This is a genomic window from Metapseudomonas boanensis (assembly GCF_042232855.1).
Lineage (GTDB): Bacteria > Pseudomonadota > Gammaproteobacteria > Pseudomonadales > Pseudomonadaceae > Metapseudomonas > Metapseudomonas boanensis.
In genome coordinates, this window is sequence record NZ_CP113889.1 from 5102672 (window position 1) to 5159167 (window position 56496).

58 protein-coding genes (1 of these 58 running past the window's edge) are annotated in these 56496 nt (G+C 63.0%); 10 read left to right on the forward strand and 48 right to left on the reverse strand.

Features of this window, described 5'->3' with window-relative positions; all coding sequences use genetic code 11:
- Window positions 1-65: 65 nt before the first annotated feature.
- Window positions 66-503 carry a heme-binding protein gene (locus tag OXH74_RS23795; RefSeq protein WP_375739145.1) on the reverse strand — a complete coding sequence of 146 codons (438 nt, stop codon included), beginning with the start codon at window positions 501-503 and terminating at the stop codon, window positions 66-68.
- Window positions 504-863: 360 nt separating this feature from the next.
- On the opposite strand from OXH74_RS23795, the gene gcl reads away from it, so the two are divergent.
- The 7 genes from gcl to OXH74_RS23830 all read left to right on the forward strand — a co-directional run bounded on the left by gcl (window position 864) and on the right by OXH74_RS23830 (window position 9887).
- Entirely contained in the window at window positions 864-2639 is a 1776-nt protein-coding gene (gcl, locus tag OXH74_RS23800) for a glyoxylate carboligase (RefSeq protein ID WP_375739146.1), read from the forward strand.
- A 131-nt stretch (window positions 2640-2770) separates the two neighbouring features.
- Entirely contained in the window at window positions 2771-3553 is a 783-nt protein-coding gene (hyi, locus tag OXH74_RS23805; RefSeq protein WP_375739147.1) for a hydroxypyruvate isomerase, read from the forward strand.
- Between the two features lie 140 nt (window positions 3554-3693).
- Window positions 3694-4584, forward strand: coding sequence for a 2-hydroxy-3-oxopropionate reductase (locus OXH74_RS23810; protein ID WP_375739148.1), 891 nt, complete (start codon window positions 3694-3696; stop codon window positions 4582-4584).
- 314 nt (window positions 4585-4898) lie between these two features.
- Window positions 4899-6173 carry a glycerate kinase gene (locus tag OXH74_RS23815; protein ID WP_375739149.1) on the forward strand — a complete coding sequence of 425 codons (1275 nt, stop codon included), beginning with the start codon at window positions 4899-4901 and terminating at the stop codon, window positions 6171-6173.
- On the forward strand, window positions 6170-7585 hold the full coding sequence (gene pyk / locus OXH74_RS23820; RefSeq protein WP_375739150.1) for a pyruvate kinase: 1416 nt from the start codon (window positions 6170-6172) through the stop codon (window positions 7583-7585). Before OXH74_RS23815 ends, pyk begins: the two co-directional genes overlap by 4 nt.
- 149 nt (window positions 7586-7734) lie before the next feature.
- On the forward strand, window positions 7735-8649 hold the full coding sequence (locus OXH74_RS23825) for an urea transporter (RefSeq protein WP_375739151.1): 915 nt from the start codon (window positions 7735-7737) through the stop codon (window positions 8647-8649).
- A 239-nt stretch (window positions 8650-8888) separates the two neighbouring features.
- Window positions 8889-9887 carry a sulfate ABC transporter substrate-binding protein gene (locus tag OXH74_RS23830; RefSeq protein WP_375739152.1) on the forward strand — a complete coding sequence of 333 codons (999 nt, stop codon included), beginning with the start codon at window positions 8889-8891 and terminating at the stop codon, window positions 9885-9887.
- Between the two features lie 39 nt (window positions 9888-9926).
- Here OXH74_RS23830 and OXH74_RS23835 read toward each other — a convergent pair whose 3' ends face one another.
- Together OXH74_RS23835 and OXH74_RS23840 are read right to left on the reverse strand one after the other, a co-directional pair.
- Window positions 9927-11024 carry a P1 family peptidase gene (locus OXH74_RS23835; RefSeq protein WP_375739153.1) on the reverse strand — a complete coding sequence of 366 codons (1098 nt, stop codon included), beginning with the start codon at window positions 11022-11024 and terminating at the stop codon, window positions 9927-9929.
- 15 nt (window positions 11025-11039) lie between these two features.
- Entirely contained in the window at window positions 11040-12404 is a 1365-nt protein-coding gene (locus OXH74_RS23840) for an APC family permease (RefSeq protein ID WP_375739154.1), read from the reverse strand.
- A 201-nt stretch (window positions 12405-12605) separates the two neighbouring features.
- Here OXH74_RS23840 and OXH74_RS23845 point away from each other — a divergent pair, with 201 nt between their 5' ends.
- Window positions 12606-13409: a LuxR C-terminal-related transcriptional regulator gene (locus OXH74_RS23845; RefSeq protein ID WP_375739155.1), complete on the forward strand. Its 804-nt coding sequence runs from the start codon at window positions 12606-12608 to the stop codon at window positions 13407-13409.
- Window positions 13410-13533: 124 nt separating this feature from the next.
- Here OXH74_RS23845 and OXH74_RS23850 read toward each other — a convergent pair whose 3' ends face one another.
- The 10 genes from OXH74_RS23850 to ccmA all read right to left on the reverse strand — a co-directional run bounded on the left by OXH74_RS23850 (window position 13534) and on the right by ccmA (window position 20927).
- On the reverse strand, window positions 13534-13980 hold the full coding sequence (locus OXH74_RS23850; protein WP_375739156.1) for a hypothetical protein: 447 nt from the start codon (window positions 13978-13980) through the stop codon (window positions 13534-13536).
- Window positions 13977-15185, reverse strand: a complete 1209-nt coding sequence (ccmI, locus tag OXH74_RS23855) for a c-type cytochrome biogenesis protein CcmI (protein ID WP_375739157.1) — start codon at window positions 15183-15185, stop codon at window positions 13977-13979. The genes OXH74_RS23850 and ccmI overlap by 4 nt, the downstream gene beginning before the upstream one ends.
- A complete protein-coding gene (locus OXH74_RS23860) occupies window positions 15182-15670 on the reverse strand; it encodes a cytochrome c-type biogenesis protein (protein WP_215373245.1) in 489 nt (162 codons plus the stop codon). Before OXH74_RS23860 ends, ccmI begins: the two co-directional genes overlap by 4 nt.
- Window positions 15667-16203, reverse strand: a complete 537-nt coding sequence (locus OXH74_RS23865) for a DsbE family thiol:disulfide interchange protein (RefSeq protein WP_375739158.1) — start codon at window positions 16201-16203, stop codon at window positions 15667-15669. The genes OXH74_RS23860 and OXH74_RS23865 overlap by 4 nt, the downstream gene beginning before the upstream one ends.
- Window positions 16200-18173 (reverse strand): heme lyase CcmF/NrfE family subunit, encoded by a 1974-nt coding sequence (locus tag OXH74_RS23870; protein ID WP_375739159.1) that lies wholly within the window; start codon window positions 18171-18173, stop codon window positions 16200-16202. Before OXH74_RS23870 ends, OXH74_RS23865 begins: the two co-directional genes overlap by 4 nt.
- Before the next feature lie 4 nt (window positions 18174-18177).
- Window positions 18178-18627 (reverse strand): cytochrome c maturation protein CcmE, encoded by a 450-nt coding sequence (ccmE, locus tag OXH74_RS23875; RefSeq protein WP_375739160.1) that lies wholly within the window; start codon window positions 18625-18627, stop codon window positions 18178-18180.
- Entirely contained in the window at window positions 18624-18800 is a 177-nt protein-coding gene (gene ccmD, locus OXH74_RS23880; protein WP_375739161.1) for a heme exporter protein CcmD, read from the reverse strand. The genes ccmE and ccmD overlap by 4 nt, the downstream gene beginning before the upstream one ends.
- Window positions 18800-19552, reverse strand: coding sequence for a heme ABC transporter permease (locus OXH74_RS23885; protein ID WP_375739162.1), 753 nt, complete (start codon window positions 19550-19552; stop codon window positions 18800-18802). Before OXH74_RS23885 ends, ccmD begins: the two co-directional genes overlap by 1 nt.
- Window positions 19553-19623: 71 nt before the next feature.
- On the reverse strand, window positions 19624-20295 hold the full coding sequence (gene ccmB / locus OXH74_RS23890) for a heme exporter protein CcmB (protein WP_215373258.1): 672 nt from the start codon (window positions 20293-20295) through the stop codon (window positions 19624-19626).
- Window positions 20292-20927: a cytochrome c biogenesis heme-transporting ATPase CcmA gene (ccmA, locus tag OXH74_RS23895; RefSeq protein WP_375739163.1), complete on the reverse strand. Its 636-nt coding sequence runs from the start codon at window positions 20925-20927 to the stop codon at window positions 20292-20294. The genes ccmB and ccmA overlap by 4 nt, the downstream gene beginning before the upstream one ends.
- 150 nt (window positions 20928-21077) lie before the next feature.
- On the opposite strand from ccmA, the gene OXH74_RS23900 reads away from it, so the two are divergent.
- Both OXH74_RS23900 and OXH74_RS23905 read left to right on the forward strand, forming a co-directional pair.
- The gene (locus OXH74_RS23900) at window positions 21078-22616 is read left to right on the forward strand and encodes a flagellar hook-length control protein FliK (protein ID WP_375739164.1); all 1539 of its coding nucleotides are present in this window, start codon (window positions 21078-21080) and stop codon (window positions 22614-22616) included.
- Window positions 22617-22728: 112 nt separating this feature from the next.
- Entirely contained in the window at window positions 22729-23073 is a 345-nt protein-coding gene (locus OXH74_RS23905) for an EscU/YscU/HrcU family type III secretion system export apparatus switch protein (protein WP_375739165.1), read from the forward strand.
- Here the strand turns inward: OXH74_RS23905 and OXH74_RS23910 are convergent.
- From OXH74_RS23910 to OXH74_RS24080, 35 genes are all read right to left on the reverse strand, one after another.
- Window positions 23054-23491 carry a rhodanese-like domain-containing protein gene (locus tag OXH74_RS23910; RefSeq protein ID WP_375739166.1) on the reverse strand — a complete coding sequence of 146 codons (438 nt, stop codon included), beginning with the start codon at window positions 23489-23491 and terminating at the stop codon, window positions 23054-23056. The genes OXH74_RS23905 and OXH74_RS23910 overlap by 20 nt on opposite strands.
- Before the next feature lie 175 nt (window positions 23492-23666).
- Entirely contained in the window at window positions 23667-24071 is a 405-nt protein-coding gene (locus OXH74_RS23915) for a DUF2802 domain-containing protein (RefSeq protein WP_215373267.1), read from the reverse strand.
- A gap of 1 nt (window position 24072) precedes the next feature.
- Window positions 24073-24552 (reverse strand): chemotaxis protein CheW, encoded by a 480-nt coding sequence (locus OXH74_RS23920; protein WP_215373270.1) that lies wholly within the window; start codon window positions 24550-24552, stop codon window positions 24073-24075.
- A 95-nt stretch (window positions 24553-24647) separates the two neighbouring features.
- Window positions 24648-25490, reverse strand: coding sequence for a chemotaxis protein CheW (locus tag OXH74_RS23925; protein WP_375739167.1), 843 nt, complete (start codon window positions 25488-25490; stop codon window positions 24648-24650).
- 87 nt (window positions 25491-25577) lie between these two features.
- The gene (locus OXH74_RS23930) at window positions 25578-26366 is read right to left on the reverse strand and encodes a ParA family protein (RefSeq protein ID WP_375739168.1); all 789 of its coding nucleotides are present in this window, start codon (window positions 26364-26366) and stop codon (window positions 25578-25580) included.
- A gap of 53 nt (window positions 26367-26419) precedes the next feature.
- Window positions 26420-27310, reverse strand: coding sequence for a flagellar motor protein MotD (gene motD, locus OXH74_RS23935; protein WP_375739169.1), 891 nt, complete (start codon window positions 27308-27310; stop codon window positions 26420-26422).
- A 12-nt stretch (window positions 27311-27322) separates the two neighbouring features.
- Complete coding sequence (locus tag OXH74_RS23940; protein ID WP_375739170.1) at window positions 27323-28063, reverse strand: flagellar motor protein; 741 nt, start codon at window positions 28061-28063, stop codon at window positions 27323-27325.
- Between the two features lie 16 nt (window positions 28064-28079).
- Window positions 28080-29174 (reverse strand): chemotaxis response regulator protein-glutamate methylesterase, encoded by a 1095-nt coding sequence (locus tag OXH74_RS23945; protein WP_375739171.1) that lies wholly within the window; start codon window positions 29172-29174, stop codon window positions 28080-28082.
- Between the two features lie 43 nt (window positions 29175-29217).
- A complete protein-coding gene (locus OXH74_RS23950; protein WP_375739172.1) occupies window positions 29218-31419 on the reverse strand; it encodes a chemotaxis protein CheA in 2202 nt (733 codons plus the stop codon).
- Window positions 31420-31430: 11 nt separating this feature from the next.
- Window positions 31431-32219 (reverse strand): protein phosphatase CheZ, encoded by a 789-nt coding sequence (locus OXH74_RS23955; protein WP_215373286.1) that lies wholly within the window; start codon window positions 32217-32219, stop codon window positions 31431-31433.
- A gap of 19 nt (window positions 32220-32238) precedes the next feature.
- The gene (locus tag OXH74_RS23960) at window positions 32239-32613 is read right to left on the reverse strand and encodes a chemotaxis response regulator CheY (protein WP_215373288.1); all 375 of its coding nucleotides are present in this window, start codon (window positions 32611-32613) and stop codon (window positions 32239-32241) included.
- A gap of 82 nt (window positions 32614-32695) precedes the next feature.
- Window positions 32696-33442: an RNA polymerase sigma factor FliA gene (gene fliA, locus OXH74_RS23965; RefSeq protein WP_215373290.1), complete on the reverse strand. Its 747-nt coding sequence runs from the start codon at window positions 33440-33442 to the stop codon at window positions 32696-32698.
- A complete protein-coding gene (fleN, locus tag OXH74_RS23970) occupies window positions 33439-34281 on the reverse strand; it encodes a flagellar synthesis regulator FleN (RefSeq protein WP_215373292.1) in 843 nt (280 codons plus the stop codon). Before fleN ends, fliA begins: the two co-directional genes overlap by 4 nt.
- A 62-nt stretch (window positions 34282-34343) precedes the next feature.
- Window positions 34344-35690, reverse strand: coding sequence for a flagellar biosynthesis protein FlhF (gene flhF, locus OXH74_RS23975; protein ID WP_375739173.1), 1347 nt, complete (start codon window positions 35688-35690; stop codon window positions 34344-34346).
- A 15-nt stretch (window positions 35691-35705) separates the two neighbouring features.
- On the reverse strand, window positions 35706-37829 hold the full coding sequence (gene flhA / locus OXH74_RS23980; protein WP_375739174.1) for a flagellar biosynthesis protein FlhA: 2124 nt from the start codon (window positions 37827-37829) through the stop codon (window positions 35706-35708).
- Window positions 37830-38113: 284 nt separating this feature from the next.
- Window positions 38114-39250 (reverse strand): flagellar biosynthesis protein FlhB, encoded by a 1137-nt coding sequence (flhB, locus tag OXH74_RS23985; protein WP_375739175.1) that lies wholly within the window; start codon window positions 39248-39250, stop codon window positions 38114-38116.
- A 42-nt stretch (window positions 39251-39292) separates the two neighbouring features.
- Window positions 39293-40069 (reverse strand): flagellar biosynthetic protein FliR, encoded by a 777-nt coding sequence (fliR, locus tag OXH74_RS23990; RefSeq protein WP_375739176.1) that lies wholly within the window; start codon window positions 40067-40069, stop codon window positions 39293-39295.
- A 3-nt stretch (window positions 40070-40072) separates the two neighbouring features.
- Window positions 40073-40342 carry a flagellar biosynthesis protein FliQ gene (gene fliQ / locus OXH74_RS23995; RefSeq protein WP_215373304.1) on the reverse strand — a complete coding sequence of 90 codons (270 nt, stop codon included), beginning with the start codon at window positions 40340-40342 and terminating at the stop codon, window positions 40073-40075.
- A gap of 11 nt (window positions 40343-40353) precedes the next feature.
- Window positions 40354-41109 carry a flagellar type III secretion system pore protein FliP gene (gene fliP, locus OXH74_RS24000; RefSeq protein WP_215373306.1) on the reverse strand — a complete coding sequence of 252 codons (756 nt, stop codon included), beginning with the start codon at window positions 41107-41109 and terminating at the stop codon, window positions 40354-40356.
- Entirely contained in the window at window positions 41109-41528 is a 420-nt protein-coding gene (gene fliO, locus OXH74_RS24005; RefSeq protein WP_375739177.1) for a flagellar biosynthetic protein FliO, read from the reverse strand. Before fliO ends, fliP begins: the two co-directional genes overlap by 1 nt.
- A gap of 4 nt (window positions 41529-41532) precedes the next feature.
- Window positions 41533-42000, reverse strand: coding sequence for a flagellar motor switch protein FliN (fliN, locus tag OXH74_RS24010; RefSeq protein WP_375739178.1), 468 nt, complete (start codon window positions 41998-42000; stop codon window positions 41533-41535).
- A gap of 43 nt (window positions 42001-42043) precedes the next feature.
- A complete protein-coding gene (gene fliM, locus OXH74_RS24015; protein ID WP_215373314.1) occupies window positions 42044-43015 on the reverse strand; it encodes a flagellar motor switch protein FliM in 972 nt (323 codons plus the stop codon).
- Between the two features lie 13 nt (window positions 43016-43028).
- Window positions 43029-43556, reverse strand: a complete 528-nt coding sequence (gene fliL, locus OXH74_RS24020) for a flagellar basal body-associated protein FliL (protein WP_375739179.1) — start codon at window positions 43554-43556, stop codon at window positions 43029-43031.
- Between the two features lie 339 nt (window positions 43557-43895).
- Window positions 43896-45227 (reverse strand): flagellar hook-length control protein FliK, encoded by a 1332-nt coding sequence (locus OXH74_RS24025; RefSeq protein WP_375739180.1) that lies wholly within the window; start codon window positions 45225-45227, stop codon window positions 43896-43898.
- A gap of 93 nt (window positions 45228-45320) precedes the next feature.
- Window positions 45321-45665 (reverse strand): Hpt domain-containing protein, encoded by a 345-nt coding sequence (locus OXH74_RS24030; protein ID WP_375739181.1) that lies wholly within the window; start codon window positions 45663-45665, stop codon window positions 45321-45323.
- Window positions 45666-45693: 28 nt separating this feature from the next.
- A complete protein-coding gene (locus OXH74_RS24035; protein WP_375739182.1) occupies window positions 45694-47394 on the reverse strand; it encodes a SpoIIE family protein phosphatase in 1701 nt (566 codons plus the stop codon).
- Window positions 47395-47406: 12 nt separating this feature from the next.
- Window positions 47407-47712, reverse strand: coding sequence for an STAS domain-containing protein (locus tag OXH74_RS24040; RefSeq protein ID WP_215373326.1), 306 nt, complete (start codon window positions 47710-47712; stop codon window positions 47407-47409).
- A gap of 209 nt (window positions 47713-47921) precedes the next feature.
- Window positions 47922-48371, reverse strand: a complete 450-nt coding sequence (gene fliJ / locus OXH74_RS24045; RefSeq protein WP_375739183.1) for a flagellar export protein FliJ — start codon at window positions 48369-48371, stop codon at window positions 47922-47924.
- Window positions 48372-48377: 6 nt separating this feature from the next.
- Window positions 48378-49736 carry a flagellar protein export ATPase FliI gene (gene fliI, locus OXH74_RS24050; RefSeq protein WP_375739184.1) on the reverse strand — a complete coding sequence of 453 codons (1359 nt, stop codon included), beginning with the start codon at window positions 49734-49736 and terminating at the stop codon, window positions 48378-48380.
- Complete coding sequence (gene fliH / locus OXH74_RS24055; protein WP_375739185.1) at window positions 49726-50535, reverse strand: flagellar assembly protein FliH; 810 nt, start codon at window positions 50533-50535, stop codon at window positions 49726-49728. The genes fliI and fliH overlap by 11 nt, the downstream gene beginning before the upstream one ends.
- A 10-nt stretch (window positions 50536-50545) precedes the next feature.
- Entirely contained in the window at window positions 50546-51562 is a 1017-nt protein-coding gene (gene fliG / locus OXH74_RS24060) for a flagellar motor switch protein FliG (protein WP_215373335.1), read from the reverse strand.
- The gene (fliF, locus tag OXH74_RS24065; protein WP_375739186.1) at window positions 51555-53342 is read right to left on the reverse strand and encodes a flagellar basal-body MS-ring/collar protein FliF; all 1788 of its coding nucleotides are present in this window, start codon (window positions 53340-53342) and stop codon (window positions 51555-51557) included. The genes fliG and fliF overlap by 8 nt, the downstream gene beginning before the upstream one ends.
- Before the next feature lie 14 nt (window positions 53343-53356).
- A complete protein-coding gene (gene fliE, locus OXH74_RS24070; protein WP_215373339.1) occupies window positions 53357-53689 on the reverse strand; it encodes a flagellar hook-basal body complex protein FliE in 333 nt (110 codons plus the stop codon).
- A 258-nt stretch (window positions 53690-53947) separates the two neighbouring features.
- Window positions 53948-55354 (reverse strand): sigma-54-dependent response regulator transcription factor FleR, encoded by a 1407-nt coding sequence (gene fleR / locus OXH74_RS24075; RefSeq protein ID WP_375739187.1) that lies wholly within the window; start codon window positions 55352-55354, stop codon window positions 53948-53950.
- Between the two features lie 6 nt (window positions 55355-55360).
- A protein-coding gene (locus OXH74_RS24080; RefSeq protein WP_375739188.1) for a PAS domain-containing sensor histidine kinase crosses the window boundary here: on the reverse strand, window positions 55361-56496 show its 3' portion. Its footprint extends 70 nt past the window's final position; only the last 1136 of its 1206 coding nucleotides appear in the window; the start codon falls outside the window, past its right edge; it ends in the stop codon at window positions 55361-55363.

Here is a 56496-nt window from a genome sequence, read left to right on the forward strand (position 1 = left end):
GGCTGGCACAAACCCTATGGGGGCGAATTCATTCGCTGAGGGCTGCGCAGCAGCCCCACCAAGCATCAGGCCGCGCCGGCATCCGCCTTCAGACCGACCGCTTCCACCGCGCTCACCGCGCATTGCTCATCGATATCCGACGTATCACCGCTGATACCGATCGCTCCGATCACCTCTCCTTGCGCATCACGAATCAGCACACCGCCAGGCGCCGGCACCAGGTTGCCGTCCGCCAGATTGTTCACAGCACCGATGAAGGCTGGGCGCTGCTGCGCATCGGCAGCGATCAGGCGCGAGCCCTTGCCCAGAGCAACAGCACCCCACGCCTTGCCGATGGCTATCTGCGGACGAAGCATGCTGGAGCCATCCTGGCGCTGCAGGGTGATCAGGTGCCCGCCGGCATCCAGCACGGCAATGGTGAGCGGCGCGGTGCGCAGTTCGCGACCGGTGGCCAGGGCATGGTTGGAAATGCTCACAGCGGTTTCCAAGGTCAATGTGTTCATTTCAAGCGTTCCTCGTGATTGGTTGGACTTTGCGTGGCGCCGGAGCTGCCTGGGTTCGCCGGACCTCGGGCCATGCAGGAGAAATCCCACGCATGCTCCAGACGCATCTGAACTCTGCCCCTCACTATCCCACCGAACACAAAAAAATCAACACATAGATACAATCACATTATTTTTTGTATACAGTGTACCCGTCAGCTTCCTGGCAAGTCCGGGAGAGACCCATAAAACGGGTGTTTTAAAAGAGTCTCGCTCCTGCGACCTTTCGCCTCACAAATGGTCTTGACCCTTCAGTCAGCTGCTGAATAGAATCCAGCCACGTAGCTTGTATACAATTTTCACAAGAAAGAGGCACAAAACATGGCCAAAATGAGAGCAATCGAGGCTGCCGTCCTGGTGATGCGTCGCGAAGGCATCGACACCGCGTTCGGCATCCCCGGCGCCGCCATCAACCCGCTGTATGCAGCCCTGAACAAGATCGGTGGCATTGACCATGTACTGGCCCGTCACGTCGAAGGCGCCTCGCACATGGCCGAGGGCTACACCCGCACCAACCCGGGCAACATTGGCGTGTGCATCGGCACCTCAGGCCCGGCAGGCACCGACATGGTCACCGGCCTGTATTCGGCATCCGCCGACTCCATCCCGATCCTTTGCATCACCGGCCAGGCTCCTCGTGCACGTCTGCACAAGGAAGACTTCCAGGCCGTCGACATCACCAGCATCGTCAAGCCGGTAACCAAGTGGGCAACCACCGTCCTGGAGCCGGGCCAGGTACCTTACGCCTTCCAGAAGGCCTTTTTTGAAATGCGCAGCGGTCGCCCCGGTCCAGTGCTGATCGACCTGCCGTTCGACGTGCAGATGGCCGAGATCGAGTTCGACATCGACGCCTATCAGCCGCTGCCGGTACACAAGCCGTCGGCCAGCCGTATCCAGGCTGAAAAGGCCCTGGCCATGCTGAACGACGCCGAGCGTCCGTTGATCGTCGCCGGTGGCGGCATCATCAACGCCGACGCATCGGAGAAGCTGGTCGAGTTTGCCGAGCTGACTGGCGTACCGGTCATCCCGACCCTGATGGGTTGGGGCACCATTCCGGATGACCACCGCCTGATGGCCGGCATGTGCGGCCTGCAGACCTCCCACCGCTATGGCAACGCCACCCTGCTGGAATCAGACCTGGTGTTCGGTATCGGCAACCGTTGGGCCAACCGCCACACTGGTTCGGTTGACGTCTACACCCAGGGCCGCCGCTTCATCCACGTCGACATCGAGCCGACCCAGATCGGTCGCGTGTTCACCCCGGACCTGGGCATCGTTTCCGACGCCGGCGCCGCACTGGACGCCTTCCTGGAAGTCGCCCGCGAGTGGCAAGCCGCTGGCAAGCTGAAAGATCGCAGCGCCTGGGTTGAATCCTGCCGCGAGCGCAAGCGCACCCTGCAGCGCAAGACCCACTTCGACAACGTGCCGGTCAAGCCGCAGCGCGTCTACGAAGAGATGAACGAATTCTTCGGCAAGGACACCTGCTACGTCAGCACCATCGGTCTGTCGCAGATCGCCGGCGCGCAGTTCCTGCACGTCTACAAGCCGCGTCACTGGATCAACTGTGGCCAGGCCGGCCCGCTGGGCTGGACCGTTCCGGCAGCCCTTGGCGTGGTCAAGGCTGACCCGAACCGCCCGGTAGTCGCCCTGTCCGGCGACTATGACTTCCAGTTCATGATCGAAGAGCTGGCTGTGGGCGCGCAGTTCAACCTGCCCTACATCCACGTACTGGTTAACAACTCCTACCTGGGTCTGATCCGCCAGGCGCAGCGCGGCTTCGAGATCGACTTCTGCGTGCAGCTGTCGTTCGAGAACGTCAACGCGCCGGAACTCAAAGGCTACGGCGTGGACCACGTTGCCGTGGTCGAGGGACTGGGTTGCAAGGCGATCCGCGTGTTCGACGCCAACGAACTGCAAGGCGCTTTCGCCAAGGCCAAGCAGCTGATGGAAGAGTTCCGCGTACCGGTCGTGGTCGAGGTCATCCTGGAGCGTGTGACCAACATCTCCATGGGCACCGAGATCAACGCGATCAACGAGTTCGAGGAACTGGCCCAGTCCGGCGCCGACGCACCAACCGCCATCTCGCTGCTGGATTGATCGCCCTGACTCTCCTCTCCCACCGGGAGAGGGGCCTGGGGTGAGGGATGTCCGAGGCAACTCGTCACATCCCTCACCCAATCCCTCGCCTATTCGTGGTGGGAGAGGGAGCTAGATTTGAGGAGACATTCATGCCCCGTTTTGCCGCCAACCTGTCCATGCTGTTCACCGAAGTGGACTTCCTGGACCGTTTCGCCGCCGCTGCCGAAGCCGGCTTCAGCGGTGTCGAGTACCTCTTCCCCTACGATTTCCCGGTTGAGGAGATCCGCGCCCGCCTGGACGCCAACAAGCTCGAGCAGGTGCTGTTCAACCTCCCGGCCGGTGACTGGGGCCAGGGCGAGCGTGGCATCGCCTGCCACCCGGACCGCGTTGAGGAGTTCCGCGCCGGCGTCGACAAGGCGATCGCCTACGCCAGGGTCCTGGGTAACCAGCAGGTCAACTGCCTGGCCGGCATCCGCCCGCAGGGCTATGACTGCGCCACCATCGAAAAGACCTTCGTCGACAACCTGAAGTACGCCTCTGACAAGCTCGAAGCCGCCGGCATCAAGCTAGTGATGGAAGCCATCAACACCCGCGACATCCCCGGCTTCTACCTGAACAACACCAAGCAGGCCCTGGCCATCCGCGACAAGGTCGGCAGCGCCAACCTGTTCCTGCAGTACGACATCTACCACATGCAGATCATGGAAGGAGACCTGGCGCGCACCGTCGAGTCCAACCTCGCCGCAATCAACCACGTGCAGCTTGCCGACAATCCCGGCCGCAACGAGCCGGGCACCGGTGAAATCAACTACCGCTTCCTCTTCGAGCACCTGGACCGCATCGGCTACCAGGGCTGGATCGGTTGCGAATACAAGCCCGCCACTACCACCGTCGCCGGCCTTGGCTGGCTGAAAACCCATAACGCAGTTTGACCGTTCGCTGTTCGTAGGATGGGTGGAGCGAAGCGATACCCATCGTGCCAGGCCTAGCCCCGATGATGGGTATCGCAGGCTCCACCCATCCTACGCAGTTCGGTTCCACATCAGACATTGCGACACCAGGAGACTCTCCCATGGCAAAAATCGGATTCATCGGCACCGGCATCATGGGCAAGCCCATGGCTCAGAACCTGCAGAAGGCCGGCCACACCTTGTTCTTCTCCGAGCATTTCGACAAAGCGCCGGCTGACCTGCTGGGCGAAAACGGCGTTGGCCTGGCCAACCCGAAAGAGGTAGCCCAGGAGGCAGAGTTCATCATCGTCATGGTTCCGGACACTCCCCAGGTCGAAGACGTCCTGTTCCGCAAGGATGGCGTGGCCGAAGGCGTTGGCGCCGGCAAAGTCGTGATCGACATGAGCTCCATCTCCCCCACCGCAACCAAGACCTTCGCCGAGAAGATCAAGGCAACTGGCGCCGCCTATCTGGACGCCCCGGTTTCCGGTGGTGAAGTCGGTGCCAAGGCGGCGACCCTGAGCATCATGGTCGGTGGCTGCCCTAACGCCTTTGAACGCGCCCTGCCGCTGTTCCAGGCCATGGGCAAGAACATCACCCGCGTAGGTGGCAACGGTGACGGCCAGACCGCCAAGGTCGCCAACCAGATCATCGTCGCCCTGAACATTCAGGCCGTTGCCGAAGCCCTGCTGTTCGCCGCCCGGAATGGCGCCGACCCGGCCAAGGTGCGCGAAGCACTGATGGGCGGTTTCGCCGGCTCGAAGATTCTCGAAGTCCACGGCGAGCGTATGATCAAGGGCACCTTCGATCCAGGCTTCCGCATCAGCCTGCACCAGAAGGACCTGAACCTGGCACTGTCCGGCGCCCGCGAACTGGGCCTGAACCTGCCGAACACCGCCAACGCCCAGCAAGTGTTCAGCACCTGCGCAGCCCTCGGTGGGAGCAACTGGGACCACTCCGCCCTGATCAAAGGCCTGGAACACATGGCCAACTTCTCGATCCGCGAGGAGTAATGCGTTACCCACTGCAAGGTTGAACTGGAACACCCCGTAGGTTGGTGCTGAGCGACGCGAAGCCCAGCATCGAGCCGGCAGCTCCGATCGTCGGGTCTCGCAGGTTCGGCACTGACCTACACAATCCAACCTTGCCGGTGGGCCCCCTTCGACCCTCCTGGCCGGCGGTGACACGGCGCCAAAGGCCAGGAAGGTCGATTCCAGTCCAGAGTCGCCGCGCGCGGCGGCTGCGGACTGTAATCGGCCTGACAGCCCGGCATGCCTGATGCCGGGCAAGCAGCCCATAACAAGAATCCAGCGCCACGGAGCCTGCCATGTCCATCGATCCGAAAAGCCTCTTGCGCGATCTCTTCGCCACCGCCATCGCTGCCGCCCACCCCCGCCAGGTCCTGGCCGACCACCTCCCCGCCGACCGCTCTGGCCGTGTCATCGTCATTGGTGCCGGCAAGGCCGCTGCAGCCATGGCCGAGGTGATCGAGCAGGAATGGCAGGGCGAAGTTTCCGGCCTGGTGGTGACCCGCTATGGCCACAGCGCCAACTGCAAGAAGATCGAAGTGGTCGAGGCCGCCCACCCGGTTCCGGATGCCGCCGGCCTGGAAACCGCCCAGCGCGTGCTCCAGCTGGTCAGTGGCTTGTCCGAGTCCGACCGGGTGATCTTCCTGCTATCCGGCGGTGGTTCCTCCCTGCTCGCACTGCCCGCCGAAGGCCTGACCCTGAAAGACAAGCAGGCAATCAACAAGGCCCTGCTGAAATCCGGCGCCTCCATCTCCGAGATGAACTGCGTGCGCAAGCACCTCTCGTCGATCAAGGGCGGCCGCCTGGCCAAGGCCTGCTGGCCCGCCACCGTCTACACCTATGCGATTTCGGACGTACCCGGCGACGAGGCCACCGTAATCGCCTCAGGCCCCACCGTGGCCGACCCAACCACCTCTGCCGAAGCCCTGGCCATTCTCGCCCGCTATGAGATCGAGATTCCGGCCCATGTGCGTACCTGGCTGCAAGACCCGCGCTCGGAAACCGTGAAGCCCGGTGATCCCTGCCTGTCGCGCAGCCATTTCCAACTGATCGCCACGCCCCAGCAATCCCTGGACGCCGCCGCCGAGAAGGTTCGCGCCGCCGGTCTTACTCCACTGATCCTCGGCGATCTGGAAGGCGAATCCCGCGAGGTGGCCAAGGTCCACGCCGGCATCGCCCGGCAGATAGTCCTTCACGGCCAACCGATCAAGCCGCCGTGCGTAATCATCTCCGGCGGCGAGACCACCGTGACCGTACGCGGCGATGGTCGCGGCGGGCGTAATGCCGAGTTCCTGCTGAGCCTGACCAATACCCTGAAAGGCCTGCCCGACGTCTATGCCCTGGCTGGCGACACCGACGGCATCGATGGCTCGGAAGACAATGCCGGCGCCATCATGACCCCGTGCAGCTACGGCCGCGCCGCCAAGCTCGGCCTCAGCTCCAGCGATGAGCTGGACAACAACAACGGCTACGGCTACTTCGCCGCACTGGGTGATTTGATCGTAACCGAGCCGACCCGCACAAACGTGAACGACTTCCGCGCCATCCTGATTCTCGAGAGCCCTGAAAAATGACGCCTGACAAGAAAGTAAAAATCCTCGCCACCCTCGGGCCGGCGATCAAAGGCATCGACGACATCCGCCAGTTGGTGGAAGCCGGCGTCAACCTGTTCCGCCTCAACTTCAGCCACGGTGAACACGCCGACCACGCCCAACGCTACGAATGGGTGCGCGAAGTGGAGCGCCAGCTGAACTACCCCATCGGCATCCTCATGGACCTGCAAGGGCCAAAGCTGCGCGTCGGGCGCTTTGCCGAAGGCAAGGTGAATCTGGAACGCGGCCAAGCCTTCCGCCTGGACCTGGACACTACCCCGGGCGACGCGCGCCGGGTCAACCTGCCGCACCCCGAGATCATCGAGGCGCTGGAGCCCGGCATGAACCTGCTGCTGGACGACGGTCGTCTGCGCCTGCAGGTGATCGCCAAGCAATCCGATGGCGTGGACACCAAAGTAGTAGCCGGCGGCGAACTGTCCGACCGCAAGGGTGTGAACGTACCGGAAGCGGTGCTGCAACTCAGCCCGCTGACCACCAAGGATCGTCGTGACCTTGCCTTCGGCCTGGACCTGGGCGTGGATTGGGTGGCGCTGTCGTTCGTGCAGCGTCCTGAAGACATCGTCGAAGCCCGCGAGCTGATCCAGGGTCGCGCCTTCCTCATGGCCAAGATCGAGAAGCCCTCTGCGGTGCAACACCTCGAAGAAATCGCCCGCCTCTGCGACGCCATCATGGTGGCTCGCGGCGACCTGGGCGTGGAAGTGCCGGCCGAGAACGTACCGCGCATCCAGAAAGACATCATTCGCACCTGCCGCCAACTTGGTCGGCCGGTGGTGGTGGCCACCCAGATGCTCGAGTCCATGCGTTTCTCCCCGGCACCGACCCGCGCTGAAGTGACTGACGTTGCCAACGCCGTGGCCGAAGGCGCCGATGCGGTGATGCTCTCCGCCGAGACTGCTTCCGGCGACTACCCACTGGAAACCGTGCAGATGATGAGCAAGATCATCCGCCAGGTGGAGAACGGTCCGGACTTCCAGAGCCAGCTCGACGTCAGCCGTCCGCAGGCCGAGGCTACCGCTTCGGATGCCATCAGCTGCGCCATCCGCCGCATCAGCAGCATCCTGCCGGTGGCGGCCCTGGTGAACTACACCGAGTCCGGCAGCTCCAGTCTGCGCGCCTCCCGCGAGCGCCCGAAGGCGCCGATCCTCAGTCTGACGCCAAATCTCAACACCGCGCGTCGCCTGACTGTGGCCTGGGGCATCTATTCGGTCGTCAATGAACGTCTGCACAAGGTCGAGGAAGTCACCAGCACAGCGCTGGAGATAGCCCAGGCCCAGGGCATGGCCAAGCGTGGCGATACCGTGGTGATCACCGCCGGCGTGCCGTTCGGCCAGCCGGGCAGTACAAACAGCCTTCGGATCGAAACGCTGAACTGATTTGAAACACCCGAAGCGACGGGGTCCATAGAGAACCTGCGCTCCAATGCAGCACCTGTAGCGAAGCTTCGCTCGGCCCTTCGCGAGCAGCTTCGCTACAGGAATAGATGCCCGGTTCGAAACGACTGGGCGATTTTTTTAGAACTGCCATGTATCGACTGCCTCTACGACCTGAAGTCCGTAGTTGGGCCTCGGCCCAATTGAACGGTTTCAGCCAGATATTCCTGCAGCGCCACCCTGGCTGCGGCGCACTGATCCTGCTTGCCATCGCGCTGGGCGCCCCCGCCCTGCTCGGTGGTGCACTGCTGGGTGGTGCAGCCGGTTGGCTCACTGCCGTTCGACGGCGATATCGCAAGGAAGACATCGAAGCCGGGCTCTACGGCTACAACGGCGTGCTGCTGGGTCTGCTGCTCAGCGCACGATTCGAGCCATCGCTCTATCTGGCGCTGGTTATCCTGTGCGCCGGCGGGATGTCCTCACTGCTGCTCAATCCATTGCTTGCAGCCGCACGCCAGCGCAAATGGCTGCCGGCCTATACGCTGCCCTTCGTCAGCTTCGGCTGGCTGTGGCTAGCTCTGGGTGGGCCACTGGAGCTGGTCCCCAGCGCAGCATCGGCCGACGGACTGTTGCAGCATGGCTGGATTGGCACACCGCTGGCGGTCGTGCGTGGAATTGGCCAGGTGATTTTCCTCGATGCCCCGTTGGCAGGTGCCTGTGTGCTCACCGCACTGCTGGCGGCCAACTGGCGCGTAGCCGCCTGGGCACTTTTCGGCTCTGTCCTGGCGCTTAGCCTGGCCACGCTCCAGGGGCTACCCGAGCAAGACCTGCTGGCCGGACTGTACGGGCTGAATGGCGCCCTGGTCGCTATCGCGTTGGGCAAGGACTTCCGCCAACCCTGGTCCGTGCTTGCCGGTGTGTTGCTGAGCGTTCTGCTACAACCCGGTTTTGCCGTGCTAGGCCTGCCAGCCATGACGGCCCCCTTCATCCTTGCCTGCTGGCTGGTGTTGGCCAGCACGCTCCTGCTGCGCTGCATCCTGCCAAGCCTGCGGCGTTTGCCGGAGTGAACCAATAACCCCACTCCCTGAGGCTGTACTCAATCGGTGGGGGCAAATTCCTTCGCAATGGGCCACAACGCGCCCCACGCAACCTCTCGGCAGACCTACCTGGCAAATGAATTCGCCCCTCTAGGGGAACGCCGCCACGAAAACAAACATGAATAAACAAATACTTTTTTAGTATTAAACGAATATAAAAAGGCCGGATATAGTCACGTCGTCACACTGCCCCCCAGAAGGAACTCCCTGTGAAACGACTGTTCTCCGCCTCCCTGCTCGCCGCCGGCCTGGCCCTGGCAAGTGCCGCTCAGGCTGCGCCTACCCTGCTCAACGTTTCCTATGACGTGATGCGCGACTTCTACAAGGACTACAACGCCGCATTCCAGAAGCACTGGCAGCAGGAGAATGGCGAGAACATCAACCTGCAGATGTCCCATGGCGGCTCCAGCAAACAGGCTCGCGCAGTCATCGACGGCTTGCCGGCTGACGTGATCACCATGAACCAGGCCACGGACATCAATGCCCTGGCCGATCACGGCGGCCTGGTGCCGCAAGACTGGGCCAGCCGCCTGCCGAACGACAGCGCACCCTTCACCACCGCCACCGTGTTCATCGTGCGCAAGGGCAACCCTAAAGGCCTGAAGGATTGGCCGGATCTGCTCAAGGATGGCGTGCAGGTCGTGGTACCTAACCCGAAGACCTCCGGGAACGGTCGCTACACCTACCTTTCCGCTTGGGGCTACGTGCTGAAAAATGGCGGAGACCAGGACAAGGCCAAGGACTTCGTCGGCAAGCTGTTCAAGCAGGCCCCGGTGCTGGACACCGGCGGTCGCGCCGCCACCACCACCTTCATCCAGAACCAGATCGGCGACGTGCTGGTGACCTTCGAGAATGAAGCCGAGATGATCGCCCGCGAATTCGGCCGCGGCGGCTTTGAAGTGGTCTACCCCAGCGTCTCGGCCGAAGCCGAGCCGCCGGTTGCCGTGGTCGACAAGGTGGTGGACAAGAAAGGTACCCGCGCCGCCGCCGAGGCCTACCTGAAGTACCTGTGGAGCGACGAAGGCCAGACCATCGCCGCCAACAACTACCTGCGCCCACGCAACCCGGAAATCCTCGCCAGGTTCTCCGACCGCTTCCCGAAAGTGGACTTCTTCTCGGTAGAGAAGACCTTCGGTGACTGGCAAGACGTGCAGAAGGTGCACTTCAACGACGGCGGCGTGTTCGACCAGGTCTACACCGGGCGATGACCCGTTCGCCCTGCCCGATCGCGGGCAGGGCCTCACTCCTCAGGCTCCCCGCCAACCCAGTGTCCGCAAGGCTCCCAGGAGCGTATCCCCATCCAGCGCCGGTACCCGCCGCCCATCCGCGCTCACCATCTCCTGCCCCGCCAGCACGGCATTGATGATCGCCTCCTCAACCGCCTCCGCAGCCCCCAGGAAAAGCGGCGAGACATGGTCGTTATTGACCATTTCCAGTGGTGTGCTGAACGACAGGTCCTTGCGCCCGTAATCCGCTGGCGGCAGGTCGCAATTGCCCGTGGCGAAGGCGACAAAGATGTCACCACTGGCGTCCTCGGTGCCACCGCCGGTACGGGCGATGCCGATGGAAGCACGCTGAGCCAGGCGCTGGCACTGATGGGGTAACAGCGGTGCATCAGTGGCCAGGATGACCACGATAGAGCCCATGCCTGGAGTACCGTGTTCGGCGAAGGGGGATTCAATCTCGCACAGCAGGCGCCCAACCGGGTAGCCGTCAACCCGCAACTCGCGGCGGATGCCGTGGTTGGCCTGAACCAGTGCGCCCACCGTCCAGCCGCCCTGCTCCGGTGGAAGCCGGCGCGACGCCGTGCCGATGCCACCCTTGAACTCATGGCAGATCATTCCTGTACCACCCCCGACCGGTCCCTCGGCTACTGCGCCGCTTCGCGCATCAGCCAAGGCCTCGGCCACTTCAGCGGGGCCGACATGCTGGCCCCAGATGTCGTTGAGCACGCCGTCGTACGTTTCCATCACCACCGGCATACACCAGTACACCGAGTCGCCGGCTTGAGCACGTTCCTCAGCGACCAGGGCGTCACGCACCGCGCCGACGCTGTGGGTGTTGGTGATGGCTAGCGGCGTGGTCAGCAGACCCGCCTCGCGGATCCACTCCAGCCCGGTGGCGTCGCCGTTGCCATTGAGTACATGGCATCCGGCAAAACACGGCTGTTCGCGGGCCGATCCGGCCCGCGGCTGTACCAGCGTCACGCCGGTGCGCACTAGCTTGCCGCTGCGCTCTTCGCAAATCGTGCTGTGGCCGACCCGTACGCCCGGCACATCCGTGATGGCGTTGAACTCACCCGGCATGCCGAGCCCGATATTGATACCAAGTTGACGCGCACGCATAACGACTCCTGGAATTCAGAGTTTCTGGAAGGCGGGACTGAGCTTGCCGTAGGTGCCATAGAGGATCACCGATACCGCCAGTAGCCCGAGGATGGTCAATAGGTCCTGGCCGGAGGCCTCCAGCGCCAGGTTGAGCAGCAGGTAGCCCGCGCCGATCACCGCCAGCAGCGCCGGCAGAGGCCATAGCGGCATGCAGTAGGTGTGCTCGATGTCGCGCCGCAATACCCGGCTGAATAGCGCACAGAGCGCGATGATCAGATAAACGAAGACGAGCAGCAGCACGGTGAACGAGGTCATTTCCGCCAGGTTGGAACTGAAGCTGAGTAGCGCCGAAGGGACCGCGAGGAACAAGGTGGCCAGCCAGGGCGACCCCCATCGCGGATGAATTCGAGTGAACGCGCGATTGAGAGCGGGCGTCCAGAGCTCATCACGACCGCTGCTGAAGATTACCCGGCCAATCTGGATGACGATGGCGATGATGGCGTTGAACACCGAGAGGAATATCCCGACACTGACCAGCCGGGATAGGGTTTCGTTGCCATGACTGGCAAGCAGATAGCCGATGGGGTCCGGGCTGGCCACCATCTCGGCGAGCGAAGGTGCGCCAATCAGCAGAGCCGTCAGCGGCGCCAATTCAATGGCGACAACCAGCAGCAGCGACCAGAGAACGGCCCTGGGCAAACCGTGGCCACCGTCCTTCATGTCCTCTGCCAACAGCACGGCGCCGCCGAAGCCGTTGTAGGAAAACAACGCTATGCCAACCGCGCCGATCACCAGGGCCATCGGCGCCGCTTGCAGCACACCGTTCTCCAATAACTGGGGCTGCAGCAACACGCTCGCCGGCTGCTCTGGGTTACCAAAACCAAGGACGACGATCACCAGCAGGGCCGCGACCTCAAGCAGGAGGCAAATACCCGTGACCCAGGCATTGAGCTTGATATTGAGGACGCCCAGCAAGTAGCTCGCCGCCACGATGACCAAGGCCACCATCTGTGAATCGAACTGCGTTCCCAGGGCAGCATTGAGGTAGGTTGCCGCGCCGGTCGCCAGCACTGGCGGAACGAATATCATCGCCGCCAGCACCGTCAGGAAAGTGGCATAGCCTGCCATGCCGCCGAACACACGCTTGGCATAGACGTATTCGCCACCGGCGGTCTTGTGCGCGCGGCCGAGCTCCGAGTAACACCAGGCGAACATCAGCGCCAACACCGCAGCCAGGACAAAGGACAGGAACGCCCCACTGCCGGCCTGCTGGATGGCGAAGGGAGCGATGACAAAAACCGAGCTGGCCGGAGTGACACTGGAGACCGTGATAGCGACCACATCGAAGGTGCCCAAAGTGGGCTTGAGCGAACCCGTGGACGGGCTGGAAGAGCTCATATCCTGATCCTCTTGCTTGTTATTGGGATTGAGGCGGGAACGAAGCGTTGCCGGCTTGTGCAGCGGCGCTGTTGTTGTGGAGCGGATTCTGAGGAGGCATGACTGCAGAGCCAATCACCCTATTGGAGTACGCCCCTTGACGCGGACCGGGCTTGATCGGCCAAGCTTGCGCTCCCAGCCTGAGCGGATTCGGAGATGCACATGGAAACCTTGTTCCGGGAGGTCGGCCTGCACGCCAGCCTCGGCCGCACCATCGAGCAGATCGGTCGCGAGCGTTTCTGGAAGCAACTGATCCTGCTGCTGCACCAATGGCTGCCGTTCGACAATGCGCTGGCCACCCACTACCCGGCGGAAGGCGTCCCCCTTCCCCTGGAGGTCTACGATGTCGTGCCCCAGATCGGCCCGGCACCGATGGTCGCGTACCTGAACGGTCTTTACCTGCTTGACCCCTTCTACCAAGCCTGCCAGGAGGGGTTACCCAGCGGTCTGTATCGCCTGGAGGAAATTGCCCCAGACCAGTTCCGCCTGAGCGAGTACTTCCTCAGCTACTTCCATGACAACGTGCTGGAGGATGAAGTGCAGTTCATTCTCCAACTGCCTGGCGAAGGGGCACTCTCGCTATCGCTGGGCATGCGGCGCCTGTTCAACACCGAAGAATGCGGCATGCTCGCCCTGCTTTCGACCTGGGTACTGGCGTTGATGCAGCAGCACTGGCACCAATGCAGCCTGCGCCCCCAGGCAGCCCGAAATGATGAAATAGCTACGCAAGTACGTGATGCACTAAGCCAGTTTGGTGCAGGGGTCCTATCGGAACGGGAGCTGGAGATCGCACGCCTGATACTGCGTGGCTATTCGTCGAAAGCCATCGCCGAGCGCCTGGCCATCTCGCCTGAAACGGTGAAGGTGCATCGCCGACACCTGTACGCCAAGCTGGATATCTCCTCCCAGCCGGAGCTGTTTTCGCTGTTCATCCAGGCGTTGGGGCACGATCCGGAGAATCCTTGAACCTCGTGCGCAAGGTGCAATAGGCCCCTCTCCCGTAGATGGGAAAGGGGCTCAGGCTATTCGGAGAGCGGCGGCTCTGGTAGCGGCGGATTCACTCCCCAAGCAGGCCAACGGCCTGCCTGACTCAGTGAAAACGCCGCCCCAGCCCTGCAGGAACACCGCTGGCATCAGTCGGCTCCCAAGGCCCATGCGGGCTGTTGGAATAGCTCCAGCCGTTATCCCAACGGTAATAGATGCGCTCGCGATAGAAGATGTTGCGCTCACCTTCCAGCACGTAGACGCCAAGCCCGGTATCCCAATAGCAGTTGCCGCCAGGTGGTGGCGCAAAGCGCGGGTGCGCGCTCATCCGCGGTGCCGGCTTGGCCGGCTGCGGCTGCGGCGGTGGCATGGGACGCTGCTGTTGCGGTTTCGGTTGGGACGGGGTGTACACCGCTGGAGGCTCGCGGTCGGGCTCACGCGGCTCGTAGTAAGGGCCTTGTGCAACGCAACCGCCGAGGCCCAGCAGCAGGCCTATCAGGGGCAGGCCCAGCCGAGAACGGCGGGCCTGCATTTCGAGTTCTTGAACGGTCATTTCTTGTCCGGGCTGTCTATGGTCAGACGTTGGGGCTCCAACGTGCCAGTAGACAACGGCGAACTGCTTCCGATCCATTCACCCGACGTAGCGTTGCCGCTGCGGGAGATCCGGGCGACCAACTGCACTTCCGGGAAGTTGGAAAGCTTGAGCTGCGGCATCATGGCGTCCGCATCGCTCAGGCTGACCTCCACCGGCAGGTCGGCAACTGTCATGCGTTTGACGGCCAGTGGCATGGGCGGCCCAGAGGCTGCGCGAGCGAAAACGAACACGCTGTCGCCGGGCTTGACCTTGTCCTTGAGGGCGGCGGCCAGGTCCACGCGAACCTTCAGCTGCGCACCGACAGCCGCAGTGGCAGCCGGCGTCTCGACGCTGACGCCACTTTCCTTGAGCTTCTCGCGGGCTTTGTCGATGCCGCCTTGCAACGCGCCGCGCGAGGGATCATCGGCAGGCAACTGGACGATCAGGCGCTCCCAGTAGCGAATCGCATCCTGGTAACGGCCGTCTTCGAAGCCGGCTATCCCCAGCAAGCCGAGACTGGTGACTTCGTTGGGATCAGCCTTCAGGGCCTCCTCCGTCAGCGCTTTCACTTCTGGGGTCAGACGCTTCTGAGCGGCAAAATACAGGGCCTGAGCCCATTGGCCGAGCAGTTCGGGCTGACGCCCTGCCCGCTTGACCGCTTGTTCATAGGCACGGGCAGCATCGGCCGCGCGGTCCTGGGCCATGTAGGTACGACCGAGGAAGTACCAGCCCTCCGCGGATTCCGGCTGGGCCTCTACCGCACGCTCCAGACGTGCGGTCATTTCCTCCATGGAACGCGGCTGCTCGCGCATTTCGCGGGCAAGTTCCACCTTGTCACTAGCCCCCCAGTGCAGGTACATGCCGAAACCAAGCGCCGGAGCCAGGATAGCGGCAACCAGCGGCAGCGCCTTGCCCAGGCGGGAAACTCGGGCGATGTCAGCGCCCTCCGTATCAGCCAGAAGCTCGCGGGCCGCTTCGGCACGGCCTGCATCGAACTGTTCCTGGGTCAGGGTGCCGGCAGACCGCTGGCCTTCCAGCTCATCCAGGCGCTCCTGGTACAGGGCGACGTTGAGGGAGGTACGGTCTTCCTCGGTCTGGGCCTTGCGGCCACGCAGCACGGGAATCAGCAGGAAGGCCAGAGCGACCAGCAGCAGCAGGCCGGCGGCGAGCCAGAAATCAATCATGGGGCTTTCTTGTCCTGGTTCTCGGAGTTCAGCAGGGCATCGAGACGCGCCTGCTCCTCAGCGGAAAGCATTACTTGCGAGGGTCTGTTCTCAACTCGGCGGCGGCGCACGACGATGATGCCCAGCACCACCAGCCCACCTACCAGCAGGCCTGCCGGGCCGTACCAGAGCAGCAAGGTGCGGGCATTCACCGGCGGCTTGTAACGCACGAAGTCGCCGTAGCGCGCCACCAGAAAGTCGACGATTTCCTCGTTGCTCTTGCCCTCTTCCAGCATGCGGAAGATTTCCCGCCGCAGGTCGGTGGCAATTGGCGCATTGGAATCTGCGATGTTCTGGTTCTGGCACTTGGGGCAACGCAATTCTTCGGTAAGTGTACGGAAACGCTCACGCTCGGCCTCGTCCTTGAAGCTGTAGGTGTCGATCGCGGCCCGGGCTGCGCCGCTCAGCGCCAGCCCCAGGAGTGCGGCAGCCAGCAGGCGCTTCATTGCCCGCCCCCATTGACCAGCGCCTGGTACAAAGGCGCCAGCTGCTCGCGCCAGACCGTCTCGTCGATCACACCGACGAACTTGTGGCGAATGATGCCGTCCTTGTCGATCAGGAAGGTTTCCGGTGCACCGTAAACGCCCAGGTTGAGGCCGAGGCTGCCCTGCTCATCACGGATATCCAGCTGATAGGGATTGTGGAACTCATTCAGCCATTTCAACGCAGCGGCGTTGTCGTCCTTGTAGTTCACGCCGTAGATGGTCACGCCCATCTGCGCCAGCTTGTTCAACACCGGGTGTTCGACGCGGCAGGCCACGCACCAGGTCCCCCAGACATTGACCAGCGCCGGCTTGCCCTTGAGGTCGGCCTCGGTGATGGTGCGGTCGCCACTGACCGAAGGCAGCGAGAAGGCCGGAAACGGCTTGCCGATCAGCGCCGAAGGCAGCTCGGCCGGGTCGAGGAACAAGCCGCGATAGAGGAATACCGCGATGGCGAGAAAGGCCAGCAGCGGCAGGACCAGGATCAGGCGCTTCATGCTTGGGCTCCAGACATACCCAGCGCGTCACGGACGCGGGTCTTCACTTTTACGCGGTAGCGACGATCGACGGCTGCCAACACGCCACCCAGGCCCATCAGCAGTCCACCCAGCCAGATCCAGCGGATAAACGGCTTGACGTGCACACGCACCGCCCAGGCGCCAGCATCGAGCGGCTCGCCCAGTGCGACGTAGAGGTCACGAGTAAAACCGGCGTCGATGCCCGCCTCGGTCATTACCGACTGCTGGACGGTGTAGAGGCGCTTCTCCGGATGCAGGACGGAGATCTGCTGCTCGCCCTTGTAGATGATCACGGTGCCCTTGTCGGACGTGAAGTTGGGGCCTTCATGGTGCGCCGCCCCCTCGAAGAGGAAGCGGTATCCGCCGAGCTCCACCGACTCACCCGGCGCCAGGCGCAGGTCACGCTCGGCGCTGTACTGGCTGGACAGGACCACACCCAGGGCACAGACCGCAACGCCCACGTGGGCCAATTGCATCCCCCAGTAGCTGCGCGTCAGCCCGCGGATACCGGTAACCAGCCCCTTGTGGCGCGTCTTGTCGACCAGGTCGCGGACGCCGGCCAGCACTACCCAGGCGGCGAGGAAGCCCACGGCCAGCACGGCCCAGTGGAAGTCGCCATAGAGGAACGCAGCCAGCACGCCCAGCACCAGGCTGCCGATCAGCACCGGGCCGAGCATGCCGAGCAGCCACTGCAGCGGGGTGTCCTTCCAGCGCACCAACACGCCAGCGGCCAGGGCCAGCATGAGGATCCCCATCAGCGGCAGGAAAAGCGCATTGAAGTACGGCGGACCCACCGAAAGCTTGGCGCCGGTCAGGGCATCGAGCACCAGCGGATAGAGAGTGCCGAGGAGGATCATCGAGGCCACCACCACCAGCACCAGGTTGTTCACCAGCAGTAGCGTCTCGCGGGACCAGAGGGCAAAGCCCACCTGGCTCTTGACCACCGGCGCGCGCACGGCGAACAACGTCAGCGAGCCCCCCACCACGAGCAGCAGGAAGGCAAGGATGAACACGCCGCGTTCCGGATCGGAGGCGAAGGCATGCACCGAGGTCAGCACCCCGGAACGGACCAGGAAGGTACCCAGCAGGCTCAGGGAGAACGCTGCGATCGCCAGTAGTACGGTCCAACTCTTGAACACACCGCGCTTCTCGGTCACCGCCAGCGAGTGGATCAACGCAGTGCCCACCAGCCAAGGCATGAAGGAGGCATTCTCCACCGGGTCCCAGAACCACCAGCCGCCCCAGCCCAGTTCGTAGTAGGCCCACCAGGAGCCGAGCACGATGCCGACACTGAGGAAGGCCCAGGCGATGATGGTCCAGGGTCGAGACCAGCGCGCCCAGGCCGCATCCAGGCGACCGCCGAGCAGTGCAGCGATGGCAAAGGCGAAGGCTACCGAGAAGCCCACGTAGCCCATGTAGAGCATCGGCGGGTGGACGATGAGGCCGAAGTCCTGCAACAACGGATTGAGGTCGTTGCCGTCCGCCGGGACGCTCGGCAACAGGCGATTGAAGGGGTTGGAAGTGACGATGAGGAACAGCAGGAAACCGATGCTGATCATGCCCATCACCGCCAGCACGCGAGCCAGCATGACTTCGGGCAACTGCCGGGAGAAAACCGACACCGCAAAGGTCCAGCTGCCGAGTATCAGCGCCCAGAGCAGCAGCGAGCCCTCATGCGCGCCCCATACGGCGCTGAACTTGTAATACCAGGGCAGAGCACTGTTGGAGTTGCTGGCAACGTAGGCTACCGAAAAGTCATCGACCATGAAGGCATAGGTCAGGCAGCCGAACGCGAATGCCAGGAAGGCGAACTGCCCCCAGGCAGCCGGCTGCGCCAGGCTCATCCATTGACGGTCGCCACGCCAAGCGCCCACCAGCGGCAAGGTGGCCTGCACGATGGCCATGCACAGCGCAAGGATCAGGGCCAGGTGGCCAAGTTCAGGGATCATCAAATCAGCCCTCTTTCTTCGGCGGCAACTGGCCGCTTTCCTTGAGGGCCTTGGTCACCTCCGGAGGCATGTAGTTCTCGTCGTGCTTGGCCAGCACCTCATCGGCCACCAATACGCCGTCGGCATTCAGCTTGCCGAGGGCAACGATGCCCTGCCCTTCACGGAACAGGTCCGGGAGGATGCCGTGATAACGGATGGTCACGCTCTTGGCGAAGTCAGTCACCACGAACTGCACGTCGAGGCTATCACCCGAGCGCTGAACCGAGCCTTTCTCCACCATACCGCCAGCACGGATGCGCGTGTCCTGCGGCGCTTCGCCGTTGGCGATTTGCGTAGGGGTGTAGAACAGGTTGATGTTCTGTTGCAGCGCAGACAGCGCCAGGGCTACGGCTATCGCCACCCCCGCCATGATGGCGAGAATGATGAACAGGCGTTTCTTGCGAACCGGATTCACTTCGACTCCTCCCGGCGCAAACGACGCGCCTCGTCTTGCAGGTAACGTCGGCGCGCCAACAACGGCATGGCGACGTTGATGGCCAACACGACCAGGCTGATGCCATAAGCCGACCACACGTAAAGGCCATGGTTACCCATGGCGAGAAACTCGGTGAAAGACGAAAAATTCATCAGCCCTTCTCCACTTGTGCCCGAACTTCAGCCTTGGCCCAGCTGCTGCGGGATTCACGCTTGAGTACATCCAGGCGCATGCGCAGCAGCACCACGGTGGTGAAGAAGCAGTAGAAGCCGAGGACCATGATCAGCAGCGGCACCCACATCTCCGGCGGCATGGCCGGTTTTTCGGTGATCTTGAAAGTGGCCGGCTGATGCAGGGTGTTCCACCACTCCACCGAGTACTTGATGATCGGGATGTTGATCACACCGACAATGGCCAGCACCGCACAGGCCTTGGCAGCGCTATCACGATTGCTGATCGCCTGGCCGAGGGCAATGACACCGAAGTACAGAAAAAGGAGGATGAGCATCGACGTCAGTCGCGCATCCCATACCCACCAGGAACCCCAGGTAGGCTTACCCCAAATGGCGCCGGTAAGCAGTGCCACGAAGGTCATCCAGGCACCGATCGGAGCGGCAGCCTGCAAGGCGACGTCGGCCAGTTTCATCTTCCATACCAGCCCAACCACGCCGCAAACCGCCAGCATGATGTAGCAGGACTGCGCCAGGAAAGCCGCCGGCACATGGATATAGATGATGCGGAAGCTGTTGCCCTGCTGGTAATCCGGCGGCGCAAAGGCCAGGCCCCAGACCAGACCGACGGCGATCAGGATCACGGAAGCCCAGGCGAACCTGGGCAGCCAGCGACCACTGATCTCGTAGAACCATTTGGGCGAGCCCAACTTGTGGAACCACGCCCAGTTCATCGGGACCACCCGCTCATCGATACAGCATGTTCGGACTTCGGCAGTTTTCTCATCAGGGCAACTCTTGTTTCTTATTCGCCGACGCTGATGGTCAGGCCGGCGGCTATGGCAAAAGGTGTCAGGGTAACCGCCAGGGCGGTCAGGCTGGCCAGCCACAGCAGGTGGCCGACCGCAGGCAGTCCTTGCAGGGCCGCTTGCAACGCCCCACTGCCGAGAATCAGCACTGGGATGTACAGCGGCAAAATCAGCAGCGCAAGCAGCAGTCCACCACGTTTGAGCCCTACGGTTAGCGCGGCACCGACCGCGCCGAGCAGACTCAAGACTGGCGTGCCGAGTAGCAGCGAGAGCAACAGCACGGGCAGGCAACGTGTCGGCAGGCCGAGCATCAAAGCCAGCAGCGGCGCCAACAGTACCAGTGCCAGTCCGGAAAACAGCCAGTGTGCCAGCACCTTGGCCAGCACCAGAAGCGGCAAGGGGTGCGGCGAAACGACCCACTGCTCCAGCGAGCCATCCTCGAAGTCACTACGGAAAAGGCCGTCCAGCGAGAGCAGCACGGCCAAAAGAGCCGCCACCCAGACCAGGCCGGGCGAAAGGCTTTGCAACAATTGGGTTTCCGGCCCCACCGCCAGAGGAAACAATGCAACCACTATGGCGAAGAACACCAGCGGGTTGGCCAATTCCGCCGGACGGCGCACCAGCAGGCGAGCTTCGCGAGCCACCAGAAGCGTGAAGACACTGCTCATGCGCGGCGCTGCCCCAGATCAAGTTCGCGATAACCGGCAGGTACCTGCCCCATGCTGTGGTGGGTGGTAAACACGACCAGGCCATCCTGCTCGCAATGCCGCGCCAAGTGCGCCTCCAACTGAGCGACGCCCTGCTTGTCGAGGGCGGTGAAGGGTTCGTCGAGGATCCACAATGGCGGGGCATCCAGGTACAGGCGAGCGAGTGCGACGCGGCGCTGCTGGCCGGCAGACAGCGTATGGCACGGGACGTCTTCGAATCCGCGCAGCCCCACGGCGTCCAATGCCTGCCAGATGGCGTCGCGCCCAGCGGGTTGATGCAGGGCACAGAGCCACCGCAGGTTTTCCTCTGGGGTCAGGAGCCCCTTGATTCCGGCAGCATGGCCAATCCACAAAAGGTTACGTGCCAGTTCGCTGCGCTGGCTCGCCAGCGGCTTGCCGTTGAGGCGCACTTCACCCGCGGTTGGTTGCATCAGGCCGCAAAGCAATCGGAGCAAGCTGGTCTTGCCACTGCCGTTCGGACCGCTGACCTGCAACATCTCGCCCTGGTGCAACTGCAGGTCCAGCCGCTCGAACAGCAGACGCCAGTCCCGCTCACAAGCGAGGGCCACGGTCTCGAGATAGGGACTGGTCACGGCATGGATACCCGGGAAGTGTTCAAGTCAGGGAGGTACCGGCCGCTATACTGGAACACGCACGACTCGCAGCCGGCCCGGACGGGGCGGCATTATACATGCCATCCCCTTCACCCGAAGCGAGCTTTTTCGACAGGTTGTTACCCTTCGATGACAGAAATCAGCGGCACTCGCTCCTTGCCCCCCAGCCAACCCGTCAAGCGCCCCGGCCAGATAGCTGCGGACCTGGCGCTCAAGCTGCTGCAGCCGCTGGATGGCCTACTGGCAGCGGGGGATAGCGCCCAGGCCGAGGTCATTGCAGTCAAGGAGACTGCGCAAAGCTTCCAGCTCCTGCTCAAGCTGACGCTGGCCAATGGCAGCCAGGCAACCATCGCAGCCCGCAGCTCGCGACCGGTGGCCCAAGGCAGCCTTCTCAACGTCACGGCGCTCTCCGAAACCCGGCTGGCCATGACCCTGCAAGGCGGAGAAAAAGCGCTGGGCAGCCTCGACCTGGACCTGCTGCCAGTTGGCACCCTGCTCCAAGGCAAGGTGGTAGCCACTGAGGTGGCAGCCCAAGGCAAAGCCCAGGCCGCTGTCTACAAGGCCCTCATAAGCCTGCTCAACACCCCTTTGGCCGGTCGCCAGCTGAGCATCGAAAGCCCGCGCCCCCTGGCCATCGGCAGCCTGCTTACGGCAATGGTACAAGGCAGTCAGAAGCTTCAGTTCCTGCCGCTGTCGGCTCAACTGGATCAGCTGGAGCTGAGCCAGCAGCTGGCTAGCCAGCAGGGTCGCCAAGGTTCGCTCGAAGGCCTCTTCAGAGCCTTGCAAGGCATGGGACGGGACAATTTGCCCGAGGCCCTGCGCGGCACCATGGACAAACTCCTGGGCGCCCTCCCTGATGCCCGCCAGCTCGGCGATGCCAAGGGGCTGGCCCAGGCGCTGGAGAACAGTGGCCTGCTGCTCGAGAGCAAGCTGCTGACCGGCCAGACGGTCGCACTGTCACAGGACTTCAAAGGTAACCTCCTACGCCTGATCGCTCAGCTGCTGCCCACGCTGCCCACGCCCACGACACTGCCTGGCACTGGTACCAGCAATGCAATGGCCCAGGCACTGCCGACCTTCATCCGCAGCGCACTGGGCGCACTTGGCCAGGCCAACGCTCGACAGCAAGCCCTCAGCTTTCCACTGCCATCGCGGCTGACCCAGGCGCGGGACGGTGAAGAGGACCTGGAAGCCCTGCTGAAGCTGGCTGCGGCCGCTGTTTCACGCCTGCAGACGCATCAACTGTCGAGCCTGACGCAAAGTCAGGTGACGCCTGAGGGCAATCTGCTGACCACCTGGCAACTGGAAATACCGATGCGTAACCAGCAGGAAATCGTCCCGTTGCAGATCAAACTGCAGCAGGAGCGCGATGGCAAAGCGAAGCCCGGCGAGCAGAAGGAAAGCCTCTGGCGTATCGAACTGGCATTCGATCTCGAGCCGCTCGGCCCGCTGCAGGTCCAGGCACAACTGGCCCACGGCAGCGTTTCCAGCCAGCTCTGGGCGGAGCGGGCCAGCACCGCCAGCCTGATCGACCTGGAGCTCCCGCAGCTGCACGAACGACTGGTTGCCGCAGGCCTCACGGTCGGCGAACTGACCTGTTGCCAGGGCAAGCCAACTCAAGGGCCTCGCACCAACCTGGAACAGCGCTGGGTGGACGAAACCGCATGAGACCAACGCCCTTGCGCGCACCCTGTGCTATCGCTTGCTTGCGCTACGCCTCGCTGCACGATTCGGGCTGCCTCGATCTGCCATTGGGCCGTACTTCTGCAAGGAAAACGCAATGAGCAACGACACGCCCCGCCAGGCCATTGCCCTCTCCTATGACGGCAGCTCCGCGCCCAGTCTCACGGCCAAGGGTGATGACGAACTGGCCGAAGCCATCCTGGCCATCGCCCGCGAATACGAAGTGCCGATCTACGAAAATGCCGAACTGGTGCGGCTGCTTGCGCGCCTGGAGCTGGGTGATGCGATTCCAGAGTCGCTGTACCGCACCATCGCCGAAATCATCGCCTTTGCCTGGTACCTCAAAGGCAAGTGTCCGCCCGACCTTGTGCCAAAGCGGGAATGTGCCCCAGAGCAGGATGTGGCCACTGCGCCCGCGCGTCTCAACGCTCCGGCCGATTGAACACCAGACGCTCGCCCTGCAGCCCCTTACCCTGCGGAAAATCCAGCAACTGCCAGGCGAAGTAGCCTTCGCGGAAGTAGAACACCTGCCGATAGCCCCAGCTCACCGCCATGCGTACGGCTTCGGCGCCATGGGGGCACACATCGCTGTCGCAGTAGATCACCAGCGGCATGTTCCTGGGCCAGTCGGGCCTAGCCAGCTCGTCGAATCGACCCGCCAGCTCGTAATGCAAGGCACCGTGCACATGGCCCCAGGACCACTCGCGAGTCGGACGAACGTCGATGAATACAGCCCCGCGCTCGTAGAGGTAACGTGCTTGGAGCACATTGACCGTCATCGCGCCGTCGACCTCCATAGGGGCCTCTTGGGCATGTACCAGCGATGCCAGGCAGAACAGCAGGATTGGAAGGAGACGCATCACCGGACCTCCCCGGAGAGAAGCCCCGGAATTTCAGCTTAGGCCCGTGGCAGAGGACGGCTTGGAACTATTGGCGAAAGGGGATGGGGAGCTAAGAACCTCGCGGCCTAAGCACTAGCCTGAGCCGGCTGTGTGGCTTAGGCCCAAGGGCGAACCAGCGTTGCAGGAGAGCGAGTCAGCCGCGGTCCCTCTGCGCCTGATGCAGCTTGCTCACCAGTTCAGCCTCCGCGGTTGTCAAGCCGCAGGCGTGTGTGAGATCGGCGACGCTGGCGCCCAGACCGACGAGGCGTGCCGCCTGGGTGAAGGAAAGGCTAGTGGGATCGCGCTGCTCGATCTGGTTGAGTTTGTCCGGCAGGGGCGCAACCACCTGGCGCAGCTCATGGAGCTCCTCGCCCATGCGGATGCTGCCGCTGAGGTAGGCATCCAGTCGTTTGGAAAGCTCTTTGATCCGCAGGTCACGAAGCGCATCGCGCCGGGCCTGCGCTTCGACCTCGAGGCGAAAGCGCTTGGCAAGCCACAGGCAAGCGCCGGCCAGAGCGGCGCAGGCCACCCCCAGCACTGCCAGCGCTATCCAGATCAACTCAAATACTCTCCAGTTCCGACCACTCTTCCTCGCTCATCATCTTGTCCAGCTCGACGAGAATGAGCAGTTCGCCGTTCTTGTTGCAGACGCCCTGAATGAACTTGGCGGACTCATCGTTGCCCACGTTTGGCGCGGTTTCGATTTCCGATTGGCGCAGGTAAACCACCTCGGCAACGCTATCGACGAGGATGCCGACGACCTGTTTGTCCGCCTCGATGATCACGATGCGCGTGTTATCCGTCACCGGAGCCGGGCCCAGGCCGAAGCGCTGACGGGTATCGATCACGGTCACCACGTTACCGCGCAGGTTGATGATGCCCAGAACGTAGCTCGGCGCCCCCGGCACCGGCGCGATTTCGGTGTAGCGCAGCACTTCCTGGACCTGCATCACGTTGATGCCATAGGTTTCGTTGTCCAGGCGGAAAGTCACCCACTGCAGAATGGGGTCTTCAGCACCTTGCGCGGACGTATTCTTCATGTTCCCTAGCCTCGTCTTGGGCTGCCCCCAGGCAGCGATCGCGGGTTCTGCCCGCTGTTATGCAAACGGGGCCCCATGCTGCACGGGGCCGCTTTTCAATTCAACGACATCTGTTTGACGGCGCCGCTGGCAATCAACTCAGCCAGGGCCGAAACATCCAGCAGCGCACACATATGCTCGATCACGGTGCCTGCCAGCCATGGACGCAGGCCGCGCTGGCTGCGCCATTTGATTTCACTCGGGTCCAGGCGAATCGACCGACTGACCTGGTGAACGGCCAGTCCCCACTCGTAACCCTGGACCGAAATCACATACTGCAGCCCTTCACGGAAGTCGTCGCGGTAACGCTCCGGCATCACCCAGCGCGCGGTATCCAGCACTTTCAGATTGCCCGCCTGGCACGGAAGTATGCCCAGAAACCAGTCCGGCTGACCGAACAGTGGCGTCAGCTCCTGACCTGCCAATGGGTAGATGGAGCCAAGCGAAACCAGCGGCACAGCCAGGGTCAAGCCGGCGACGTCGAACAGCAGGCACTCGAAAGGCTCCTCGCCCCAGGCCGGCCGGCCCTCGGCATGCAGAATCGGGATATCAAGAAGCTGCGCGCTGGGAACACTGAGTTCGACGAGCGGCTCGACCCTCGTTTCGACCTGCTCGAAATGCCGAGCCTCTACGATGGCCAGTTGCGGCTCAGGCTCGGCTTCCGGCTCGGCGACGACCTCCTGCTGCACCGGGACCTGTGGTTCGGGGACCGGTTCGGCAGTCACCATCCGGGGCATACGTGCATCACGCACCTGCTCCTCGAGGACGGCAGCCTCGAACTCTTCAAGGCTGATGCTTGCCTCCAGTTCGACCGAGGCCTCCTGCAGCAGTGCATCAAGATACGACTGCAGTGCCAGTTGCGGGCGTGTGGCGGTAGCAGTGGCGACGGTACGGCTCATGGCGAGAATCCAGCGGATTGATCTTGACTACCTATCGGCAGGCAATCGGCCTGACTTGAGTACCGCGGGTCGGCACAAGCACTCATTTCAAGCCACCCGGGTGGCCAGTTGCTGGCTCAGCAGATGCTTGAGCAAGGCGCGATAGGCAATTACGCCGCGACTGTTGTTGTCGTACTGGGATGGCGTCACCCCGGCGCGGCTGGCATCGCGCAAACGCGTGTCCACCGGGATGTAGGCTTGCCAAAGGTGATCGAGGTAGCTGTTGCGCAATAGTTTGAGCGTGTTCAGCGAGGCCTGGGTGCGCCGGTCGAAAAGCGTCGGCACGATGGTGAACGGCAGCGCCTGTTTGCGTGACCGGTTGACCATGGCCAAGGTGCTGACCATGCGTTCAAGCCCCTTCACCGCAAGGAACTCGGTCTGCACCGGAATTACCAGGTGCTGGCTGGCGGCCAGCGCATTGACCATCAGCACGCCGAGCAGCGGCGGGCTGTCGATGACAGCGTGGTCATACTCCTGCCACAGCTGCGCCAGACTCTTGGCCATCACCAGACCCAGCCCGTTCTGCCCCGGCGACTGGCGCTCCAGTGTGGCGAGGGCCGTGCTGGAGGGCAGCAGGGCGATGCGTTCATGGCTGGTCGGCAGCAGCAATTCGCGCGGGAGGCCCGCAGGGACCCCACCCTGATGCAGGAACAGATCGAAGCAGCTGTGCTCGAGGGCATCCGGATCGTGTCCGAAGTAACTGGTCATCGATCCATGGGGGTCGAGGTCGACAATGACCACCCGCTTGCCGGCGTCAGCCAGCAGGCCCGCCAGAGCAATGGATGTGGTGGTCTTGCCGACTCCACCTTTTTGATTGGCTACTGCCCAGACTCTCATCGTTCTCATCCTCCCGGCCGGACCATAAAGGTGCCGAGAATCAGCACCCGCCTTTATGGGGCAGGTGACGGGGAATTGACGGCACCCTCTGCAGGGACCGGTGCTGCCACAGGTGGTGCAGGTTGCGTGCCAGCCCTCTGCAAGGCGCTATCCACTTTGGCGTGGGCACTGCCGACGCCGCTCACGCTGCGCCGCACATCAAGATTGCGTGAAATCACCAGCACCACACGTCGGTTGCGCGCCCGCCCTTCCGCCGTTGCATTGTCAGCTACCGGTTGGAACTCGCCATAGCCCACCGCCGCCAGGCGCCCAGCCGCAACACCCTTCATTGCCAGCATTCGCACGATGCTGGCTGCACGCGCCGTGGACAGTTCCCAGTTGGACGGGAAATGCGTCGTGCTGATGGGCAGGTTGTCGGTGAAGCCCTCGACATGCACAGGGTTGTCGTAGGGCGCCAGAATCCTGGCAACCCTCTCGACAAGGGCAAAGGCTGCATCGTTCGGGACCGCGTCGCCGCTAGGGAACAGCAGGCTCGAGTTCATCTCGATCTCAACCCACAGCTCATTGCCGCGCACGCTCAATTGGCCATCACGCATCAGGTCGCCAAAGGCATCCCGCATGCCCAGGGCAATCTCTTGCAGCGGGTCGGCGCTCGGGTTGTCGATCGCGGCCTGGCTGCGTTCGCTTTCCTGCTCCAGCAGAGCCCGATCCGGCTCAGTGGTCCTCGTTTTCTCCTCGCCCACGGGGATGGGCTTTATCGAGTGGTCCTGCTGGCTGAACGCACCTACCAGGCTCTCAGAGAGGATCTTGTACTTGCCTTCGTTGATCGAGGAGATGGAGTACATCACCACGAAAAAAGCGAACAGCAAGGTGATGAAGTCCGCGTAGGACACCAGCCAGCGCTCGTGATTCTCGTGTTCTTCCTGATGCCGCCTGCGCGCCATGACGAGCCCCCGTCAGTCCATGAAGCCTTGCAGCTTGAGTTCGATCGAGCGCGGGTTCTCGCCTTCGGCGATGGAGAGAATGCCCTCCAGCAGCATCTCGCGGAAACGCGACTGGCGAATGGCAATGGACTTGAGCTTGTTGCCGACCGGCAACAGCAGCAGGTTGGCGAAACCGACACCATAGATGGTGGCGACGAAGGCGACGGCAATGCCGTTGCCGAGCTGGCTCGGGTCGGCGAGATTGCCCATCACATGGATCAGCCCCATGACCGCGCCGAGGATACCGATGGTAGGCGCGTAGCCACCCATGCTCTCGAACACCTTGGCGGCCTGCAGGTCGCGGCCCTCCTGGGTGAACAGATCGACTTCGAGGATGGTACGGATCGACTCCGGCTCGGTACCGTCTACCAGCAGTTGCAGGCCTTTGCGAGCGAACGCGTCGGGCTCGCTGTCGGCTGCCATCTCAAGGCCAAGGAGCCCCTCCTTGCGCGCGGTCAGGCTCCAGTTCACGACCCGGTTGATTCCACCGGGCAGGTCGACACGCGGAGGAAGGAGAATCCAGCGAATAATCGTCAGGGCGCGTTTGAAGACGCTGATCGGCGTCTGCAGAAACGCCGCGGCCAGGGTGCCACCCAGCACGATCAGCGCTGCCGGGCCATTGAGCAAAGCCGATACGTGGCCGCCTTCGAGGTAATTACCGCCAATGATGGCGACAAGTGCCAGGATTACCCCGATAAGGCTGAGAACATCCATTAGCTGAAGGCCTCCATCACATGCAGGCCTCGACCAGGTGGCGACCAATTTCGTCCAGGCCATAGACGGCATCGGCGAGGTTGGCCTTCACCACCGCCATGGGCATGCCGTAGATCACGCAACTGGCCTCGTCCTGCGCCCAGACCTGGCTACCGCCCTGCTTGAGCAGGCGCGCACCTTCGCGACCGTCAGCGCCCATTCCGGTCAGCACGACGGCCAGTACCTTGTCGTTGTAGGACTTGGCAGCAGAGCCGAAGGTGATGTCCACGCAGGGTTTGTAGTTGAGGCGCTCGTCGCCGGGCAGAATGCGCACCACGCCACGTGCGTCCACCATCATCTGCTTGCCACCCGGGGCCAGCAGCGCCAGGCCGGGGCGCAGTACGTCACCGTCCTCAGCTTCCTTGACCGATATCCGGCAGAGCTTGTCCAGACGCTCGGCAAAGGCCTTGGTGAAAGCAGCCGGCATATGCTGGATCAGCACCAGAGGCGCCGGAAAACTGGCGGGCAACTGGGTCAGTACCCGCTGCAGTGCTACCGGGCCACCGGTGGAAGTGCCGATGGCCACCAACCGGTAGGCCTTACGCTTTGGGGCAGGCGAGTTCGACGAGGGCGCAGGCGCCGGGGCGGCGACTGCTGCGGGGCGAACGGCAGCGCCGGCAACAGGGCTCGACGCAACTTGCGGCGCGGATGAACTGAGGGCGCTGAAGCGGCGATTGCTGCGAGCAATGCTGTGCACCTTGTCGCAGAGCAACTGCTTGACCTTTTCCGGGCTGCGCGAGATGTCCTCGAAGTTCTTCGGCAGGAAGTCCACTGCGCCGGCATCCAGCGCATCGAGGGTGACCCGCGCGCCTTCGTGGGTCAGCGAGGAGAACATCAACACCGGAGTCGGGCAACGCTGCATGATATGCCGAACCGCGGTGATGCCATCCATCATCGGCATTTCGTAGTCCATCGTGATGACGTCTGGCTTGAGCGCCAGCGCCTGGTCGATGGCTTCGCGACCGTTGGTGGCGGTCCCCACCACCTGGATGTTCGGGTCCGAAGAAAGGATTTCCGATACGCGGCGGCGGAAGAAACCGGAGTCGTCCACCACCAAAACCTTGACTGCCATAACAGAAAGCTCCTAGCGGGCGGCCACTCCCGGCCGCCCAGAATCAGCCGCGGCGCGCGTAATGCTTGAGCATGCTCGGCACATCGAGAATCAGTGCGATGCGACCGTCGCCGGTGATAGTCGCTCCGGACATGCCCGGCGTCCCCTGAAGCATCTTGCCCAGCGGCTTGATCACCACCTCCTCTTGACCAACCAGCTGGTCGACCACGAAGCCGATGCGTTGCGTGCCCACCGAGAGGATCACCACATGGCCCTCACCCTGCTCCTCATGGGTGGCATCACGCACCAGCCAGCGCTTGAGGTAGAACAGTGGCAATGCCTTGTCGCGCACGATCACCACTTCCTGGCCATCCACCACGTTGGTGCGCGACAGGTCGAGGTGGAAAATCTCGTTGACGTTGACCAGTGGGAACGCGAACGCCTGGTTCCCCAGCATGACCATCAGGGTCGGCATGATCGCCAGGGTCAACGGGACCTTGATGATGATCTTCGAGCCCAAGCCCTTCTGCGAGAAGACGTTCACAGTGCCATTGAGCTGGGAAATCTTGGTCTTGACCACGTCCATGCCGACACCACGGCCGGAGACGTCGGAAATCTCGCTCTTGGTCGAGAAGCCCGGCGCGAAGATCAGGTTGTAGCATTCCAGTTCGGTCAGACGCTCGGCAGCGTCCTTGTCCAGCAGCCCTTTCTCGACCGCCTTGGCACGCAGGACGCTCGCATCCATGCCTTTGCCGTCGTCGGTAATCATCAGCAGGATGTGGTCACCCTCCTGCTCGGCGGACAGTACGACACGTCCGGTACGCGGCTTGCCGGCGGCCTCGCGCTCTTCGGGGGGCTCGATGCCGTGGTCGACTGCGTTGCGCACCAGATGTACCAGCGGGTCGGCCAGCGCCTCGACCAGGTTCTTGTCGAGGTCGGTCTCCTCGCCCACCAGTTCGAGGTTGATTTCCTTTTTCAGGTTGCGTGCCAGGTCGCGGACCAGCCGCGGGAAGCGGCCGAAAACCTTCTTGATCGGCTGCATGCGGGTCTTCATGACCGCGGTTTGCAGGTCGGCCGTCACCACATCCAGATTGGACACGGCCTTGGCCATGGACTCGTCGCCACTGTTGAGCCCCAGGCGCACCAGGCGGTTACGCACCAGCACCAGCTCGCCGACCATGTTCATGATCTCGTCGAGCCGTGCGGTGTCGACCCGTACCGTAGTTTCAGCCTCACTGGCCGCCGCCCCGCCGCTGGCTGCGGCCGGCGCCACCTGACGAGCCGCCGGCTCGGTGGGCTTGGCGACGGGCTTAGGTGCGGGAGCAACAGCAGGCTTGCCAGGAGCGACGACAACTGCAGTGGCGGTATCTTCGACCGCACCTGTGAACTTGCCCTTGCCGTGTAGCTGATCGAGCAGGCTCTCGAACTCATCGTCGGTGATATGTTCGCCGCCCGCCGGGTTGACAGCCGGCACGACCGGCGTTTCGAGCGGGGTGACGATGGGTTCGGCAGCGCCGTTGAACTTGCCTTTGCCGTGCAGCTGGTCGAGCAGCGCCTCGAACTCATCGTCAGTGATTTCTTCACTGGCACCCGCCGGCGGGGCTGCGACCACCGTAGCGTTCACGGACACGGCAGCAGGCTCGGTGGAGCCCACGAACTTGCCCTTGCCGTGCAACTGGTCCAGCAGAGCCTCGAACTCGTCGTCGGTGATTTCGTCCCCGGCGACCGCCTGAACCGGATCGGATTCTGGCTCGGCAACAGCGGCCCCGCCCAGGGCCTCGAGCAACTGCTCGAACTCGCTGTCGGTGATATCGGCGGAAGCTGCAGACACCTCGGCAGCGGGGCTGGGCGCGACCACCGGAGCCGTCGCGTCACCACCCGGCTCGGCTAGACGTGCCAGCGCGGCCAACAGTGCTGGAGTCGCTGGAACCAGGTCGCTGCGCTCACGGACCTGGCTGAACATCTCGTTGACCGTATCCAGTGCCTGCAGGACCACGTCCATCAGCTCCGCATCCACGCGGCGTTCGCCCTTGCGCAGGATGTCGAAGACGTTCTCGGCAATGTGGCAGCACTCCACCAGCGCGTTTAGCTGGAGGAAGCCAGCGCCGCCCTTGACCGTGTGGAACCCACGAAAAATCGCATTGAGCAGGTCCATATCGTCCGGGCGGCTTTCCAGCTCGACCAGCTGCTCGGACAGTTGCTCCAATATCTCGCCGGCCTCAACCAGGAAGTCCTGGAGGATTTCTTCATCGGCGTCGAAGCTCATATGAGCGCTCCCTAAAAGCCCAGGCTGGATAGCAGATCATCGACGTCGTCCTGACCGGACACCACGTCTTCACGTTTATCGGCATTGATCTGCGGACCTTCACCCCTGGAAGGATTTTTTTCTTTTTCGAGTTCGGCGCGCAGCGCGGCATGGTCGTGCTGGATGCCCGCGTAGCGATCCACCTGACTGGCCATCAACACGAGCTTGACCAGGTTGCTCTCCACTTCAGTGACCAACTGCGTCACGCGCTTGATCACCTGGCCGGTGAGGTCCTGGTAGTCCTGTGCCAGCAGGATGTCGTTGAGCTTGCCGGACAGAGTGCCGGTATCCCGCTGGCTGCGGGTAAGGAATTGCTCGATGCGACGGGCCAACTCGCGGAAGCCGTCAGCGCCAATTTCCCGACGCATGAAACGCCCCCACTCCTCGCCCAATTGCTGCGCCTCGTCGCTCAGTCCACCCAGCAGCGGCGTGCTCTCCTCCACCAGGTCCATGGTGCGGTTGGCGGCACGCTCGGTCATCTGCACCACGTAGGAAAGACGGTCCGTCGCATCCGCGATCTGCGACATCTCGGTGGCGAGGGGCAGCTTGGGGTCGATCTGGAAATTGACGATGGCGTTATGCAGTTCGCGGGTGAGCTTGCCGACTTCCTGGTAGAGGCCGCGATCACGGACCTGGTTGAGCTCCTGGATGAGCTGTACTGCATCGGTGAAATTGCCTCGCTCGAGACTATCCACCAATTCCCGCGCACGGTCTTTCAGGGTCGACTCGAAGTCTCCCAGCATTGCTTGATTCTGGTCCATGGCACCCTCGCGGCCGGCACTAGCCACTGACCCGTTCGAAAATCTTCTCGATCTTTTCCTTCAATACCTGAGCAGTGAAGGGCTTGACGACGTAGCCGTTCACGCCGGCCTGGGCCGCTTCGATGATCTGGTCGCGCTTGGCTTCAGCGGTGACCATCAGCACGGGCAAGTGCTTCAGGCGGTCATCGGCGCGCACCGCGCGCAGCAGATCGATGCCGGTCATGCCGGGCATGTTCCAGTCGGTCACGAGGAAATCGAAATTACCGCTGTGCAGCATCGGCAACGCCGTGGTGCCGTCGTCGGCCTCGGCGGTATTGGTGAAGCCCAAGTCGCGCAAGAGGTTCTTGATGATGCGTCTCATCGTCGAGAAATCGTCAACGATGAGGATTTTCATGTTCTTGTCCAAGTCGACCTCCGTACAGTCTTAAACGCCCCTCTTCCGGGTACGTCATTCAATCGTCAAACCGGTACGCCATTCAGCGCGCACGCCAATCGCCGAGCCGGGCACGCAGGCGTGCTGCGCACTGGCTGTGCAACTGACTGACTCGCGATTCGCTTACCCCAAGCACTTCACCGATTTCCTTCAGGTTCAGCTCTTCGTCGTAATACAACGCCAGAACCAGGCGTTCGCGCTCCGGCAGGTGCGCGATGGCATCGGCCAGCGCGGCCTGGAAACGTTCTTCTTCCAAGTCATGCGAAGGTTCGAGTTGGGTGACACCGGTGTCCTCGGGTAACCCGCCGTGCTCGCCGTCCTGCAACAGGTCGTCGAAGCTGAACAAACGGCTGCCCAAGGTGTCGCTCAGGATGCCGTAGTAGTCATCGAGACTCAATCCAAGTTCGGCAGCGACCTCCTGATCTTTGGCATCACGCCCCGTCCGCGCCTCGATAGTGCGAATGGCGTCGCTGACCATGCGCGTGTTGCGGTGGACCGAGCGCGGAGCCCAATCCCCCTTGCGCACTTCGTCCAGCATCGCGCCTCGAATCCGGATACCGGCGTAGGTCTCGAAACTCGCCCCCTTGCCGCCGTCATACTTCTTCGAGGCCTCCAACAGGCCGATCATCCCGGCCTGCATGAGATCTTCCACCTGCACGCTGGCCGGCAGACGCGCCAGCAAGTGATAGGCGATGCGTTTGACCAGCGGGGCATAGCGTTCGATCAACTGGTGCTGCGAGTCCCGCGCCTGAGTCTTACTGTACATACGCAGTCCGCTCGCTGGTGTCATACGGGAGAATCCGCAGCGGGCTGCCTGAGCAAGCGTTCGACGAAGAACTCAAGGTGGCCGCGCGGGTTCGCCGGCAGCGGCCAGCTGTCGACCTTCTGCGCAATCGCCTTGAATGCCAGGGAACACTTGGAGCGCGGGAACGCCTCGTAGACGGCTCGCTGCTTCTGCACGGCCTTGCGCACCGATTCGTCGTAGGGAATCGCACCCACATACTGCAGTGCGACGTCGAGGAAGCGGTCGGTGACCTTGGTCAGCTTGGCGAACAGGTTGCGGCCTTCCTGGGGGCTGTGAGCCATGTTGGCCAACACCCGGAAACGATTCATGCCGTAATCGCGGTTGAGCAACTTGATCAGCGCGTAGGCGTCAGTGATGGACGTGGGTTCGTCACAGACGACCACGATCACTTCCTGCGCGGCACGAACGAAGCTCACGACCGAGTCGCCAATGCCGGCGGCAGTATCGATGACCAGCACGTCGAGGTTGTCGCTGATATCGCTGAAGGCCTGGATCAGCCCGGCATGCTGCATCGACGAAAGGTGCACCATGCTCTGGGTGCCCGAAGCCGCCGGCACGATGCGGATACCGCCAGGGCCTTGAAGGAGCACGTCACGCAGATCGCACTCGCCATTGATGACATCGGCCAAGGTGCGCTTAGCCGAGAGACCGAGGAGGACGTCGACATTGGCCAGGCCGAGGTCAGCGTCCAGCAGCATGACCCGGCGGCCTAGCTCGGCCAGCGCCAGGGAAAGGTTCACCGACACATTGGTCTTGCCGACGCCACCTTTGCCGCCGGTCACCGCGATCACCTGTACGGGATGCATATTACCCATTTCAAACACCTTGTTAGGGACTGGGCCACTTGGCTGTCTAGGACTGCCCGATACGAGCAGCTCAGGATTCTTCAACCGACACGTCTCGCCGGATTCTGGTAAAGGCCGGCGAACATATCTGCCATGGCTTCTTCGCTCGGGTCTTCCGGCGCCTGGAGACTGACGGCGCGGCTCACCAGCTGGTGGCTGCGCGGAACCTGCAGATCATCCGGAATTCGAGGCCCGTCAGCCAGATAGGCTACCGGGAGATGCTGGCCGATGGCCAGCCCCAAAACCTCGCCCAGGCTTGCCGACTCATCCAGCTTGGTCAGGATGCAGCCGGACAGGCCGCAACGCTTGTAGCTGTGGTAAGCGGCCTTGAGCACCTGGTTCTGGCTAGTGGCGGCCAGCACCAGATAATTTCGGGCATTCACACCACGGCTGGCCAGTGCTTCGAGCTGCATGGCCAAGGCCGGATCGTTGGCCGGCAGGCCGGCGGTATCGATCAGCACGACACGTTTTCGCGCCAGCGGTGCGAGGGCCTGAGTCAGGGACTGACCGGGATCGACCAGGGTTACCGGGACGTTGAGAATACGCCCCAGGGTCTTCAACTGTTCCTGGGCACCGATTCGGTAACTGTCCATGCTGACCAGGGCAATGCTCTGGGCACCGTACTTCAGCACGTAACGCGCAGCGAGCTTTGCCAGGGTGGTGGTCTTGCCCACGCCGGCAGGGCCGACCAGGGCAATCACGCCACCCTCTTCCAGTGGCTCGTTCTGTGGCGTGCGAATCGCGTGGGCCAGATGGGCCAGCAGCATGCGCCAGGCCTGCCGCGGTTCCAGGACGTTACCGACCTTCTCCAGCAGCGTGCGTGCCAGCTCGGCCGGCAACCCCATGCGCTGCAGGCGACGCCAGAGACCGGCCTGCTGCGGACGGCGATTCTGCATTTGCCCCCAGGCGATGGAACCGAGCTGGACTTCGATGAGTTCGCGCAGGCCGTTCAGTTCGGAACGCATGGCATCCAGCGCAACATGGTCGAGTGCCGTAATAGCGGGCTCGGCTGGCGCCATGGCCGCCGGGATGGTGCGTGGGCGACTCAGTGCAGCCGCCAGGGCCGATTCCGGCAGTTCGGGCTCGATGGCCACCAGCGGCTCGCCGGCGAATAATTGACGGTCCTTGCCAGCATCAGCCTGGGCGCGCGTGGTCAGTTCGGCCTGGGCTTCGGCAATGCGGGTCTGGGTCTTGCGTAGCTCGGCTTCAAGGGCCGGATTAGGCTTGCTCGGAGCGGCAGCAGGCAGGGAGTAGTCCAACGCAGCGGTCAGCTCGACACCACCGGCAACCCGGCGATTGCCGATGATGGCCGCATCAGCGCCCAGCTCATCACGCACCAACTTCATGGCTTGACGCATATCGGCGGCGAAGAAGCGTTTGACCTGCATGGTCCTTGACCTCGGTTAGTTCTGGCCCACAGTCGCGACTATGGTGACCTGCTTGTTGTCCGGTATTTCCTGGTAGGCCAGCACGTACATGGTTGGCACGGCGAGCCTGGCAAAGCGCGACATCATCGCCCGGATCGGCCCAGCCACCAGCAGGATCGCCTGCTTGCCAAGCATTTCCTGGCGCTGCGCCGCTTCCACCAGGGAACGTTGCAGCTTTTCAGCCATGCCAGGTTCGAGGAGAACGCCATCTTCCGAACCCTGACCAGCCTTCTGCAGACTGTTCAGCAATATCTGTTCCAACCTTGGTTCCAGGGTGATCACAGGCAGCTCGGGCTCTAGTCCCACAATGCTTTGCACGATTGCGCGAGACAGCGACACACGTACTGCCGCAACCAGCGCGGCGGGATCTTGACTCTTGGGCGCGACGTTAGCGATGGCCTCGGCGATGGTGCGGATGTCGCGTACCGGCACCTGCTCCTGCAGCAGCGCCTGCAAAACCTTCAGCAAGGTCGACAGCGACACCATGCCCGGCACCAGCTCTTCCGCCAGCCGCGGCGAGCTCTTGGCCAGTAGCTGCATCAGCTGCTGCACCTCTTCGTGGCCGAGCAGCTCGTGGGCATGCTTGTGTAGTACCTGGTTGAGGTGCGTCGCGACCACCGTGCTGGCGTCCACCACCGTGTAACCGAGCGACTGCGCCTGGTCGCGCTGGCTGGCGTCGATCCACACCGCTTCCAGGCCGAACGCCGGATCCTTGGCGGCCACGCCATTGAGGGTGCCGAACACCTGGCCGGGATTGATCGCCAATTCTCGGTCCGGATAGACCTCGGCCTCGGCCACGCTGACCCCCATCAGGGTCAGGCGATAGGCGTTGGGCAACAGATCGAGGTTGTCGCGGATGTGTACCGAGGGCATGAGGAAGCCCATCTCCTGGGAGAGCTTCTTGCGCACGCCCTTGATCCGCGCCAGGAGCTGGCCACCCTGGTTGCGGTCCACCAGAGGAATCAGGCGATACCCCACTTCCAGGCCCACCAGGTCAACGGGAGTGACGTCGTCCCAACCCAGCTCCTTGGTTTCCTGGGCGCGCTGGGCAGGCAGCAGCTCCTGCTGCCGTATCTCCTCTTGCACGGCCTCTTCCTTGACCTTCTTCTGCTTCTGCCAGATCCACCAGGCACCGCCAGCAGCCACCAGGCCCAGGCCGATGAAGGACACGTGGGGCATGCCTGGCACCAGGCCCATGGCGATCAGGATCGCGGCCGACACGGCCAGGGCCTTGGGCGAGGCGAACATCTGCCGATTGACCTGCTGCCCCATGTCCTCCGAGGTGGAGACTCGAGTCACCATGATGGCCGCGGCGGTGGACAGCAGCAGCGAGGGAATTTGTGCGACCAGGCCATCACCTATGGTCAGCAGCGAGTAGATGCGACCAGCGTCGGCGAAGCTCATGCCGTGCTGGGCCATCCCGATGGCCATACCACCGAGGAGGTTGATGAACAGGATCAGCAGGCCAGCTATGGCGTCGCCGCGAACGAACTTGCTGGCACCGTCCATGGAGCCGTAGAAGTCCGCCTCCTGGGACACCTCGGTTCGGCGCTTCTTGGCCTCTCCCTGGTCGATCAGACCGGCGTTGAGGTCAGCATCGATGGCCATCTGCTTGCCAGGCATGGCGTCCAGGGTGAAGCGCGCACTGACCTCGGAGATGCGCCCGGCGCCCTTGGTGACCACGACGAAATTGATGATCATCAAGATCGCGAAGACCACCACACCGACCACGTAGTTACCGCCCACCACTACGTCACCAAAGGCTTGGATCACCTTGCCGGCCGCGTCATGGCCATCCTGGCCGTGGAGCAGCACCACGCGGGTGGAAGCCACGTTCAGCGCCAGGCGCAGCAGGGTAGACACCAGCAGGATGGTGGGGAACACGGCGAAATCGAGCGGCCGCATGGCGTAGACGCACACCAGCAGCACGACGATGGACAGGGCGATGTTGAAGGTGAAGAACACGTCGAGCAGGAAAGGCGGCACCGGCAACGTCATCATGCCCAGCATCACCAGCACCAGCAGCGGCACCCCAAGGTTGCCGCGCCCCATGCCCACCAGGTTGTTGCGGACATTGCCGATCAGTTGCGTACGATCCACTGCTGCTCCCCTACCCCATCACGGATTGGCGCTCCGCCCATCCAATCTTTTGACACAAGACTCGGTCATCAGCGGGCCTCTGCAAGAAGCCTTCCAACTTGGGTAAGGGATTGTTTCTTCGGGGTTTCAGGCAGGAAAGTTCTGCCAGGACTGCCGTGGGAGCGGGTCCGTTCGTGGATGCACACCGCAAGCCTGCTTTTCATGCTTCCCCCCAAGCTCGGCATCCCTCACCCCCGGCCCCTCTCCCAGAGGGAGAAGGCGTTATCCGTGCTGCTTTCCGGGGTTCACTCGTCCCGCCGCAAATCCGGCGGGATCGGCAGGTCGTTGAGCGGTGCCGGGCGCTTGCCCCGGCCGGCACGGAACTGCTTGAGCTGGTAGACGTAAGCGAGCACCTGGGCGACCGCGAGGTAAAGCCCAGCGGGGATTTCCTGGTCCAGTTCAGTGGAGTAGTAAACCGCCCGCGCCAGCGCCGGAGACTCCAGCACCATCACTTTGTTCTCCTGGGCGATCTCGCGGATCTTCAGCGCCGTGAAGTCGCCGCCCTTGGCCAACAGCATTGGCGCCCCGCCCTTCTCGGCGTCGTACTTCAGCGCCACGGCAAAGTGCGTAGGGTTGGTGATGACGACATCGGCCTGCGGTACGGCAGCCATCATGCGCCGCTCGGCCATCTCGCGCTGCATGCGACGGATGCGCGACTTGACCTCGGGTTTACCCTCGGAATCCTTGTACTCATCGCGCACTTCCTGCTTGGTCATCATCAGCTTCTGCTTGTTGCTCCAGAGCTGGAAGGGCACATCCACGGCAGCGATCAGAATCAACCCGCAGGCCAGCCAGACCGCGCTCCAACCCACCACCTGAACACTGTGCAGGATGGCCATGTCCAGTGGCTCATGAGCGATGGCCAGTAGGTCGTCGCGGTCCGCATTGAGCACCGCGAGCGCCACCAGCAGGATCACCGCGAACTTGGCCAGCGCCTTGAGCAGTTCGACCAGGGCATGGGTGGAAAACATGCGTTTGAGACCGGCTAGCGGGTTCATCCGGCTGAACTTGGGCGCCATCGCCTGCCCCGAGAAAAGCCAGCCGCCCAGCGCCATCGGTCCCGCAATGGAAACGATCAGCAAGGTGGCCAACAGGGGCAACACGGCGTCCAGGGCCATCTTCCCTGACGCCAGCAACCAGATGCCCATACTCCGCTCGTCCAGCAGCACCTCGCGCGACAGGGCGAAGTTGGCCTGCATCATTTGCATCAACGAACTCGCCATGCTGCCGCCGGAGGCCAGCAGCCCTCCAGCCCCGCCCAAGGTCACGGCCAGCGTATTGAGCTCGCGAGAGCGAGCAATCTGCCCTTTCTCCCGGGCCTCTTGCTGGCGCTTCGCCGTGGGCTCTTCACTCTTGTCCGCTCCGCTCTCACTTTCCGCCATGGTGCCACCCGACCACAGGCCTGAAACACGTCAGCAGGATCATCAACGCGCCCTCACCAATTCGCGCAGCAACTGCAGCGCGTCGCTGGCCAGAACCTGGTACTGCGCCAGGATGTCGGCCATGCCGATCCAGACGATCACCAAGCCGAGGGCCAGGGTCAGCGGGAAACCGATGGAGAAGATATTCAGCTGCGGCGCGGCGCGAGTCATCACGCCGAAGGCGACGTTGACGACCAGCAACGCGGTGATCGCCGGCAGCGACAACAACAACCCCGCCCCCATCACCCAGCCGAGCTTGCCGGCCACTTCCCAGTAATGCGCGGCCATCAGCCCCCCGCCTACCGGCAAGGTGACGAAGCTCTCCGCCAGCACCTCGAAGACCACCAGGTGACCGTTCATTGCGAGGAAAAGCAGCGTCACCAGCATCAGGTAGAACTGCCCGAGCACCGGCACCGAGACGCCATTGGTGGGGTCGACCATGGAAGCGAAGCCCAGGCCCATCTGCATCGAGATAATCTGCCCGGCCACCACGAAGGCATGGAAGAACAGCTGGAGGACGAAGCCGAGCAAGGCGCCGATCAGCACCTGCTCACCAATCAGCAGCAGCGTGCGTAGGCTCAACGTATCGACTGCCGGCATCGGCGGCAAGGCAGGCACCAGCACAACTGCAATTGCCGCCGCCAGGTAGAGGCGCACCCGCATCGGCACGAGCTGCGTGCCGATCACCGGCATGGTCATCAGCAAGGCTGCGGTGCGAAACAGCGGCAGGAGGAAACTCCCCACCCAGCCGCCGATCTGCGCATCGCTGAGCTCAAGCATGGCTCAACCGATCAACATCGGGATGTTCTGATAGAGCGTCTGGATGTACTCCATCAGTTGGCGGGTCAGCCAGGGGCCTGCCCAGATCAGCGTCAGCAGCATCACGATGAGACGCGGCAGGAAGCTCAGGGTCTGCTCGTTGATCTGGGTGGCAGCCTGGAACATCGCCACAATCAGGCCCACCACCAGGCTCGGCACCACCAGGATGCCGACGATCAGGCAGGTCAGCCACAGCGCTTCACGGAACAGGTCGACGGCCACTTCAGGTGTCATGCAGCCCCCCCCTATACGCCGCCGAAGCTGCCGGCGAGTGTGCCGATGATCAACGCCCAGCCATCCACCAGCACGAACAGCATGATCTTGAACGGCAAGGAAATGATCAGCGGCGAGAGCATCATCATACCCATGGCCATCAGCACGCTCGCCACGACCAGGTCGATGATCAGGAACGGGATGAAGATCATGAAGCCGATCTGGAACGCAGTTTTCAGCTCGGAGGTGACGAAAGCCGGCACCAGGATGGTCAGGGGGGCGGCGTCCGGACTGGGAATGTCGGTGCGCTTGGAAAGCCGCATGAAGAGTTCCAGGTCGCTGGCGCGGGTCTGCGCCAGCATGAAGTTCTTGATCGGTACCTCGGCCTTCGTGATCGCCTCCTGCGCGGGCATCTGCTCGTTCAGGTAGGGCTGCAGTGCGTCGCGGTTCACCTGGTCGAACACCGGCGCCATGACGAACATCGTCAGGAACAGCGCCAGGCCAATGAGAATCTGGTTCGACGGCGTCTGCTGCAAGCCAAGCGCCTGGCGCAGGATGGAGAAGACGATGATGATCCGCGTGAAGCTGGTCATCAGCATGACGAACGCCGGAATGAAGCTCAGCGCCGTCATGATCAGCAGGATCTGCAAGCTGACCGAGTACTCCTGCTGACCTTCGGCGTTTGTGCTCAACGTGATGGCCGGAAGCGACAGCGGATTGTCGGCGCCAAGGGCCAGTGGCGCAGCCAGCACCAGCAGGCACGCCATGAGGATGCGGTGCAAAGCCATCAGTGCTTGTCCTTGCCGAGCAGTTCCATGAGTCGTTGGGCGAACTCCGGACTGGCCGCTTGGCTATCCGGAACCTGCACCGGCTCCTTGAGTACGTGCAGGGGTGTGATGCTTCCGGCGCTGAGGCCAAGAAGAATCTGCTCGGAACCAACCTGCACCAGCACCAGCCGATCGCGTGGGCCGAGGGACTGGCTCGACACCAGCTTGATTGCCTGCCCGCCACGCGGACTGAGCTGCTGGACGCGGCGCAGCAACCAAGCGAGCAGGAAGATCAGCCCCACCACCAGCAGCAGGCCAAGCGCCAATTGCCCCAATTGGGCCGCCATGCCGCTGCCGGCACCGGGCGCGACGGCCGCCGGTTCTGCAGCGAGCGCACTCCAGGGCAGCAGGGCGAGCCCCGCGACGATATGACGATGCATGGTGTCAGCGCAGCTTCTTGATGCGTTCGCTCGGGCTGATCACATCAGTCAGCCGAATACCGAACTTCTCGTTGACCACCACTACCTCACCATGGGCGATCAGAGTGCCATTGACCAACACATCCAGCGGCTCGCCGGCCAGGCGATCGAGTTCGATCACCGAGCCCTGGTTGAGCTGCAGCAGGTTGCGAATGGTGATGTCGGTATTGCCCACTTCCATGGAAATGGACACCGGGATGTCGAGAATCACATCCAGGTTCGGACCGTCCAGCGTCACCAGCCCGCCAGCGGCCTTGGGCCCGCTGCCGAACTCTTCCATCGGCGCCCGCGGCGAACTCGGTGCGGCAGCACCCTGGTTCATCAGGGCATCGATGTCGTCCTGGCTGGCATCGCCGGCTTCGGCCAGTGCCGCAGCCCACTCGTCGGCCAAGGCCTGTTCCTCAGGGGTGGTGGTGTCCATGTCGCTTGCCATCGGTTGACCTCGTCTGGCTCTTGATTCGTTGGCAGCGTCGCTATCAGCGCTGACGCTCTATGGGATCGAGGATCTGCAAGGACAAGTTGCCCTTGTGCGATCCCAACTTGGCCTTGAAGGCCGGCACACCGTTGGCGCGCATGATGATGTGTTCAGGCATCTCGACCGGAATCACGTCGCCCGGCTGCATGTGCAGGATGTCGCGCAGCTTGAGCTGGCGGCGCACCACGGTAGCGGCTACCGGCACGCTGACATCGAGGATGTCCTCGCGCAGGGCCTTGATCCAGCGCTCGTCCTGGTCGTCGACGTCGGACTGGAAGCCGGCATCGAGCATCTCGCGGATCGGTTCGATCATCGAATAGGGCATAGTGACGTGCAGGTCGCCGCCGCCGCCATCCAGTTCGATGTGGAAGGTAGACACCACCACCACTTCGCTGGGGCTGACGATGTTGGCCAGCGCCGGGTTCACCTCGGAATTGATGTATTCGAAGTTCACATCCAACACGGCATGCCACGCTTCAGCCAGATCAACGAAAGCCTGGTCCAGCACCATGCGCACCACGCGCAGCTCGGTAGGGGTGAACTCACGCCCCTCGATCTTGGCGTGGCGTCCGTCGCCGCCGAAGAAATTGTCCACCAGCTTGAACACCAGCTTGGCATCGAGGATGAACAGTGTCGTGCCGCGCAGCGGCTTCATCTTCACCAGGTTGAGGCTGGTCGGCACGTAGAGCGAATGCACGTACTCGCCGAACTTCATCACTTGCACGCCGCCCACGGCCACATCCGCCGAGCGGCGCAACAGGTTGAACATACTGATGCGGGTGTATCGGGCGAAACGCTCGTTGATCATCTCCAGGGTCGGCATACGCCCCCGGACGATGCGATCCTGGCTGGTCAGGTCGTAGCTTTTGATACTGCCAGGTTCGGCCTCGGACTCGGTTTCCACCAGGCCATCGTCGACGCCGTGCAACAGCGCATCGATTTCATCCTGGGACAGCAGGTCTTGAACAGCCATGGTTGCACCTTGCCTACTGCAATACGAAATTGGTGAAAAGTACTTGCTCGACGACCAGTTCGCCGATCTCCTTCTTGGCCAGTTCCTGGACAGTGGCAGTAGCCTGCTGACGCAGCATCTCCTTGCCAACCGGGGTGACCAGGGTGTCGAAGCTCTGGCTGGAGAAGAGCATGACGAGCTTGTTGCGCAGCAACGGCATATGCACTTTCAGCGCGTCCAGCTGAGCCTGATCGCGGGCCAGCAACGAAAGGCTGACCTGCATGTAGCGCTGTCGCCCGTTCTGCGAAAAGTTGACGACGAAGGCTGGAGCAAGGTCCTGATAGATAGCCGGTTGCTTGCCTAGCGCCGCGGCCTCGGCCACCTCGTCCGTTGCGCTTTCGGCCTGCCGGTCGCCTCGGCTGAGGAAGAACCAGGTCGCACCGACCGAAAGGGATACCGCCAGGAGCAAAGCCACTGCAATCAGCAAGATCAGTTTCAGCCTGCTCTTGTCGCCCGCTGACGCGGTGGCTGCAGCCGGGGTCTTCGCGTTGTTCTTTGCCATGCCAATAATCCGTCACTTGGCGGGGTAGGACCCACCTTTTCAGGGTGATGAGCAAGTGTTATGCCAGCTCGCCAACCATTCGGACGGTGCCGCATTCACTCCAGGGCAGCGGATATACCAGTGTCGCCGCCAACTGTCACTCGGGAGCAAGGGGGAATTGGGAGATACGGAAGGTAAGGGCATGCCCGGCGGCCCCGCCCCCCTCTTCCCGACGAGGAGAGGGGTGACACGCGCCTGAAGCTTTTTGTGCGTGCCGGCAACGTGGAGTCTGGCTGAATGTAGAAACCAGTCTTTACCGGGGCCAACTCCCTTCGTCCTTTCAGAGGGAGGGCTATGGGATCAGGCGTAATAATCCACCAACCCACGCCCAGCACCCACACTGGCCGAGCGAATCTCGCTGACGCTCACTGACGGGTCTTCATCGCCCTCACCACCGAAATCGGCACGCGCGCCGCCCCCACGCCGCTCGGCGTCACCGCCCTGCCCTTGCCAGCCGCGACTCAGCGACTGGTCGGAGACGCTCACGTCCAACTGGTTCATCCCCTGCTGGGCGAAGAGTTCGCGCAGACGATGCATCTGGCCTTCCAGAGCATCGCGGACACCTGCGTTCGGACTGGCGAAAGTCACCTGTGCCTGGTCCTGAGTCATGTGCACACGTACCTCCAGACGACCCAACTCGGCGGGATCGAGCTGGATCTCTGCCGACTTCAGGTTTTGACTGGACAGCCACATGACGCGATCCACCACAGCCTCGCTCCATCCCCCTTGCTGGAGGGCGACAGGCTGCCCCGGTACCAGATTCGGCGTGCGCTGCGCCTGGGCCACCGGCTGGCCGATAGCCTGGCTAAGCGCACTGAGGCGACTGGCCAGGACCTCACTGCGGGCGTCGGAAGAGCTCTCGCCCAAAGCTTCGCCCAGGCCGCCGGAATGCTCGGCCACGGACAACTCGCCTTCCAGCTGAAGCTCACCGTCCTCCACTGGCTGATCCGCAAAAGCAGATAGCGCACTGGCGAACTCAGCGGAGGTGGCGGACTGCTGGTTGGTGCCCTGCACCTGCGGGGTTGACTGGGCCGATTGGGCGAGCTGTTCCATTGCCATTTTCACGGCAGGCCTGGTATCCAGTGAGACCTGCTCAGGAGCTTGGCTCGACTCGCCCAAGACCTTGGGAGCGGCACTGTCCGGCAGAGCGACTGTCGGCATGACGGGCAACCCCTCGAGCGCAGCACTGGACTGCTCCGGCGACACCTGGTCGGCCGCCACCACAAGCGACGCCGGATCGATTACCGATGCGCCCGAGGCTTGCTGGGTCTCCACTGCCTCGGATGGTAGCTGCTCGGCCATCGCCATCAGCAGCATCGGGTCAATGACAGGCTCGCCCTGGACTTGCGGGTCATCGGCTTCCTCGGCCGGCAAGGCATTGCCGCTTTCGGCAACACTCTCCGCACGGTCTGCCGCCTCGGCAACTGGCTGGCCAGCTTCGTCCGGCGGGCCCGTTTCGGCCGGCTCCTTGCACTCGGCAGCCGTGGCCTGACGCTCTTTCGCGTACATCCTGGCAAAGCTGGACGCCTCGCCGTTGTTGGCTTGCGCCGTCTTTTCCGGGGCTTTTGCAACCGGTGCTTTCGGCTTCACGTCAGGCGTGGCCTGAAGAAGCAGACTGGGGGCAACGGGCATGGGCACTCTCCGCTCGAGTTGGTTCGTGCCTGGGCTGTAGCAAGTGGCGGGCCAATTATCCAAAGTCGGCCGGAGAGCGGGTAACCAGCCAGTTCAGCGACTGCGCTCGTCATCCAGCAAGCGACTGACAATGGCAAACTCCTGCTCGATCGACTCGATCAGCGGAGGCGCTTCATCCAATTGCTCTTGCTTGGCGAGTTCCTCCAGCCGCTTGCAGAGGCTTGCCAGTGGCAAAGCGCCCATGTTGCTGCAACTGCCCTTGAAGCTGTGAGCAGATAGACGCAAGGCCTGGGCATCACGCTGCTGGACCGCCTGATGAAACTGGCGCAGACGCTCGCCCGAATCAGCCATGAAGGTGTCCAGCAATACGGGAAATTCATCTTCCATGACTTCCTTCAGGGCGGCTAAGACAGCGTTGTCGAGATGAGCTTCTGACACTCAGTTCCCCCCCTTTTCGAATCGGTGATCAACTTGTCTGACTAGGCCAGCGGAACTCGACGCAAACCCCGGAGCCGGACTCTGAGGGGCCGCAGCGCGCCGCGAGCTGGCTGATCAAGGTCAGGCCACGGCCACAGAGGCTGTCCATCGAAGGTTGCCGGGCCAGGGTGCCGGCCAGGTCAAAACCCTTGCCGCTGTCCTCGACGCGGATGAGCAAGCGTCCGCCGCCCTTCTCTTGCGGAACAAGTTCGAGATGGAAGCGCACATAGCCTTGCTCAAGCCCCGCCAGACGCTCACTGCGCTCTCGGTAATAGCGAGAGAAGCCTTCAGCATCGCGCTTGAGCGATGAATCCAGATCCAGCACCCCGTGCTCCAGGGCGTTGGAGTAAAGCTCGGCAAGTACGGTGTAGATAGCGCCCCCCTGCTCACGCAACCCCTGGACTTCCAGCAACAGCTGGAGCAGGAAGGGCAGCGGATTGAAGCGTTTCAGGGTCTGGGCACGGAACTCGAAACTGGCCGCCCAATCCAGCGGACTGGCCTGGCCACTGTCGGTGAATGCCAGTTCGGCGCGCTCCACGGTCTCATCCAGGACGCACACTTCGATCATGCTGACGTCGTCCTGGGCCTGGCCGCGAAATGCGGTCAGGGCCTGCTGTATCTCCTCGAACAGCCTGTCGCCTTGGCGATTTGCGTCGAAAACTGCCTGCAGACGCTCATCACCGAACAGCTCGTCGGCATCGTTACGCGTCTCCAGCACGCCGTCGGAAACCAGCACAAGGCGATCCCCGGTTTCCACCGGATAGGTTTCGAACCGGGCGTCGAACGACGCCGGATCAAGCACTCCGAGTGGCAGGTGGCGAGATACCAGCGGCACCACTTCGCCGCTATCGGCACGTCGCAGGTGGCCATTGGGAAGACCGCCGTTCCAGACTTCGACTACTCGCCTATGAAAACTCAGATTCACCAGGGCCGCGCAGCAGAAGACGCCCACCGGCAGGATCCGCTTCAGCTTGGCGTTCATCTCCCGGAGGATGTCGACCAGGCCATAGCCCTTGGCAGTCATCCCGTAGAACACCTCGGCCAGGGGCATCGCGCCGATGGCTGCCGGCAGGCCATGGCCGGTGAAATCGCCCAGCAGCACATGCATGCCGCCGGATGGTTTGTAGGCGGCCAACAGCAGGTCACCATTGAACAAGGCGTACGGCGATTGCAGATAACGAATGTTCGGCGCGCTGAGGCAGCCGGTGTGCGCCACCTTGTCGAACACCGCCTTGGCCACCCGCTGCTCGGTGAGCAGGTGCTCATTGTGCCGGGCGATCAGGTCGCGCTGTTGCAGCACCGTATCCTGGAGGCGACGCAGGCGGTCCAGGGCCTTGATCTTGGCTTCGAGTATCACCGGGTTGTAAGGCTTGGCGAGGAAGTCGTCGCCCCCCGCCTCCAGGCAGCGCACCAGGGCCTCATTTTCCGTCAGTGAGGTAAGGAAGATGATCGGCACCAGCGCATCCCCAGCCAGTTGCTTGATCCGCTTGGCCGCCTCGAAGCCGTCCATGACGGGCATCAGGGCATCCATCAGCACCAGCTGCGGTTGCTCCTGGCGGAACAGCGCGACCGCCTCCAGGCCATTGCTGGCGGCCAGGGCACGGTGGCCCTGGCGACTGACAATGGTGGAGAGCAACAAGCGATCAGCGGCGTTGTCCTCGGCAATCAGGATGGACAACGGCTGGGACATACGGACGAGTCCTCAGGCGATCTGGAAGAGTTGTTCGAAATTGGAGATGGCGAGGATCTTGCGAACGTCAGGGCTGCAGTTGGCCAGACGTATCTGGGCTCGGTCACCGCCGGCATGGTCACGCAGCAACAGCAGCATGCCCAGCGCAGAGCTATCCAGGTAGGTGGTGCCCTTCAAGTCTACGACATAGCGCGTGGGCGTGATGTTCACACGCTCATAGGCATCGCGGAATTCCTGGTGGGCGCCGAAATCGAAACGTCCCTGGATCGAGATGGTCAACTCCTGCCCATCGTCTGAGGGCATCGAGGTGATGGCCATGCAAAGCTCCTTGTTCAAGTTCGGTTTACGCGTGGAGAAGATTTAGCACCCACACCCAAGCAGGGCAACAACAAAGCGGTGCATGCCTGAAATTTAGGATTCTTTTGCACGTTCGGGAAACCCGAGGCGACCAGCCGTAGGGGGCGCACACCGACCTGCGGCCTGCTTGGCGAATGAACTCGCCCCCCACTGATTTCATGCGCCAAACGCTACTCCGCGCCGTGCTGCGGCAGCCGCTGCGCCAGCTCGTCAAGTAGCCTCTGCTCGCGCTTGTCCTCGGCCATTCGGGCCTCGTCGATGTAGCGCTGCACGAGTTTGCGCAGGCCTTCCAGCCGTGCATAACGTTCTTGCCAGGCCGCGCGGGCCTTGGTCAGGTTGTCCCGGTGCCAATTGACGCTCTGGCTCTGTTGGCCGATGGCCGATTCCAACTGCGAGAGGAAGCGCTGATAGTTCATCAGCCACTGGCCAGAGACACCCTTGCGCCCTTCGTCCAGCCATTGCTGCTGGTAGTCGGCGCGGTAGCGCTCGAGTTCGCCGAGCTTCATTTCCGCCTGGGTCAGCTGACCCTGGCAACGCCCGAGCATCCTGGCCGCCTCACGCTCAGCGCGCGCAGCCATCTCCACCACTGGCGCCAGGCGCGCCGCTCGATTTCGCGACATTCGTCATCAACCCAGCGGGGCCACGCCGAGGGTCGCGGCCAGGCGTGCGCTGCTCTGGGCCAGCCCCTCACTCTCATCAAGCGCCTGACGCAGGAATGCCGCCATGCCAGGCTGGCGCGCGATGGCCTGGTCGGTCTCAGGGTCCCCACCGGCCACATAGGCACCGACGCTGATCAGGTCCCGGCTCTGCTGGTAACGCGACCACAGCTGCTTGAAGCGCTGGGCCAGTTTCATGTGGTCGGCGCTGACCACCTGCGGCATGACCCGGCTGATGGACGCTTCGATATCGATGGCCGGGTAATGCCCTTCCTCCGCCAGCCGGCGCGACAGCACGAAGTGCCCGTCGAGCACGCCCCGTGCCGAGTCGGCGATCGGGTCCTGCTGATCGTCGCCTTCGGACAGCACGGTGTAGAACGCGGTGATCGAACCACCACCCTGCTCCGCATTGCCCGCCCGCTCCACCAGCTTCGGCAGCTTGGCGAATACCGATGGCGGATAGCCCTTCGTCGCGGGCGGCTCACCGATGGCTAATGCGATTTCCCGCTGGGCCTGGGCGAAACGGGTCAGCGAATCCATCAGCAGTAGGACGTTCTTGCCCTTGTCACGGAAATATTCGGCAATCCGCGTGCAGTACATGGCAGCCCGCAGGCGCATCAGCGGTGCGTCGTCTGCAGGCGATGCCACGACTACCGAACGTTTGAGGCCCTCCTCACCGAGGATGTGCTCGATGAATTCCTTCACTTCACGGCCCCGCTCACCGATCAGGCCGACGACGATGATGTCGGCGTCGGTGAAGCGCGTCATCATGCCCAACAGCACGCTCTTGCCGACGCCGGTGCCGGCGAATAGGCCGAGACGCTGGCCGCGCCCGACAGTGAGCAGCGCATTGATAGAGCGGATACCAACGTCCAGCGGCTCGCTGATGGGATGACGCTTGAGCGGGTTGATGGTGGGACCATCCATGGGCACCCAATCTTCGGCGCGCATGCCGCCCTTGCCGTCGAGGGCGCGCCCCACGCCATCCAGCACACGCCCGAGCATGGACATGCCCATGGGCAGGCGGCCGGTGTCCGGCAGTGGCACTACGCGAGCGCCGGGCGCGATTCCGGCCAAGCTGCCGACCGGCATCAGGAATATCTTGCTGCCGGAAAAGCCCATCACCTCGGCCTCGACTTGTACCGGGTGATAGCTGTCGTCGTTGACCACCAGGCAACGGCTGCCTACCGGCGCGCGCAAGCCTTCGGCTTCCAGAGTGAGGCCAACCATGCGCAGCAGGCGTCCCTCCACCACGGGTTGTGCAGGCAGCTCGATGACATCGGAATAGCCCGCCAGACGCTTGGCGAAGCTGGTGCGTTCAATCCGCATGGACGGCCATTTCCAAGGCGCCTACCTCCAGCGAGCGATCAGCCGCCGGTGGATGAACCTTGTGCTCCCGCTGCCGTTCGAACAATTGCTTGAGCGCCTGGCTGAGGCGTGTCTCGACGCTGGCGTCGATACGACTGTGTTCGGTCTCGACGCGGCAGCCGCCGGGCTGCAGCGCCTCATCTTCGAGAATGCGCCAGGTTTCCTCATGCCGGTCACGCATGGCCTTGACCAGGTCGAAGTCCTGCGGATTGACGTGGATACGAACGTTGCCGGCCCCCATGGGCAGCAACTTCAGGGCCTCTCGCAGCACATGGCGAAGCTGGCTGGAGTCGGTGTGCAACTCACGCTGGATCACTTCGCGGGTAATCAGGCTGACCAGATGAACCAGGGACTCCTCGATCTGCCGATCCTGCTCTGCGATCGGATCGAGCAGCTGGCCCATGACTCGCTCCAGACGTTCGACCTGGGCACAGAGTGTTACCTCCGCCTCCTGCCTGGCCTTGATCTGGCCCGCGTGGAAGCCGTCTTTCTCACCTGTTGCGAAACCTTCGTTGTAGGCGTCCTGACGGATCGCTTCCAACTCATCGAGCGTCAGCGGCTTGACGGCTTCGAGCTCCACGTCCTCCACCTGGCCAAGCGGCTCGGCGGCGGCAAACTGCTCGGCCTCGTCCACTTCGGCCGACTGTTCCGCCTCGACGACAACAGGGCTTTCCGGATCGAAGCTGGGCAGCGACCAGCGGTCGAATACGCCAAGGTCCTTGCCCCGGATCAGTTCGCTCGACGAATCCTTGTTGGCCATTGTGCGCGCCTCAGATCATTTCTTCGCCGCCCTTGCCGCCGAGGACGATTTCCCCGGCTTCGGCCATACGGCGGGCGATGGTGAGGATTTCCTTCTGCGCCGACTCCACGTCGCTGACTCGCACCGGCCCCTTGGCTTCCAGATCGTCGCGCAACAGCTCGGCAGCGCGCTTGGACATGTTCTTGAAGATCTTTTCCTTGATGGCATCGTCCGAGCCCTTCAGGGCCAGCACCAGCACATCCGACGACACTTCGCGCAGCAACGCCTGGATGCCGCGATCGTCGACATCGGCCAGGTTGTCGAAGACGAACATCAGGTCTTCGATCTGAGTCGAAAGGTCCTCGTCCACCTCGCGAATCGAGTCCATCAGCTGGCCTTCGACCGAGCTGTCGAGGAAGTTCATGATGTCCGCCGCGCGCTTCACCCCGCCCATGCTCGTGCGAGTGGTGCTGGCATTGCCGGCGAACTGCTTCTCGAGAATCAGGTTGAGCTCCTTGAGTGCGGAAGGTTGCACGGTGTTCAGCGACGATACGCGCAGGACGATATCCAGACGCACCTTGTGGTCGAAGTGGCTGAGCACTTCGGCGGCCTGGTCAGGGTCGAGATAGGCAACCACGATCGCCTGGATCTGCGGGTGCTCGTAGCGGATCACATCGGCAACGGCGCGCGGTTCCATCCATTTCAGGCTGTCCAGGCCACTGGTGCTACCACCCAGCAGGATACGGTCGATCAGGTTGTTGGCCTTGTCCTCGCCCAGGGCCTGGGTGAGCATCTTGCGGATGTAACCGTCAGCGCCGACGCCGAGACTGGTCTGGTCGCCGACGATCTCGACGAACTCGCTCATCACCTGCTCCACCTGCTCGCGATGGACATTGCGCATCTGCGCCATGGCCACGCCGACCCGCTGCACTTCCTTCGGCCCCATGTGACGGAGCACCTGGGCGGCATCGGTCTCACCCAGAGACAACAGCAGGATGGCGGCCTTGTCGACCTTGGCCAGTTTCGCGGGGGCGCGGTTCTCACTCATCGGCGTTGATCCATTCTTTGACTACCTGGGCCACGCGGCCGGGATCTTCCGCCACCAGATTCTTGATGGCGTTGAGCTGCGCATCATACCCGTCGCTCGGGCTAGGCAGCAGGATGCTCTGCGGCCCGCCGAGGCTGACGCGGTCCTCCGGCAGCTCGCCGGACAGGCCCATCACGCCCAGATCGACATCACCGTCGCGACCGCCCACCAGCTCCTTGCCCTTGCCGGTGCCCGTGATGTTGTTCAGCACCGGGCGCAGCACGCCGAACACCAGCACCAGGATGAAGAGCACGCCCAGCACTTGCTTGACCACATCCCAGAACCAGGGCTGGGTGTAGAACGGAATGTCGATGACCTCTTCACCGCTGTCGGCAATGAAGGGGGTATTGATCACACTGACGCTGTCGCCACGGCTGGCGTCGTAGCCCACGGCGTCCTGGACCAGACGGGTGAAACGGGCGATCTCCTCGGCGCTCCAGGCTACCCGGGTGGTCTCGCCGGTTTGCGGGTCCACCTTGACCTGGTCATCAAGCACCACGGCGACGGAAAGCCGACGCAAGCGACCCTGCTGCTGCTTCGTGTAGCTGATGGAGCGGTCCAGTTCGTAGTTGCGGGTGGCCTGGTCGCGCTTGTCGGTCGGGTACGGCGCCAACATCGGCTTGCCGGTGGAGGGGTCGATGATCTGCTGGCCGTTGCTATCCAGCAGCGGTTGCCCCGGCGCCAAGCCCAGCGCTGCAGCACCGTTGGCTTGTTGCGGCGCGGCACCCGGCGCCGGCGGCTGGTTGGACAGCGCCCCCGGGACGCCTTGCGGTCCGCTGCTGTTCTGCCGCTCCTCGTTGACGCTCTGTTCGCTGCGCAGCGCCGGCTGGTCCGGGTTGTACATTTCGGAAGTCGATTCGACCGCGCTGAAGTCCACATCCGCCGAGACTTCCGCCTTGTAGCGGCCATTCCCCAGGACCGGCTGCAGGATGCTATGCACGCGCTGTGTGTAAAGGGTCTCCATACGCCGGGAGTAGTCGAACTGCTTACCCGCCATGGTCAGCTCGGAGAGCTCCTGCTGGTCGGACAACAGGTTGCCCTTCTGATCGACGACCGTGACCTGGGATTTTTCGAGCTCCGGCACGCTGGTGGCGATCAGGTTGACGATGGCCATCACCTGGCTCGGCTCCAGGCCACGCCCCGGATAGAGTTCCACCAGCACCGAGGCACTCGGCTTGCGTTCATCACGGACGAATACCGAGCTCTTGGGAATCGCCAGGTGCACACGGGCACCCTTGACGTTGTTCAGGCTGGAGATGGTACGCGCCAGCTCACCTTCCAGCCCGCGGCGGTAGCGGGTCGCCTCCATGAACTGGCTGGTGCCCAGGCCCTGCTCCTTGTCGAGAATTTCGAAGCCGACGTTGCCATCGCTCGGCGCCACCCCCGCACCAGCGAGTTTCAGCCGCGCGCGGGCCAGGTCGTCCGCCTTCACCAGTAGGGCACCGGAGTTGGGTTCGATCTTGTAGGGGATGTCCGCGGCCGTGAGGGCATCCACCACCTGGTTGGCATCCATACCGGAAAGGCTGCCGTACAACGGACGATAGTCCGGCTGCTGGGACCAGAGGACCACGGCAAAGCCAACGGCAACGCTGGCGGCCAACCCGACCAGCAAGCCGACCTGGCGCAGCATGGTCATCTGCGAAAGGTTTTCCAGGAAGGCGAGACCGAACAGGGGCTTCTTCCCGCCCGGCTCGATCGATGCGTCCATCTTGGCCGGGACCTTTGTTGCAGCGTCAGCCATGTCTCAACCCGTCCTTATACCGGCATCTGCATGATGTCTTGGTAGGCCTGCACCAGCTTGTTACGCACCTGGGTCATGGCCTGGAAGGAAACGCTGGCTTTCTGCGACGCAATCATGACGTCGGTCAGGTCCACGCCGGTCTTGCCGACTTCGAAGGCCGTTGCAAGTTCGCTGGCCGCCTGCTGGGTATCGTTGACCTTGTTGACGGCCTGACCAAGCACCTCAGCGAAGTTCGGCGCGCCGACTTCCGGCGCGGCGACGGGGACAGGCTTGGCGCGCGCCATGGCATCCATCTGCATGGCACGCATTTCCAACATCAGACGATTGAACTCGACACCCTGGCTCATCATATTCCTCCCACTGCCGCGCTTTTTTGACGCTGCGCGGCTTGATGAGTAGGTATTTGCAACAACGGTGCCAAGAGTTCAGGAATGGCGACTCGAAAGGTCGGCAGAATCGCAGGACCGGCCCCCTCTCCCTTTGGGAGAGGGCTGGGGTGAGGGATGTCTCAGCTGGCTCGAACTCTGGACGGCAGCCCCTGGGGCCTGCAACGCGAATGAACACGCCCCCACAAAGAATCCATCAGCCCCTCGGGATGCCGCCATTCAGCTGGCGTACAGATACGCCTCCACATCCATCCCCGCATCGCGCATCTGCGCCAGCTTGTAGCGCAAGGTACGCGGACTGATGCCCAGGCGTTCGGCAGCTTCCTTGCGGCGGCCACGCTCGGAGCGCAGCGTGTCGATGATCATCTGGAACTCATGGCGCCTCAGGTCATCACCCAAGCCGCCGGCAGCCTCGACAGGGGCGGCTGGCATGGTCGCCATTGGCACGGTGACTGGAACCACCATCAAGGGAGCGATGGGTGCCACCGCCATGCCGATGGGCGCGGTAAGGCAAAGGTCCTGGGGCTGGATGCTGCCACCCTGCTGCAGGATCAGCGCTCGCTGCACGGCGTTATCCAGTTCTCGTACGTTGCCTGGCCACGCGTGAGCGACCAGCGCGGCCTGGGCCTCGACCGAGAAGCGCACCGCGCCATGGTTCATTTTTTTGACGTGCTTGGCCAACAGACGCTCGGCCAGCGGGAGGATATCCGCCGGGCGCTCACGCAACGGGCGCCAAGCCAGAGGGAAGACAGAGAGGCGATAGTAGAGATCCTCGCGGAAGCGCCCCGCCGCCACTTCCCCTGCCAGGTCACGGTTAGTGGTAGCGAGCACGCGGATGTCCAGGTTGATCGGCCGACGCGCACCAACGCGCTCCACCTCACGCTCCTGCAACACGCGCAACAGCTTGGCCTGCAAGCCGATTGGCATCTCGGAAATCTCGTCGAGCAGGATGGTGCCTCCGTCGGCCAACTCGAACTTGCCCGGCGCACAGGCAATGGCACCGGTGAACGCGCCCTTTTCATGACCGAAGAGCGTGGCTTCGAGCATGTTGTCAGGAATCGCCGCGCAGTTGATGGCAATGAACGGCTTCGCGGCACGCGGGGACTGCTGATGGATGTAGCGCGCCAGCACTTCCTTGCCCGTGCCGGACTCACCAGAGATGAGCACCGTGGAATCACTCCTGGCGACGCGCGCAGCCAGGTCCAGCAGCTGTCGACTGGCCGGTTCCAGGGCCACCGGCCCGTCCTGATCAGCCACGCTCATGCGGCCGAGGGCATGACGCGCCACCAGCTCCAGCAGGGTGTTCGGCTCGAAGGGTTTGACCAGGTAGTCCGCCGCTCCCTGGCGAATCGCCTCGACGGCGCGCTCCACTGCGCCATAGGCAGTCATCAACAGCACCGGCAGTTGCGGCAGGCGCTGACGCACGATGCCCAGCAACTGATGGCCATCCATGCCCGGCATGTTGACGTCGCTGATCATCAGGCCGAAGGGCTCTTCCCCGAGGGCCACCAGGGCCGCCTCTGCGCAATCCACCGCACGGTAGTCGTAACCGCCCAGCAACAGCGTGTCCGCCAGCGCTTCACGCAAGGCACGGTCATCTTCGACCAGCAGAATTTTGGCAGTCATCGTCCTTTACTCCTGTGAAACCGACTGGACCGCGGGAATCAGCGGCAGAACCAGGGTGGCGCATGTGCCACGACCGGGCCTTGATCGCAGCTGCAACTCCCCCTGGTGCGCACGTGCCACGGCCTTGACCACCGCCAGGCCGAGGCCCGTACCGGTGGTCTTGGTGGTGAAGAAGGGCTCGCCCAGGCGCGCCAGGGTGGCGGCATCAATCCCAGGGCCGTTGTCGCTGATGGCCAGCCACAGGCTGCCCTCTCGCGCATAGAGATGCACCTTCAGGCGCAGGTCACGACCCGCCGCCTGAATGGCGTTTTCGATCAGGTTGAGCAGTGCGCCGACCAGGGTGTCGCGATTGCACAGCAACTCGCCCTCGGCAATGTCGCACTGCCAGCGAACATTCAGACCCTCCACATGGGAGTCGGCCGACTCGCGCAGCGCAGCGAACAGCGCGCGCGGTGCCAAGCGATCCGGCAAGGGCAATTCCCCGCGCGCGAATACCAGCATGTCACGCACCTGGTGTTCCAGCTCGTGCAGCCGCTCCTTCAAGCGGCCGGCGAAGCGCTGTTGCTGCTCCACCGGCAATACCTGCTGGCTGAGGTGGCTGGCGTAAAGCAAGGCTGCGGAAAGTGGGGTACGAATCTGATGAGCAAGCGACGCCACCATCCGCCCCAGCGCAGACAGGCGCTCATGGCGCGAGAGCTGATCCTGCAAGCGCCGGGTTTCTGTCAGGTCGGTGAGCAGCACCAACTGGCCGGGCTCGGCACTGAGGGAGCGGGTGGCGATGGACAGCCGACGGCCATCCTTGAGGGAGATTTCATGGCCGTCGTCCTCACGGGGCGCAAAGCTACGAGTGATCACCTGACGCCAGAGCATGCCGACCAGAGGCTGCCCCAGCAGGCCACGCGCCACGGGATTGGCCTCGCGCACAACGCCCTGCCCGTCGATCACGATCACGCCGCCAGGGAGCAGGTCCAGCAGGCTTTGCAGGCGGTTGGCCAGACGTTCCTTCTCGGCCAGCTCCTGCATGCGCTGGGCGCTGACGAGGGCCAGCTGTCCCTTCAGTTCAGTGACCCGCGCTTCCAGCATGCTGTAGGACTCACTGAGCTGGCTCGACATCTGGTTGAACAGGGCGAACGCCTGCTCAA

Bases quoted from the DNA above. Each gene is read 5' to 3' on its own strand.
- OXH74_RS23850 (WP_375739156.1), bottom strand. From the start codon at position 13,980: ATGACCGTTCAAGAACTCGAAATGCAGGCCCGCCGTTCTCGGCTGGGC.
- OXH74_RS23910 (WP_375739166.1), bottom strand. From the start codon at position 23,491: ATGCGTCTCCTTCCAATCCTGCTGTTCTGCCTGGCATCGCTGGTACAT.
- motD (WP_375739169.1), bottom strand. From the start codon at position 27,310: ATGGCGCGCAGGCGGCATCAGGAAGAACACGAGAATCACGAGCGCTGG.
- OXH74_RS23860 (WP_215373245.1), bottom strand. From the start codon at position 15,670: ATGAAGCGCCTGCTGGCTGCCGCACTCCTGGGGCTGGCGCTGAGCGGC.
- OXH74_RS23960 (WP_215373288.1), bottom strand. From the start codon at position 32,613: ATGAAAATCCTCATCGTTGACGATTTCTCGACGATGAGACGCATCATC.
- ccmI (WP_375739157.1), bottom strand. From the start codon at position 15,185: ATGATTGATTTCTGGCTCGCCGCCGGCCTGCTGCTGCTGGTCGCTCTG.
- OXH74_RS23870 (WP_375739159.1), bottom strand. From the start codon at position 18,173: ATGATCCCTGAACTTGGCCACCTGGCCCTGATCCTTGCGCTGTGCATG.
- OXH74_RS23835 (WP_375739153.1), bottom strand. From the start codon at position 11,024: ATGCGTGCGCGTCAACTTGGTATCAATATCGGGCTCGGCATGCCGGGT.
- OXH74_RS23955 (WP_215373286.1), bottom strand. From the start codon at position 32,219: ATGGACCAGAATCAAGCAATGCTGGGAGACTTCGAGTCGACCCTGAAA.
- OXH74_RS23900 (WP_375739164.1), top strand. From the start codon at position 21,078: ATGACAGAAATCAGCGGCACTCGCTCCTTGCCCCCCAGCCAACCCGTC.
- fleR (WP_375739187.1), bottom strand. From the start codon at position 55,354: ATGACTGCCAAAATTCTGCTGGTCGAAGATGACCGTGCCTTGCGTGAA.
- fliM (WP_215373314.1), bottom strand. From the start codon at position 43,015: ATGGCTGTTCAAGACCTGCTGTCCCAGGATGAAATCGATGCGCTGTTG.
- OXH74_RS23940 (WP_375739170.1), bottom strand. From the start codon at position 28,063: ATGGATGTTCTCAGCCTTATCGGGGTAATCCTGGCACTTGTCGCCATC.
- OXH74_RS23950 (WP_375739172.1), bottom strand. From the start codon at position 31,419: ATGAGCTTCGACGCCGATGAAGAAATCCTCCAGGACTTCCTGGTTGAG.
- hyi (WP_375739147.1), top strand. From the start codon at position 2,771: ATGCCCCGTTTTGCCGCCAACCTGTCCATGCTGTTCACCGAAGTGGAC.
- OXH74_RS23795 (WP_375739145.1), bottom strand. From the start codon at position 503: ATGAACACATTGACCTTGGAAACCGCTGTGAGCATTTCCAACCATGCC.
- OXH74_RS23920 (WP_215373270.1), bottom strand. From the start codon at position 24,552: ATGAAGAATACGTCCGCGCAAGGTGCTGAAGACCCCATTCTGCAGTGG.
- OXH74_RS23845 (WP_375739155.1), top strand. From the start codon at position 12,606: ATGGAAACCTTGTTCCGGGAGGTCGGCCTGCACGCCAGCCTCGGCCGC.
- fliJ (WP_375739183.1), bottom strand. From the start codon at position 48,371: ATGTCGCGAAATCGAGCGGCGCGCCTGGCGCCAGTGGTGGAGATGGCT.
- OXH74_RS24040 (WP_215373326.1), bottom strand. From the start codon at position 47,712: ATGGCCATCACCTCGATGCCCTCAGACGATGGGCAGGAGTTGACCATC.
- ccmD (WP_375739161.1), bottom strand. From the start codon at position 18,800: ATGAATTTTTCGTCTTTCACCGAGTTTCTCGCCATGGGTAACCATGGC.
- OXH74_RS23945 (WP_375739171.1), bottom strand. From the start codon at position 29,174: ATGGCAGTCAAGGTTTTGGTGGTGGACGACTCCGGTTTCTTCCGCCGC.
- fliF (WP_375739186.1), bottom strand. From the start codon at position 53,342: ATGGCTGACGCTGCAACAAAGGTCCCGGCCAAGATGGACGCATCGATC.
- flhB (WP_375739175.1), bottom strand. From the start codon at position 39,250: ATGGCGGAAAGTGAGAGCGGAGCGGACAAGAGTGAAGAGCCCACGGCG.
- fliH (WP_375739185.1), bottom strand. From the start codon at position 50,535: ATGGCCAACAAGGATTCGTCGAGCGAACTGATCCGGGGCAAGGACCTT.
- OXH74_RS23815 (WP_375739149.1), top strand. From the start codon at position 4,899: ATGTCCATCGATCCGAAAAGCCTCTTGCGCGATCTCTTCGCCACCGCC.
- fliQ (WP_215373304.1), bottom strand. From the start codon at position 40,342: ATGACACCTGAAGTGGCCGTCGACCTGTTCCGTGAAGCGCTGTGGCTG.
- fliP (WP_215373306.1), bottom strand. From the start codon at position 41,109: ATGGCTTTGCACCGCATCCTCATGGCGTGCCTGCTGGTGCTGGCTGCG.
- fliI (WP_375739184.1), bottom strand. From the start codon at position 49,736: ATGCGGATTGAACGCACCAGCTTCGCCAAGCGTCTGGCGGGCTATTCC.
- OXH74_RS23905 (WP_375739165.1), top strand. From the start codon at position 22,729: ATGAGCAACGACACGCCCCGCCAGGCCATTGCCCTCTCCTATGACGGC.
- OXH74_RS23865 (WP_375739158.1), bottom strand. From the start codon at position 16,203: ATGAAGCGCCTGATCCTGGTCCTGCCGCTGCTGGCCTTTCTCGCCATC.
- flhF (WP_375739173.1), bottom strand. From the start codon at position 35,690: ATGCAGGTCAAACGCTTCTTCGCCGCCGATATGCGTCAAGCCATGAAG.
- fliL (WP_375739179.1), bottom strand. From the start codon at position 43,556: ATGGCAAAGAACAACGCGAAGACCCCGGCTGCAGCCACCGCGTCAGCG.
- OXH74_RS23840 (WP_375739154.1), bottom strand. From the start codon at position 12,404: ATGAGCTCTTCCAGCCCGTCCACGGGTTCGCTCAAGCCCACTTTGGGC.
- fliN (WP_375739178.1), bottom strand. From the start codon at position 42,000: ATGGCAAGCGACATGGACACCACCACCCCTGAGGAACAGGCCTTGGCC.
- OXH74_RS23885 (WP_375739162.1), bottom strand. From the start codon at position 19,552: ATGAACTGGGCGTGGTTCCACAAGTTGGGCTCGCCCAAATGGTTCTAC.
- fliE (WP_215373339.1), bottom strand. From the start codon at position 53,689: ATGAGCCAGGGTGTCGAGTTCAATCGTCTGATGTTGGAAATGCGTGCC.
- fliO (WP_375739177.1), bottom strand. From the start codon at position 41,528: ATGCATCGTCATATCGTCGCGGGGCTCGCCCTGCTGCCCTGGAGTGCG.
- OXH74_RS23930 (WP_375739168.1), bottom strand. From the start codon at position 26,366: ATGAGAGTCTGGGCAGTAGCCAATCAAAAAGGTGGAGTCGGCAAGACC.
- OXH74_RS23810 (WP_375739148.1), top strand. From the start codon at position 3,694: ATGGCAAAAATCGGATTCATCGGCACCGGCATCATGGGCAAGCCCATG.
- fliA (WP_215373290.1), bottom strand. From the start codon at position 33,442: ATGACACCAGCGAGCGGACTGCGTATGTACAGTAAGACTCAGGCGCGG.
- ccmB (WP_215373258.1), bottom strand. From the start codon at position 20,295: ATGAGCAGTGTCTTCACGCTTCTGGTGGCTCGCGAAGCTCGCCTGCTG.
- OXH74_RS24025 (WP_375739180.1), bottom strand. From the start codon at position 45,227: ATGCCCGTTGCCCCCAGTCTGCTTCTTCAGGCCACGCCTGACGTGAAG.
- OXH74_RS23825 (WP_375739151.1), top strand. From the start codon at position 7,735: ATGTATCGACTGCCTCTACGACCTGAAGTCCGTAGTTGGGCCTCGGCC.
- fliG (WP_215373335.1), bottom strand. From the start codon at position 51,562: ATGAGTGAGAACCGCGCCCCCGCGAAACTGGCCAAGGTCGACAAGGCC.
- OXH74_RS24035 (WP_375739182.1), bottom strand. From the start codon at position 47,394: ATGTCCCAGCCGTTGTCCATCCTGATTGCCGAGGACAACGCCGCTGAT.
- OXH74_RS23925 (WP_375739167.1), bottom strand. From the start codon at position 25,490: ATGAGCCGTACCGTCGCCACTGCTACCGCCACACGCCCGCAACTGGCA.
- fliR (WP_375739176.1), bottom strand. From the start codon at position 40,069: ATGCTTGAGCTCAGCGATGCGCAGATCGGCGGCTGGGTGGGGAGTTTC.
- gcl (WP_375739146.1), top strand. From the start codon at position 864: ATGGCCAAAATGAGAGCAATCGAGGCTGCCGTCCTGGTGATGCGTCGC.
- pyk (WP_375739150.1), top strand. From the start codon at position 6,170: ATGACGCCTGACAAGAAAGTAAAAATCCTCGCCACCCTCGGGCCGGCG.